This window comes from Bradyrhizobium sp. SZCCHNRI1009, from assembly GCF_032487575.1.
In the GTDB taxonomy this organism is placed as follows: Bacteria; Pseudomonadota; Alphaproteobacteria; order Rhizobiales; family Xanthobacteraceae; genus Bradyrhizobium.
Genome location: NZ_JAUEUL010000023.1, coordinates 56,659 through 104,111 on the forward strand (window position 1 = coordinate 56,659; position 47,453 = coordinate 104,111).

At 66.6% G+C, this 47,453-nt stretch carries 38 protein-coding genes and 1 pseudogene (1 of these 39 running past the window's edge); 28 read left to right on the forward strand and 11 right to left on the reverse strand.

Annotation, left to right across the window (positions count from 1 at the left end):
• The 4 genes from QX010_RS27645 to QX010_RS27660 all read left to right on the forward strand — a co-directional run.
• A protein-coding gene (locus QX010_RS27645) for a tartrate dehydrogenase (RefSeq protein ID WP_316182972.1) crosses the window boundary here: on the forward strand, window positions 1-148 show its final stretch. It extends 926 nt beyond the left edge of the window; the window shows 148 of its 1,074 coding nt (coding positions 927-1,074); the start codon falls outside the window, past its left edge; it ends in the stop codon at window positions 146-148.
• A gap of 171 nt (window positions 149-319) precedes the next feature.
• A complete protein-coding gene (gene pyk, locus QX010_RS27650; RefSeq protein WP_316182973.1) occupies window positions 320-1,738 on the forward strand; it encodes a pyruvate kinase in 1,419 nt (472 codons plus the stop codon).
• 192 nt (window positions 1,739-1,930) lie between these two features.
• On the forward strand, window positions 1,931-2,743 hold the full coding sequence (locus QX010_RS27655) for a UDP-2,3-diacylglucosamine diphosphatase (protein ID WP_315804339.1): 813 nt from the start codon (window positions 1,931-1,933) through the stop codon (window positions 2,741-2,743).
• Window positions 2,744-2,790: 47 nt separating this feature from the next.
• On the forward strand, window positions 2,791-3,780 hold the full coding sequence (locus QX010_RS27660) for a threonine/serine dehydratase (RefSeq protein ID WP_316182974.1): 990 nt from the start codon (window positions 2,791-2,793) through the stop codon (window positions 3,778-3,780).
• Between the two features lie 10 nt (window positions 3,781-3,790).
• Here the strand turns inward: QX010_RS27660 and QX010_RS27665 are convergent, their stop codons facing one another.
• Both QX010_RS27665 and QX010_RS27670 read right to left on the reverse strand, forming a co-directional pair.
• Window positions 3,791-5,458 carry a caspase family protein gene (locus QX010_RS27665; RefSeq protein WP_316182975.1) on the reverse strand — a complete coding sequence of 556 codons (1,668 nt, stop codon included), beginning with the start codon at window positions 5,456-5,458 and terminating at the stop codon, window positions 3,791-3,793.
• Between the two features lie 204 nt (window positions 5,459-5,662).
• Window positions 5,663-7,282: a hypothetical protein gene (locus QX010_RS27670; RefSeq protein ID WP_316182976.1), complete on the reverse strand. Its 1,620-nt coding sequence runs from the start codon at window positions 7,280-7,282 to the stop codon at window positions 5,663-5,665.
• Between the two features lie 75 nt (window positions 7,283-7,357).
• Between QX010_RS27670 and QX010_RS27675 the strand changes: the two genes are divergently transcribed.
• Entirely contained in the window at window positions 7,358-8,545 is a 1,188-nt protein-coding gene (locus tag QX010_RS27675) for an MFS transporter (protein ID WP_315804335.1), read from the forward strand.
• Here QX010_RS27675 and dgcA read toward each other — a convergent pair.
• A complete protein-coding gene (dgcA, locus tag QX010_RS27680) occupies window positions 8,527-9,522 on the reverse strand; it encodes an N-acetyl-D-Glu racemase DgcA (RefSeq protein WP_316182977.1) in 996 nt (331 codons plus the stop codon). The genes QX010_RS27675 and dgcA overlap by 19 nt on opposite strands.
• Window positions 9,523-9,680: 158 nt before the next feature.
• Here dgcA and QX010_RS27685 point away from each other — a divergent pair, with 158 nt between their 5' ends.
• From QX010_RS27685 to QX010_RS27695, 3 genes are all read left to right on the forward strand, one after another.
• Window positions 9,681-10,814, forward strand: coding sequence for an ABC transporter permease (locus QX010_RS27685; RefSeq protein WP_315804354.1), 1,134 nt, complete (start codon window positions 9,681-9,683; stop codon window positions 10,812-10,814).
• 6 nt (window positions 10,815-10,820) lie between these two features.
• The gene (locus tag QX010_RS27690) at window positions 10,821-11,591 is read left to right on the forward strand and encodes an ABC transporter ATP-binding protein (RefSeq protein WP_315804333.1); all 771 of its coding nucleotides are present in this window, start codon (window positions 10,821-10,823) and stop codon (window positions 11,589-11,591) included.
• Window positions 11,592-11,742: 151 nt separating this feature from the next.
• Window positions 11,743-12,615, forward strand: a complete 873-nt coding sequence (locus tag QX010_RS27695; RefSeq protein WP_315804332.1) for an MlaD family protein — start codon at window positions 11,743-11,745, stop codon at window positions 12,613-12,615.
• A 309-nt stretch (window positions 12,616-12,924) separates the two neighbouring features.
• On the opposite strand, the gene QX010_RS27700 is transcribed toward QX010_RS27695, so the two are convergent.
• Window positions 12,925-18,537 (reverse strand): methyl-accepting chemotaxis protein, encoded by a 5,613-nt coding sequence (locus QX010_RS27700; RefSeq protein ID WP_316182978.1) that lies wholly within the window; start codon window positions 18,535-18,537, stop codon window positions 12,925-12,927.
• A 415-nt stretch (window positions 18,538-18,952) separates the two neighbouring features.
• Here QX010_RS27700 and QX010_RS27705 point away from each other — a divergent pair, with 415 nt between their 5' ends.
• Both QX010_RS27705 and QX010_RS27710 read left to right on the forward strand, forming a co-directional pair.
• Window positions 18,953-19,297: an Hpt domain-containing protein gene (locus QX010_RS27705; RefSeq protein WP_315804330.1), complete on the forward strand. Its 345-nt coding sequence runs from the start codon at window positions 18,953-18,955 to the stop codon at window positions 19,295-19,297.
• 83 nt (window positions 19,298-19,380) lie between these two features.
• Window positions 19,381-19,701, forward strand: a complete 321-nt coding sequence (locus tag QX010_RS27710; protein ID WP_315707114.1) for a 2Fe-2S iron-sulfur cluster-binding protein — start codon at window positions 19,381-19,383, stop codon at window positions 19,699-19,701.
• Window positions 19,702-19,751: 50 nt separating this feature from the next.
• On the opposite strand, the gene QX010_RS27715 is transcribed toward QX010_RS27710, so the two are convergent.
• Complete coding sequence (locus QX010_RS27715; protein WP_316182979.1) at window positions 19,752-20,216, reverse strand: thioesterase family protein; 465 nt, start codon at window positions 20,214-20,216, stop codon at window positions 19,752-19,754.
• A gap of 172 nt (window positions 20,217-20,388) precedes the next feature.
• Here QX010_RS27715 and QX010_RS27720 point away from each other — a divergent pair, with 172 nt between their 5' ends.
• The 3 genes from QX010_RS27720 to QX010_RS27730 all read left to right on the forward strand — a co-directional run bounded on the left by QX010_RS27720 (window position 20,389) and on the right by QX010_RS27730 (window position 22,653).
• The gene (locus QX010_RS27720) at window positions 20,389-21,417 is read left to right on the forward strand and encodes an NAD(P)/FAD-dependent oxidoreductase (RefSeq protein WP_315804328.1); all 1,029 of its coding nucleotides are present in this window, start codon (window positions 20,389-20,391) and stop codon (window positions 21,415-21,417) included.
• Between the two features lie 172 nt (window positions 21,418-21,589).
• Window positions 21,590-22,198, forward strand: a complete 609-nt coding sequence (locus tag QX010_RS27725; protein WP_316182980.1) for a DUF2147 domain-containing protein — start codon at window positions 21,590-21,592, stop codon at window positions 22,196-22,198.
• Between the two features lie 74 nt (window positions 22,199-22,272).
• Entirely contained in the window at window positions 22,273-22,653 is a 381-nt protein-coding gene (locus QX010_RS27730) for a DUF3551 domain-containing protein (RefSeq protein WP_316182981.1), read from the forward strand.
• Between the two features lie 186 nt (window positions 22,654-22,839).
• Here QX010_RS27730 and QX010_RS27735 read toward each other — a convergent pair whose 3' ends face one another.
• Window positions 22,840-24,789: a hypothetical protein gene (locus QX010_RS27735; RefSeq protein WP_316182982.1), complete on the reverse strand. Its 1,950-nt coding sequence runs from the start codon at window positions 24,787-24,789 to the stop codon at window positions 22,840-22,842.
• Window positions 24,790-24,892: 103 nt separating this feature from the next.
• Window positions 24,893-25,984 carry a YbhN family protein gene (locus tag QX010_RS27740; protein ID WP_315804325.1) on the reverse strand — a complete coding sequence of 364 codons (1,092 nt, stop codon included), beginning with the start codon at window positions 25,982-25,984 and terminating at the stop codon, window positions 24,893-24,895.
• Window positions 25,985-26,372: 388 nt separating this feature from the next.
• On the opposite strand from QX010_RS27740, the gene QX010_RS27745 reads away from it, so the two are divergent.
• Complete coding sequence (locus QX010_RS27745; protein WP_316182983.1) at window positions 26,373-26,879, forward strand: ferritin-like domain-containing protein; 507 nt, start codon at window positions 26,373-26,375, stop codon at window positions 26,877-26,879.
• Window positions 26,880-26,945: 66 nt separating this feature from the next.
• On the opposite strand, the gene QX010_RS27750 is transcribed toward QX010_RS27745, so the two are convergent.
• Window positions 26,946-27,380: a hypothetical protein gene (locus QX010_RS27750; RefSeq protein WP_315712681.1), complete on the reverse strand. Its 435-nt coding sequence runs from the start codon at window positions 27,378-27,380 to the stop codon at window positions 26,946-26,948.
• A gap of 48 nt (window positions 27,381-27,428) precedes the next feature.
• On the opposite strand from QX010_RS27750, the gene QX010_RS27755 reads away from it, so the two are divergent.
• The 3 genes from QX010_RS27755 (at window position 27,429) to QX010_RS27765 (ending at window position 29,516) form a co-directional block, all read left to right on the forward strand.
• Window positions 27,429-28,019 carry a hypothetical protein gene (locus QX010_RS27755; RefSeq protein ID WP_315804352.1) on the forward strand — a complete coding sequence of 197 codons (591 nt, stop codon included), beginning with the start codon at window positions 27,429-27,431 and terminating at the stop codon, window positions 28,017-28,019.
• Between the two features lie 89 nt (window positions 28,020-28,108).
• Entirely contained in the window at window positions 28,109-28,696 is a 588-nt protein-coding gene (locus QX010_RS27760) for a YdcF family protein (protein ID WP_316182984.1), read from the forward strand.
• A 199-nt stretch (window positions 28,697-28,895) separates the two neighbouring features.
• On the forward strand, window positions 28,896-29,516 hold the full coding sequence (locus QX010_RS27765; RefSeq protein ID WP_316182985.1) for a class I SAM-dependent methyltransferase: 621 nt from the start codon (window positions 28,896-28,898) through the stop codon (window positions 29,514-29,516).
• Window positions 29,517-30,002: 486 nt separating this feature from the next.
• On the opposite strand, the gene QX010_RS27770 is transcribed toward QX010_RS27765, so the two are convergent.
• Entirely contained in the window at window positions 30,003-30,428 is a 426-nt protein-coding gene (locus QX010_RS27770) for a universal stress protein (protein ID WP_284420907.1), read from the reverse strand.
• 51 nt (window positions 30,429-30,479) lie between these two features.
• A complete protein-coding gene (locus QX010_RS27775) occupies window positions 30,480-31,022 on the reverse strand; it encodes a histidine phosphatase family protein (protein ID WP_315804320.1) in 543 nt (180 codons plus the stop codon).
• A 105-nt stretch (window positions 31,023-31,127) separates the two neighbouring features.
• On the opposite strand from QX010_RS27775, the gene QX010_RS27780 reads away from it, so the two are divergent.
• The 10 genes from QX010_RS27780 to QX010_RS27825 all read left to right on the forward strand — a co-directional run bounded on the left by QX010_RS27780 (window position 31,128) and on the right by QX010_RS27825 (window position 46,237).
• Window positions 31,128-32,558 (forward strand): FAD-binding oxidoreductase, encoded by a 1,431-nt coding sequence (locus QX010_RS27780; protein WP_316182986.1) that lies wholly within the window; start codon window positions 31,128-31,130, stop codon window positions 32,556-32,558.
• A gap of 97 nt (window positions 32,559-32,655) precedes the next feature.
• On the forward strand, window positions 32,656-33,159 hold the full coding sequence (msrB, locus tag QX010_RS27785; protein WP_316182987.1) for a peptide-methionine (R)-S-oxide reductase MsrB: 504 nt from the start codon (window positions 32,656-32,658) through the stop codon (window positions 33,157-33,159).
• Window positions 33,160-33,455: 296 nt separating this feature from the next.
• Complete coding sequence (locus QX010_RS27790) at window positions 33,456-35,261, forward strand: flagellar hook-basal body complex protein (RefSeq protein ID WP_316182988.1); 1,806 nt, start codon at window positions 33,456-33,458, stop codon at window positions 35,259-35,261.
• 44 nt (window positions 35,262-35,305) lie between these two features.
• On the forward strand, window positions 35,306-37,168 hold the full coding sequence (gene flgK / locus QX010_RS27795; protein WP_316182989.1) for a flagellar hook-associated protein FlgK: 1,863 nt from the start codon (window positions 35,306-35,308) through the stop codon (window positions 37,166-37,168).
• A gap of 15 nt (window positions 37,169-37,183) precedes the next feature.
• Entirely contained in the window at window positions 37,184-39,055 is a 1,872-nt protein-coding gene (locus tag QX010_RS27800) for a flagellar protein (RefSeq protein ID WP_316182990.1), read from the forward strand.
• Between the two features lie 93 nt (window positions 39,056-39,148).
• Complete coding sequence (locus QX010_RS27805) at window positions 39,149-39,955, forward strand: hypothetical protein (protein ID WP_315804314.1); 807 nt, start codon at window positions 39,149-39,151, stop codon at window positions 39,953-39,955.
• Between the two features lie 11 nt (window positions 39,956-39,966).
• A complete protein-coding gene (locus QX010_RS27810) occupies window positions 39,967-41,595 on the forward strand; it encodes a hypothetical protein (RefSeq protein WP_316182991.1) in 1,629 nt (542 codons plus the stop codon).
• 52 nt (window positions 41,596-41,647) lie between these two features.
• Window positions 41,648-42,838 carry a hypothetical protein gene (locus QX010_RS27815; protein WP_315804351.1) on the forward strand — a complete coding sequence of 397 codons (1,191 nt, stop codon included), beginning with the start codon at window positions 41,648-41,650 and terminating at the stop codon, window positions 42,836-42,838.
• 68 nt (window positions 42,839-42,906) lie between these two features.
• Window positions 42,907-44,343 carry an aspartate aminotransferase family protein gene (locus tag QX010_RS27820; RefSeq protein WP_316182996.1) on the forward strand — a complete coding sequence of 479 codons (1,437 nt, stop codon included), beginning with the start codon at window positions 42,907-42,909 and terminating at the stop codon, window positions 44,341-44,343.
• A 346-nt stretch (window positions 44,344-44,689) separates the two neighbouring features.
• Entirely contained in the window at window positions 44,690-46,237 is a 1,548-nt protein-coding gene (locus QX010_RS27825; RefSeq protein ID WP_316182992.1) for a flagellin, read from the forward strand.
• A gap of 178 nt (window positions 46,238-46,415) precedes the next feature.
• On the opposite strand, the gene flbT is transcribed toward QX010_RS27825, so the two are convergent.
• Window positions 46,416-46,841, reverse strand: coding sequence for a flagellar biosynthesis repressor FlbT (gene flbT / locus QX010_RS27830; RefSeq protein WP_315715996.1), 426 nt, complete (start codon window positions 46,839-46,841; stop codon window positions 46,416-46,418).
• 382 nt (window positions 46,842-47,223) lie between these two features.
• On the opposite strand from flbT, the pseudogene QX010_RS27835 reads away from it, so the two are divergent.
• Window positions 47,224-47,453 (forward strand): annotated as a pseudogene (locus QX010_RS27835) (flagellar protein); the annotation flags it as partial.

Consider the following 47,453-nt stretch of genomic DNA (forward strand, 5'->3'; position numbering starts at 1 on the left):
CGGCGAAAAGGACGCGGCCGTCAGGCTGATGGCTGCGGTCGAGAAGGTCTGCGCAGCCGGCATCCTCACCCCCGATGTGGGTGGCAAGGCGACGACCAGGGAGGTGACCGACGCCGTCATCGACGCGATCCACGGCTCCAACGTCTGAGGCGTGCTACTCGCTTGCACAATCTAGGCGTGTTCCGCGTCGCGCTTGCAATGGACGCTGCGGGGCGTATACCAGCGCTTCCGCCGCGTCCGCGCATGCTAATCACATGCATGTCATAGTGACGCGAGACACGGACTTAAGTGGCCTGGGCTTCAGGAGAAAGGACACATCATGCGTCGTCACCGTCGAGCCAAGATCGTCGCGACTGTCGGTCCCGCGAGCAATTCTCCGGAGGTGCTGAAAGCGCTGTTCCTCGCCGGTGTAGACACATTTCGTCTCAATTTCAGCCACGGCACGCAGGCCGATCACGCCAGGGTCCATGCCGCGATCCGCGCCCTCGAGAAGGAGGTGCAGCGGCCAATCGGCATCTTGATGGATCTGCAGGGTCCGAAGATTCGTGTCGGCACGCTACGCGACAAGAAGATCCAGGTCGAAGCCGGCGAGACGATTCGGTTTGTCCTCAACGGCACCGAGGGCGACAAGACGTCGATTCCGTTGCCGCATCCGGAGATCTTTGCGGCGGTCGCGCCCGGTCACGATCTTCTGATCGATGACGGCCGCGTGCGGGTGCGCGTCATGGGCCTCGGCGACGACTGGATCGAAGCCAAGGTGATCGTCGGCGGCGCGATCTCCAATCACAAGGGCGTCAATCTGCCGGGCACGATTCTGGAGCTGTCGCCGCTGACGGCCAAGGACCGCTCCGATCTTGCCTTTGGGCTCGACCTCGGCGTCGACTGGGTGGCGCTGTCGTTCGTGCAGAAGCCGTCCGACGTGCTGGAGGCGAGGGGCCTGATCAATGGCCGCGCCGGCATCATGTCCAAGATCGAGAAGCCGGCGGCGCTGGAGCGCATCGACGACATCATCCAGCTGTCGGACGCGATCATGGTCGCGCGCGGCGATCTCGGCGTCGAGATTCCCAACGAGGACGTGCCGGGCAAGCAGAAGGAGCTGGTGCGCGCCTGCCGGCTCGCGGTGAAGCCGGTGATCGTCGCGACGCAGATGCTGGATTCGATGGTCGCGACGCCGACGCCGACCCGCGCCGAGGTCTCCGACGTCGCGACCGCGATCTATGACGGCGCCGACGCGGTGATGCTGTCGGCGGAATCGGCCAGCGGGCAATACCCGCGCGAGGCGGTCGCGATGATGGACAGCATCATCAAGGCAACCGAGGGCCACAAGATGTACCGCTCCATCGTCGAGGCGACGCAGCCGGGCGAGGAGCAGACCGCACCGCATGCGGTGGCGACCGCCGCGGCCGACCTGGCGTCGGCGATCCACGCCAGGGCGATCGTGGCCTATACGTCGAGCGGAACTTCGGCCTCCCGCGTTGCGCGCAAGCGGCCGAGCCTGCCGATTCTGGCGATCACGCCGAACGAGGACACCTCGCGGCGCATGTGCCTGTTGTGGGGCGCGCACAGCGTGCTGTCGCAGGACGTGCAGAACTACGAGGAAATGGTCGAGCGCGCGACCTTCTTTGCCGTGCAGGAGGAGTTCGCGGAAGCCGGCGACCTGCTCGTCGTCGTCGCCGGCATCCCGTTCGCGCAGGCCGGCACCACCAACAATCTGCGTGTCGTCACCATGCCGAGATAGGAGGCCGATTTTCCCTGTTCGCGCCGCCCGCCTGTCGCCTGATTGTCGCACCGCGCTGGTATCGCGGGGCAGTGACGAAGGACGTCGCGAGTCGTCGAACGAGCGGTGTCCGGTCGCGGTCCGGCAGGACGGGTTCTGCCAGTGAGGCCGTTCGTCATCGCGGTGTCATCAGGGGCTGTTAGGTGGGCGCGCATGGGACTTGAGACTGCTGGTGAAGAAAGCCCGGCTCGGCGCTTTCGGACGTTGTTCATCTCGGACGTTCATCTCGGAGCCCGCGGCTCGCAGGCCAATCTCCTGGTCGATTTCCTGCGCCACCATGATGCCGATACGATCTATCTGGTCGGCGACATCATCGATGGCTGGGCGCTCAAATCGAGCTGGCATTGGCCGCAGTCGCATAACGACCTGGTGCAGAAGATGCTGCGCAAGGCGCGCAAGGGCGCCAAGGTCGTTTACGTCCCCGGCAATCACGACGAGTTCCTGCGCGGCTACTACGGCACGCATTTCGGCGGCATCGACGTCGTCGAGAACATCGTGCACACCGGCACCGACGGCAAACGCTATCTCGTCATTCACGGCGACATCTTCGATCTGGTCGTGCAGAACGCGCGCTGGCTCGCCCATCTCGGCGACAAGGCCTACGATTTTGCGATCCAGATGAACCGGCTGGTCAACTTCTTCCGCCGCATGTTCGGCGTGCCCTATTGGTCGCTGTCGCAATGGGCCAAGCAGAAGGTCAAGAACGCGGTGAACTATATCGGCGCGTTCGAGACGGCACTGGCCTCCGAGGCGCGCCGGCATGGCGCTGACGGCGTGATCTGCGGCCACATCCATTGCGCCGTCATCCGCGACCAGGACGGCATCCGCTACATGAATTGCGGCGACTGGGTCGAAAGCTGCACGGCGCTGGTCGAGCACGAGGACGGCCGCTTCGAGATCCTCACCTGGACCGATCCGCAGCGGCAGCCGGCGCCGGTTCCGCAGCTGGCCGCCCGCGCCGCCTGACACCGGCTCCCTTGCCTCTCGGCAATCGGGCGCGGTAAAATCGGGGCATGACAGCTCATTCCCCGATCCTGCCCGTGACCGTCGCCGACATCGATGCGGCGGCACGCGTCCTCGCGCCCGTGGCCGTGCGGACCCCGCTGCTGCCGGCTCCCGTGCTCAACGAGCGGTTCAAAGCGAACGTGTTCGTGAAGCCGGAGGTGCTGCAGCGGACCGGCTCGTTCAAGTTCCGCGGCGCCTACAACAAGCTGGCGTCGATCCCGCAAGCAGCGCGCGGCAACGGCGTCGTCGCATTCTCCTCCGGCAATCATGCGCAGGGCGTCGCCCATGCCGCCACATTGCTGGGCATGGACGCCACGATCGTGATGCCCTCGGATGCGCCGGCGGCCAAGCGCGAGCGCACCAAGGCGTTCGGCGCCGACGTCGTGCTCTATGATCGCGACCGCGAGGACCGCGAAGCGATCGCGCGCGACATCGCTGCAAAGCGCGGCTCGACGGTGGTGCCGCCCTATGACGATCCCTTTGTCATCGCAGGGCAGGGCACCGTCGGCCGCGAGATCGCCGCAGATCTCGCGGCGCTGGGCCTGTCGCCGGATCTGGTGATTGTGCCTGCTTCCGGCGGCGGGCTGCTTGCCGGCGTCTCGACCGCGGTGAAGGCGCAGTTTCCGAGCACCCAGATGGTCGTGGCTGAGCCCAAGGGCTTCGACGACCATGCGCGCTCGCTGCGGGCCGGCCACCGCGAGGCCCACGATGCAAAGGGCCGAACCATCTGCGACGCGCTGATGGCGGCGATTCCGGGCGAGATCACCTTCGCGATCAACAGCCAGCTTCTGTCGGCCGCGGTCGAGGCCTCGGATGAGGAGGTGGGGCGCGCGGTCGGCTTTGCCTTCCGGGAGCTGAAGCTCGTGGTCGAGCCCGGCGGGTCGGTCGGGCTCGCGGCACTGCTGGCCGGCCGGCTGGACGTGGCGGGCAAGACGGTGGTGATCGTGCTCTCCGGCGGCAATGTCGACGCTGAGCTCTACGCCCGGCTGATTGCCTGACGATCAAGCCTCAGCGAAAGCCGAGGCCGCCTCTTGCCGATCCTCCACCACCCATCCGCAGTCCGGACTGCGCGACGTGCGGCGCGCCCCGCGTCAGGCCGCCCTGCATCCCGCCTTGACCCCGCGCCATCGACGGATGCGACGCGTTGATGTTCGGCTTGAACGGTCCGGAATTGCCGGGGAAGGGACGCCGGACCTCGCGGGTGTCGAATGGCCGACCAGGACTGCGCTTCAGTGGGTCGCGCTGGATTTTCGTAGTCACGGGCGGATTTGCCGGCGGCATGATCCTGTCGCGCAATTTCGTCTGAGAGATCGGCCCGGGATCGACGACCTTCTTGGGAATCGCGTTGTTGACGGCATCGCCTTTCGTGACGACCGTGGGCGGCAGCGGCCCGCGCGGCGGCATGGTGGTGGTCGGCAGCTTCGGCTGCGGGATCTGGGCGCCCGGATTGAACGGTCGCGCGATCGGCGCCAGTTGCGGCGGCATCATGAGGCGGCTCGGCTGCAGTAAGGGGATGGGCCGAGGCTGTCCCTGCAGCCGCAGCGCGACCGGCGCATATGGACTGTCGGCATAGGATTCACGGAAGCTCCGATAGGCGGCCGGCGAATTCGCCAGTACGGCCTCGTGCCACGCCGCGGCCTGCACGAGGCCGGCGAGCAGGGCGCGGATGCGGTCGGCGAGCGGATCGCGCGGATACATCGCGATGAACTCGCGATAATATTGCGGATGGTTCTCCGACAGCACGTAGTCATAGGCCTGCCGCACGGACCGGCTGGGCAGGTCGGCCGCCATCTGGATCACCGGCGCATTCTCGGCAGGGCGCGCGGCCGCGACCAGCGTATCCCCGAAGAAGGTGAAATCGCCGGTGAGCGAAGAGCTTTCCCACGGCGTCTGCCGGCCGTCGGTGGTCTGGTTGACCTGCAGACGGATGCGCTTGAACAATTGCTCGATCGGCAGGTTCGGCTGTCGCGCGAGGTTGAGGAAGGCCTGCGCATAAGGGCTGTGCTCGCCGCGGCCGTCGAGCGCCTCCGCGCCGGGCGAGGTCGAGTATCCGAGGATGGAGCCGTTCGGCGCGTCGACGATGGCCAATCCGCGCCCGGCATCGTTGATGGCAGGGAATGGATTGTTGCGGCAGGCGTCCAGTACGACGATCCGCATGCGGCTCGGGATGGCGTCGAGCGTCGCCATCAGATCCACCAGCCGGATGGTCCCCGTCGTCAGGTCGGAGGGCGCCGAGATGCGGGCATCGATCGGGATCAGATAGTTCTCGCCCGCGAGCTGAACCCCGTGGCCGGCGTAGTAGACCATTGCCACGGTATTCGGGCCGTGTGCTGCCACCCGGCTCGAAAAATCCTCCACGACCTTGAGCATCTCGTTCTGCGTCAGGTCGGTCGCCGTGATCACCTCGAAGCCGGCCGAGTTCAACAGCTTGGCAACAGCATGGGCGTCGTTGTCCGGGTTCTCCAGCGGCGGCGCGTTCTGATAGCTCGCATTGCCGATCACGAGCGCGACGCGTGGCTCGGCTCCTTGAGGGATCGCGGCGGGCGTGTTGCTCTCCCTTGCCGGTGAGGGAGCTGCCAGCGCGCGCGGTGGCGCGTGAAGGGTGTCGAGCTCACTGCCGGCGGCGAACGCCGAGCCCGGGCCGACCCAGGCCATCAGGCCCAGCAGCGCGGACATGAGCAGGGATTTCCAGGCGGACGTTACAGCGCGAAATTTCGGAACGGACACGGCGTTCTCCTCAAGCATGCGCAAAGCGAATGGCTTGAGGAGCAGGCTACGCAGATCACGCAGTGGCGTACGTGATCCGCGTCACCCATCAACGCGGCACCCTTGGTGCTCAGTGATCGAGGTTCAACAGGAGGTGGCCGAGATGCTCTCGGCCTACGAGAAGAATGCGATCTTCTCAGGCTGGGTCATGCGACGGATCGGCGCCAGCGAGTCATTGGCGGGCGCCTGTGGCCGCTGCAGAAGGCCGTTCGACAGGAGTGTCGATCCCAGCGACGGCTCGTAGGCAGGCTTGGGCATCGCGGATGCGCTGGTGCTGTGAGCCGCGGCGGCGGTCGGGCGGACCTGCTGGCTCGGCGCAACGTCGGCCTGCGGGGCCGCTGCGGGAGATTGAGCTGCGACCGCAGCCGCCACGGCGGCCAGGGTCTCGATGGTGATCGCCTCCGGAAGCGGTGGCGATACGGGCGCGCTGGGGATTGGCGCCGGGACTGGAGGCGATGCCATGCGCGGGGCCGCCGTGGGCGGGGCCGGCATCGGAGGGGCAGACATCGACGGAGCAGACACCGGCGGGGCAGACACCGGCGGGGCAGGCATCGTGGGCGCAGCCGGAGCCGGCGCCGCCGTGGCAACCGGGGCTTCTGCCGTGGTCAGCACGAGATCCGGCTCCGACGGGGCTGTCTCGCTGAAGCTCGCGACGATGTCGTCGTCGACCGAGGTCGGCTCCTCAATGTCGAAGCCGAGCGTCCTGACCCGGCTGAACTCCTCGTCGTCGATCGGGTCGAGGACACCCATCTCCGCCGCGACCAATTCCAGAATAGCTTCGTCTTCGGCTTCTGCGGCGGCGGCGTCATCCAGGGCCGCCGCGGCGTGCTGCTCGATCTCGAGCAGGGCTTCGTCCACCGACGGCTCCGTCGCAGCTTCCGGGGGCTGCACCACTGCCGCAGTTTCGGCGTCAACGATCCTGGCGTCGACTGCTGCGGCCGCCACGATCACAGCGTCATCAGCCGAGGAGGTCTCAACCACTTCCATCGCGGCCACCGCCGCAACGAGCGGAATGGCGATCTCGAGCGCTGCCTGGGACGCCTCGCTCTGTTCCGGTGCAGGCTCCGGCTCCGAGACCACCATCTCGGCGGACGGACTTGATGCGACATCAGGCGCTGGCGAAGCGGCGGCCTCGGCCGCCGGACTGATCTCGTCGGCCGCAGGCGGAACGCTCGCTTTCTCCGCCTCGAGCTCCTTCAGCCGCGTCTTGATGATCTCGAACGCCGCAAGCAGCGCGACCTTGGGGTCGGCGCTCGCAAGCTGATCGCAGGCGGCCTCGATCGATGTCACCTGCGAATCGATCAGGTCACAGATCCGGGAATCGGCGCCGATCTCGCGCCAGCGCCAGGAAATCTCCTTGATGATTCGGATGCCCTTGCGCACCGGCGCCAGGTTCTGCTCGAGGGCCATGCGGTCGACCGCAGAGGCGGCGGCCAACGCGGCGTCTTCGACCGTGGCGCGGATCGCGGCGAGCGCTTCGGGCAGCGCCTTGCTGTCCGCCTGCTCGAATTCCTGCTGCTGCTGACGCTGCGAGGCAAGAGCGTGCTCGATGCGGGCGACGGCGTCGAGCACCATGCTGGTGTCAGCATTGCGGTTGCGCTTGGCATATTCACCGAGGAACCAGCGGCCTCGGGACGTCTCCATGAAGGCGTCGCGGATCGCCTCGTAATCGGCCTCGTTCGGCTGAGCCGCACGGGCGGATATCGGCGAGAGGGCGAAGACTTCATCGACCATGGCAAACCTATCGCGCACATTGCTGCGCGTTGGCATAACGATCACCATGATATTGATCGAATCGCAATTGAATTGATGCCACTGTCCCGACAAATCTCCACCACATCGCCGGTATTGTCGCGCCGATTCGCGGACAGGTTGGGGCTGTTCTATGGCGCGGTGTTCATGCTGTCGGGCACGCATCTGCCGTTCTTTCCCGTATGGCTACGGGCGATCGGGCTGGATGCCGCATGGATTGGCGTCATCATTGCGGTTCCCGCCGTAACCCGCTTCACCGTCCTGCCGCTGATCACTGCGGTCGCCGAGCGCCGGCAGGCCCTGCGCACCGCGATGGGGCTGGCCACCTTCGCAACGGCATCGGGCTTTGTGGTTCTTGCCTTCCAGCGCGAACCCTGGCTGGTATTCCTGGTCTACGTGGCGACCTGCTGCCTATGGACACCCGTTGTCCCGCTGACGGACGCCTATGCGCTTCGTGGCGTGATGAGCTATGGCCTGAACTACGGTCGCCTGCGGCTGTGGGGATCGGCGGCCTTCATCGCTGGAACGCTGCTGTGCGGCGGGCTGGCCGATCTCGCGCCGTCGTCCGAGCTGATCTGGATCATCGTCTCGGTTGCGCTGTGCGGTGCGGCAAGCAGCCTACTGCTGCAGGCGCTGCCGCCCTTGCCGCAAGGCGCCGGCCCGTCCCGGGACGGCCGCAGTCTGCTGGGCAATCCGAGCTTCCTCTGCATCATCGCAGCTTCGGCGCTGATTCAGGCCAGCCATGCGGCCTACTACACGTTCTCCGCCATCGAGTGGAAGGCGCAGGGCTTCAGCGGGCTCACCATCGCTTGGCTCTGGACCATGGGCGTGCTCGCCGAGATCGTCGTGTTTGCCCTGTCGCCACGGTTCACGCTGGCGCCCGCCAGCCTGGTCATGATCGGTGCGATGGCGGCCGTGCTGCGCTGGAGCCTCACGGCGCAGGAGCCGCATGCGGCGGGGCTCGCGGCGGTCCAGATCAGCCATGGCTTCACTTTCGGGCTGACGCTGGTCGGAACCATGGGGCTGCTGGTGCGCCAGGTGCCGGCGCATCTGACCGCGCGCGGGCAGGGCTATTATGCCGCCGCCAGCGGCGTGGTCGGCTCGGCGGCGTCGGCCCTCTCGGGGCCGGTCTATGCGGCCTATGGCCCCGGCGTCTACTACGTGATGGCTGCGATGGCCGGAGCGGGCGGCGCGCTGATGTGGCTCGCGCGCCGCGGCGTCTCGCTTCAGCCCCACAACGCCTGATCGGGCGGATAGACCAGGCTGTCCTCGTAGTGCAGGCCGTGCTCGCAATCCTCGGCGAGCAGCAGCGGTCCGTCCAGATCGACGAAACGGGCGAACGGCGTCAGCAGCATGGCCGGCGCCATCGACAGCGACGTCGCCACCATGCAGCCGACCATGATGTCGAAGCCGAGCGCGCGCGCGGCATCGGCCATGGCAAGCGCCTCGGTGAGTCCTCCGGTCTTATCGAGCTTGATGTTGACGGCGTCGTAGCGCCCACGCAGCGCGTCCAGCGAGCTGCGGTCGTGCACGCTCTCGTCGGCGCAGACGGCGAGCGGGCGCGCGATCCTTCCGAGCGCTTCGTCGTTGCCTGCGGGCAGCGGCTGCTCGACCAGCGTGACGCCGGCGGCGGCGCAGGCTGCGAGATTGGATTCCAGGACGGCCTCGGTCCAGGCCTCGTTGGCGTCGACGATCAGTTGTGACTGCGGCGCCGCGGCTCGCACGGCTGCAATCCGCGCCGGATCGCCGTCGCCGCCGAGCTTGATCTTGAGCAGCGGGCGGTGCGCGGCCTTGGCCGCAGCTTTGGCCATCACATCGGGGGTCCCGAGCGAAATCGTGTAGGCCGTGACGCACGGCGCCGGTGCGCGGCGTCCGAGCAGGTCCCAGATGCGCCGGCCGCTCCGTTTGGCTTCGAGGTCGAGCAGCGCGCAATCGAGCGCATTGCGCGCCGCGCCCGGCGGCATCGCCGTCTGCAGGGCGTTGCGGTCGAGACCAGAGGCGATCGCATCGCGCATCGCGAGCAGGGCGCTCAGCGCCGCATCGGGCGTTTCGCCATAACGCGGATAGGGCACGCATTCGCCGTGGCCAACCATCGTCCCGTGTCGCAGCTCCGCGATCACTGTCACGGCTTCGGTCTTGGCGCCGCGGCTGATCGTGAAGCTGCCGGCGATCGGCCAGTGGCCGATCCGGGCGTCCAGTATTGGAAAACCGTTGGAAGTCATTTGAAAGTCTGGCGCTTTGTGAACCGGAATGAGGCGCTTGGGACTTGCGCGATGTGACCGACTATGGCTGTTGATAGTGGTCTCCGGCAAGGTGGTAGCGACGCGGTGGGATTTTTCTCGTCAAGGAGCGGACGTCCAAGGCTCCGAGGATGGCCGTCGTGAAGGGCGGCCCTGATCTGCAGCGCAGCGGGGATGGCAATGCGCTGTCGCTGCGCGCGACCGGCGCCTGGACTGCGCCCTTTGCGCCGTCGCTCGAACGGCTCGTCGCCGATGCCGAAAAGCTCGCCGGCAAGAAGATCGATGTCTCCATCGACGTCTCCCAGGTGTCCAAGCTCGACACGTTCGGCGCCTGGCTGATCGAGCGGCTGCGCCGCAGCTTCACGACCGGAACCGTCGAGGTCCGGATCGATGGGCTCTCTGCGAACTACGCCAGCCTGGTCGACGAGGTTCGCCGCGTCAGCACCGCGCCCAATGGCGACGCGACGATGGTGACCATCACCGGCATGCTCGGCCAGATCGGCCTCAGTGTCGCCGGCATCTTCGGCACGGTCGCCGCACTCATCGACATGCTCGGCGCCGTGATCGTCGCCAGCGGCCGGGTCCTCATTCATCCCCGCAGCTTCCGACTGACCTCGACCATTCATCATCTCGAGCAGGTGTGCTGGCGCGCGGTGCCGATCATCGTGCTGATCACCTTCCTGATCGGCTGCATCATCGCTCAGCAGGGCATCTTCCATTTCCGAAGGTTCGGCGCCGACATCTTCGTCGTCGACATGCTCGGCGTGCTGGTGCTGCGCGAGATCGGCGTGCTGCTTGTGGCGATCATGATCGCCGGCCGGTCGGGCAGCGCCTACACGGCCGAGCTCGGCTCGATGAAGATGCGCGAGGAGATCGACGCGCTGCGCACCATGGGCTTCGATCCGATCGAGGTCCTGATCCTGCCGCGCATGCTGGCGCTGGTGATCGCGCTGCCGATCCTGGCCTTCCTCGGCGACATCGCCGCGCTCTATGGCGGCGGGCTGGTGGCCTGGTTTTATGGCGGCGTCGATCCCGAGGCCTTCCTGCTGCGCCTGCGCGATGCGATCTCGATCGATCATTTCAAGGTCGGCCTGCTCAAGGCGCCGGTGATGGCTGCCGTGATCGGGATCGTCGCCTGCGTCGAAGGACTGGCCGTGCAGGGCAGCGCCGAGTCGCTGGGGCGCCACACCACTTCGTCGGTGGTGAAGGGCATCTTCTTCGTCATCGTGATGGACGGCGTGTTCGCGATCTTCTTCGCCGCGGTCGGGATGTGAGCTGAGATGGTGCAGCAGGTCTCCGATCCCATCATCCGCGTGCGTGACGTCACCGTGCAGTTCGGCAAGACGCGCGTGCTCGACGGGCTCGACCTCGACGTCAAGCGCGGCGAGATCCTGGGCTTCGTCGGTCCCTCTGGCGCGGGCAAGTCGGTGCTGACGCGCACCATCATCGGCCTGGTGCCGAAGCTGTCGGGCAACATCGAGGTGTTCGGCGTCGATCTCGACGCCGCCGATCGTGCCGGCCGCCGCGCTGTCGAGCGGCGCTGGGGCGTGCTGTTCCAACAGGGCGCGTTGTTCTCCTCGCTCACGGTGCGGCAGAACATCCAGTTCCCGGTCCGGGAGTATCTCAAGGTCTCGCAGCGTCTGCTCGACGAGATCATGATCGCAAAGCTCGTGATGGTCGGATTGCGGCCCGATGTTGCTGATCGTTTCCCGAGCGAGCTGTCGGGGGGCATGATCAAGCGGGTCGCGCTGGCACGCGCGCTCGCGCTCGATCCGGAACTGGTGTTCCTCGATGAGCCGACCTCGGGACTCGACCCGATCGGCGCCGGCGATTTCGACGAGCTCGTCCGGACCCTGCAGCGCACTTTGGGACTGACGGTTTTCATGGTAACCCATGATCTCGACAGCCTGTATACGGCGTGCGACCGCATCGCCGTGCTGGGCGACGGCAAGATTATCGCCGCGGGATCGATGGCCGACATGCAGGCCTCGGAACATCCGTGGCTCCGACAGTATTTCCACGGCAAGCGTGCCCGAGCCGTGATGGGGTAGCGCGACGCGCCCCAGGGACGATTTTTGTGAGCGGGAGTGGGGACTGCCGCGACAAAGTTGATGGGGTGGGTGCCGCTGTCCGGCGCCAACCGACAGTGCGCGGAAGCGGGGGCTGGATGACCGCCGTGACGTGCCGGTACCGGAGTTGGTAATGGAAACGCGGGCGAATTACGTCCTGATCGGGTCGTTCACGCTGGCAGTGATTGCCGCGGCGATCGGGTTTGTCCTCTGGTTTCAGAGCCTGCACACGACCAAGCAGCGCAGCCCGCTGCGGGTCGTGTTCGAGGGGCCGGCCGCGGGTCTGCGCAACGGTGGCAGCGTCAACTTCAATGGTATCCGGGTCGGCGAGGTCATTTCGGTCAAGCTCGACAATCCGCGCCGCGTCGTGGCGCTGGCGATGGTCGAGAACAACGCGCCGATCCGCAAGGACACCCTGGTCGGGCTCGAGTTCCAGGGCCTGACCGGCGTCGCCGCGATCTCGCTGAAGGGCGGCGAGGAGGCTGCGCCGCCGCCGCCGCTCGACGAGGATGGCGTGCCGGTGCTGCGTGCCGATCCGACCCGGCTGCAGGACGTGACCGAAGCGATCCGCGCCACCTTGCAGAACATCAACAAGGTCGTCGCCGACAACCAGGACGCCGTAAAGAACTCGATCAAGAATCTCGAGGTGTTCACCCAGTCGCTGGCCCGCAATTCCGAGCGCATCGATGGCGTCATGAGCCGGGTCGACGGCATCATGGGCAAGGCCGATACCCTGATGCTCGGTCTCAACACGCTGGCCGGCGGCAAGGATGGCGGCGAGCTGTTCCTGACGGTGAAGTCGATCCGCGAGCTCGCCGAGGATCTGGACAAGCGCTCCGGCGCGCTGATGGCCGATGGACGGCGTACGCTGTCCGACATCAGCCGCGCCGTGAACAATTTCGACCGCAATCCGACCCGGGTCCTGTTCGGGGCCAGCAACTCCAGCCCGAGCAACGCCCAGGCCTCGCAGCCGGCGCCCGCGCCCTCCGCCAGCGGACGGCGGTGAGGCCTTGGCGAATAGCGAACGGGGAATAGCGAATAGGGTGCGTGAGCTCTCCTGCCGCGCGCCGCTGGTGGCTCCTTGGTCGGTGCGTCGTCGTCTCGTCTGACGGACCGTGACGTCCGAGTCCTGGGCGACCTCGACTGCAGGATGCGCCACCCTGCGCCAGGCCTTCCTGTCCGGTTGAGCGGAAGCGGGGCGGGAACGAGCGAAGCCGGAAAAAGCGTTGCTGGACCTGCAAAAGCAAAACGGAGGCCTCGCGGCCTCCGTTTGTTTTTCGATCGTTGGTCGGCTACTCGCCATTCGCCCCCTTCGTCACGCCAGCCTTCCGGCGGCGTGGGCGAGCAGGGTGTAGACCAGCCCGGTCTCCGAGGTGAGCTGGGCACGCAGCGCCTGCGGATTGCGGTCGTCGCGGGCGACCTCGTCGAGCAGTCGCTCGAACTCGGTGATGTAGCGGTCCACCGTCTGCTTGAAGGTGCGGTCGGAGCGGTACTTGCGGGCGACCTCGTCGAATGCCTTCTGGCCGGCCGGGGTGTAGAGACGCTTGGAGAACGCCTTGGTCTCGCCGCGCTGGTAGCGGTCCCACATCTCGGCCGCGAGATTGCGGTCCATCAGCCGGGCGATGTCGAGCGACAGCGACTCCAGTGGATTGCCCGACTGCTGCGCCGGACCGCGGCCACGCGGAGGCTGCGGCTGGCCGGCGGTGCTGTTGTCGGCCCGGTTGAGCAGGTCGGACAGCCAGTTGTCGCTGCGCTGATCGGCGACCGGACCCATGGGCGGCGCTTCGACCCGGCGTGGCTGCGGCGGCGCGGCCGGCGGCTGCATGCCGAGATCCGGCGGCGGCAGGTTGGCGACGCTGGTCGCAGCCGGCTCGCGCAGGCGCATGTCGGGCCGGCCGCCGACGGCTGCGGCGACGATCGGCTCTTCCTGACGGATCACGGCGGCGGGCGCGGCGACCGCGGCGGGGCGCGACGCGCTGACCACGTCGAGGCCGCGGCCATGATGGGCGACGATCCGGTTGAGCTCGGCCAGCGCCTCGATCTGGTCGACGATGACCTTGCGCATCTGCGCCGTGCTCTCGGCGGCCTCCTGCGGCATCTCCAGCACGCCGCGGCGCAGCTCGTTGCGGGTCGCTTCGAGCTCGCGATGCATCTCGGCGGTCATCTGCTTCATGCTCGACACCAGCGTGGCGAACTTCTCGGCCGACTGCTTGAACATCGCATCGGCTTCCTGCGTGCTCTGCTGGTAGATCTCCTGCATCTGCGACGTGGTGAGGCGGCGCTCCTCCTCGGCGTTGGTGCGGATGGCTTCGAACTGGCGGCTGAGCGCGGTGGAGCCGGCACCCGCCGTTTCCGCCACGACGCGGGCGATGTCGCGGGCGCGCTCCTCGGCGGCCGCCAAGGACTCGTCGAGCAGGGTGGTGAAGCGGGTCAGACGCTGGTCGAGATCGGCCGTGCGCAGATCGATGGTGGTGACCAGCGATTCCAGCGTCGTCTTGCGATCCGAGATCGAGACGGTCGCATCGCGGTTGCTCTGCTCGACGATCGCCGCCGCCTCGATCAGCGCCTTGCCATGCGCGTCGAACTGGCTGGACAGCGAGTTGAGATCCTCCAGCGCCCGCGACGTCTTGGAGTTGAACACGTTGAGCTGGTCCTCGAGCGTCTGCGTCGCGGTGCCGTTGCGCGCGGTGACGTCGTTCATCGCGGTGACGAAGTCGGCCACCCGGGTGACCAGCGCCCGCTCCAGCGAGTTGAGGTTGTCGTGGGCGCCGGTCAGGACCTCCTGCAGCAGGATGTTGCCCTCGCGCAGACGTTCGAACAGGGCGACCGTGTCGGTGCGCAGGATCTTGCTCGTCTCCTGCATCTCGGTGACCGCGGCCACCGAGACCTGGCGCGACTGCTCGATCGCCGCGCGCGAGGCCTGCTCCAGCTCCTTGAGCGACTTGGTGATCGCGGTGGTCGCAAGCTCGCCCGCCGAGGTGATGGTGCGGGCGACCTCGGAGCCGTTGCCATTGACGCTCTGGGCGAAGTTCTGGCCGCGCACCTCGATCGCCTTCAGCGCGTCGGTGGTGACGCGATCGATCTCGATCGTGAGCTGGTTGGTCTTCGAGTTGAGCGCCTCGACCAGGGTGCCGCGCTTGCCGTCGAGCATCTGCGACAGCCGCTCGCTCTGCTGCTGCACATAGGTGACGATCTCGTCGGTCTTGCCGGTCATGGCCGAGCCGAACGAGTTGCCGGCGGCGAGCACCGAGCGCTCGATCTCGGTCGAGGTCGACTTGACCCGCGTGGAGACCTCGTTGGAGGCGGCGACGAGCGCGCTCTGCGCATTGAGCGCGCTGCTCTGGATCGCGTCGGTGGTGTTCGCCGCGACGGAATTGATGACGCGCTCGATCTCCGACGACATCGCCTTGAGCTGGCCCGCGGTGTCGGTGGAGGTGGCCGTCAGCAGGTTCTGCGCCTCGCGCGCGCCGCCGACGATCACCGCGACCGTCTCGGTCGTGGTCGTCGTCAGCACCGCCTGGGCTTCGCGTGCGCTGCCGACCAGGGTGGCCGCGGTGTCGGCCGACGTGGCGGTCAGCGACATCTGCGCCTGGCGCGCGCTGTTGAGGATCGAGGTCGCGGTATCGGCGCCGACGGACGACAGCGTCCGCTCGACGTCGACGGCCAGCGACTTCACATGCTCGGTTGCTTCCGTCGAGGCGGTGACGAGCTTCGACTGGACGTCGCGGGCGCTGTCGACGATCGCCGCGGCCGTGCTGGTTCCGACCGCGGCGAGCGTGCGCTCGACGTCGGCCGCCAGCGACTTGACGTGATTGGCCGCTTCTGACGAAGCGCTGATCAGCGTGTTCTGCGCTTCCCGGGCACCGCCGGTGATCGTTTCCGCGGTGGTCGTCCCCGCGATCGACAGCGAGCGCTGGACGTCGACGGTCAGCGCCTTGACCTGTTCGGCCGCTTCGCTCGATGCCGCGAGCAGGGCATGCTGGGCATCGCGAGCGCCCGCCGTGATGGCTTCGGCGGTTTCCGTCCCGGCACTGGTCAGCGAGCGCTGCACGTCGGCTGCGAGCGACTTCACGTGGTCGGCTGCGTTGGAGGAGGCGGACACCAGCGTGTTCTGGACCTCGCGCGCACCGGCGAGGATCGAGGCTGCCGTGGCTGAGCCGGCGGCCGTCAGCGCCTGCTCGACGTCGACGGCGAGCGACTTGACGTGGGTGGCGGCGTCGGAGGAGGCGGACACCAGCGTGTTCTGGGCCTCGCGCGCACCGGCGAGGATCGAGGCTGCGGTGGTCGACCCTGCCGCCGTGAGCGTACGCTCGACGTCGGCCGACAGCGACTTGATCTGGTCGGCGGTCTCGCCGGAGGCCGCGACCAGCGCGGCCTGGGCCTCGCGCGCACTGGTCAGGACGGCCTCGGCCGCGCCGCTGCCTGCGTTCGACAGGGCACGCTCGACCTCGGCGGACGTGTTCTTCAGCTGCGAGCCGACGTCAGTCGAGACGTTGAGCAGCGACTGCTGTGCCGAGCGGGCACCGGTCTGGATGGTCTCGCTGGTGTTGACCACGAGGTTTGTGAGCGCCCGCTCCGCATCTTCCACATGCGACTTGATGCTGGCGGACAGCAGCTCGGCGCGGGTCATCAGCTCGTCGCTGGCCTGACGGCCGCTGCTCTCGATGCGACCGGCCACGGCCTCGACGCGCGAGCCCAAGAGGTCCTCGAACTGCGAGACGCGCTGGTCGATGTCCTTGGCGATCGAGCCGACGCGGGTCTCGATGCCCTGATGGATGTCCTGGAAGCGCGCGGTGACGGCTTCGGTCAGCTCGTAGCTGCGGCCGTCGATGATGTTCGACAGGCTGTGGATGCGCTGATCGATGGCTTCGAGCGCCTTGTCGGTGCCGTCGGTCAGCGAGGAGGTCAGAATGTTGAGGCGGGAATCGATCGACTGGATCGCCTGCGCCGAACCGTCGGTCAGCGAGGTCGTCAGAACGGTGAGCCGGGAGTCGATCGCGTGCAGCACCTGCGCCGCGCCGTCGGTCAGCGAGTTGGACAGAGTGCCGAGGCGGCCCTCGATCGTCGAGGTGACCGAGGTCGCGCGGGTGTCGAAGTTCTCCTCGAGCGACTTGAGGCGGCCCTCGACGCTGTCGTCGAAGGTCTTGATCTTCGCATCGAGCGAGGTGTCGAGGGTGGTGATGCGGGCCTGCAGATTGGTCTCGAACTGGTTCAGCCGCTGATCCAGCGTCGCCGTGATCTCACCGCTGTTGGACGACAGCCGCGTATCGAACGTGTCGACATAGGACTTGAGATTGTCGGAGATTTCCTGGGTCCGCTGGCCCATGCGCTCGACGATCTCGCCGCCATAGGTCTTCACCGTGCGGTCGAACTCTGTGATGTGCCGGGTGATCAGCGCGCCCAGGGTCGAGCTGTCGCGTGCGAAGCGCTCGGCGAGCTCGGTGCCCTGGTTCTTCACCAGCTCGTCGAAGGCACTGATCTGGATCGACAGCGTGTCGTGGGTGCTCTCGGTCTGGCTGACGACCTTGGCGACCAGCGAATTGACGGTCGCATCGAGCGACTCGCTCGCCTTCTCGCCTGACGTGACGATGTGGCCGGACATGCGCTGGCTCGCCTCGTCGATCTTGGTGACGAGATCGCCGCTGCGCAGTTCGAGCTCCAGCAGGAGGGACTCGCCGGAGGCCTTGAGCTGGTCGTGGAGCTGCTCGGTGCGCACCGAAATGCCGTCGACGATGGCCGCCGTGCGCTGCTCGAACTCGCCGGTGATGCGGTCGATGCGCTCGTTGAGCATCTCGTGGACTCGGTCCGACAGGTCGGCGAACTCGTCGTGGACGTGGCCGGTCTTGAAATTGAGGCTGGTGGTGAGCCGCTCCGAGGCGTCGAGCACGGCGCGGGTGGTCTCGGCGCTGGCCTCTTCGAGCCGGTCGAGCAGATCGCCACCGCGCTCGCCGAGCGCGAGGATCATGTTGTCGCCGGCGTTGCCGAGCGCGGCCGTGATGTGGGCGCCGCGCTCTTCCAGCGCGCCGGTGATGCTCTTGGCGACCTCGTCGACCCGCGACGCGATGGCGTCCGAGATCAGCGCGATGTCGTGGCGAAGGTCGATCTGGACGCCCGAGATGGCGCTGCGGACCTGCTCGGCCTGGCCGACGAGGTTATCGCGCTGGTGGGCGATGTCCTGCAGCAGGGCGCGGATGCGGACCTCGTTGTCGCTGTAGGCGCGCTCGAGGGCCGCGACCTCGTTGGCGACCAGCATCTCGAGCTCGCCCGCGCGCGCGATCGCGCGCTCGACGCCGTCGCCCATCGCCGCGACCTCGCGGCGGATGGCCTGGCCGACGGTCACGATCGAATCGCTGACGGCGCCCTCCGGCTCTGAGAAGCGGATCGCCACCTGCGCCATCGACTGCGCGATCATGCGCAGCTCCTGGCCGCGCCAGGCGAGGCTCGCGAGGAAATAGAACAGCAGAACGGGTGCGAAGAACACCGCGGCGAGGCCGGCGAGCACCAGCACGCCGCCGCTCTGGCCGATCAAGGCCTGCAAGGCGGGCAGGAAACCGATGGTCAGCAGCACGCAGCCGACGATCCAGATGCCTGCAAAGGCGGTTGCCAGCGTGTAGACGCCGCGCGACGGGCGGCCCTTCTGGATCGCCTGCAGCAACTGGCCGATGGTTTCGCGGTCGTCATTGGCCGGACGGCGCGCGGCGAGCGGCGGCGGCTCAATCTCGTCAAGGCTGCTGCGATCGATGCCCGGACGGGAGTCGAACGAATCCAGGCTCGACACGCCGTTCGGCATGACCGGCGGGGCTCCGTCAGCGTGGACCGAGCTCTGCGAGTCCGTGGGCGCGGACGAATCGCTGATGTTCAAAGCCTCCTGAATGGCGGACAGCGCAACTTCAGTCGGGTCTTTGACCTTTTTCGGAGTGTTCGCCATGTTGAGTCCGAGCCCTCGTCTTAATTTCGATCCGGCGAGCCGCGTACGAGTGCCCTCTCGCAACGCTCGAACCGGACGTCATCCCTCGCAGGCACCAGGGGTGGCAAATTCCGCCAGGTGACCCACTCCATCCGGGCATCATCCTATTGGCTGTGCCTGTTGAAAGAAATGGCCGTGGTTAAGAGATTCTTAATCATCGTTAACAGCAGCCGCCGTTAACACTTTAGAAGTTCTGCGAATTCCCGTTTCTGCCGCGATTGGGGCGGAGCCGGGCCCAAATCGCGGCAAACCCGCGGCAATTGGGCCGGTAACAATGCATTAACCATTGTCGTGCTTGGCTTACCACAGGCGCGCGCGGCGCGCCCGCCGGACCCGGATTGCCGCCATGATTCCCGACCTTTCACGGATCGAATGGATGCCCTCGCCCCCGCTGGTTCCCGACGACGGGCCGATCAGCCTGGACCTGCTGCGCCGGATGACGCTCGGCGACAGCGCGCTCGAGCGCGAGGTGCTCGCCATGTTCTCCAGCCAGGCCGTCCGCCTGCTGGAGCGGTTGCAGGTGATGCCCGAGGATGCCGCCACGGTCGCCCACACGCTGAAGGGCTCGGCCCGCGCCGTCGGCGCGCTCGACGTTGCCGACGCGGCGGAAGGGCTCGAAGCGGCGCTGCGGGCGGGCGATCCCGCCGATGCGCTGGCCTGGCTCGGCACGGCGATCGCGCAGGCCCGCGCGGCGATTTCGGAGATGCTCGGCGCGGCCTGAGCGGCCGGCGGCAGCACTAGCGCGGAGCGGAGCGGTCCGTTATAGGACAGCCCGACCTCATTTCCTGCGCAGCACGAGCACACATGGCCAAGATCACCTTTGTCGACCATACCGGCGAATCCCGAACCGTTGAGATCGAGAACGGCGCGACCGTGATGGAAGCGGCGATCCGCAATGCCATTCCCGGCATCGAGGCTGAATGTGGCGGCGCTTGCGCCTGCGCGACCTGCCATGTCTATGTCGACGAAGCTTGGCGCGAGAAGGTCGGCCCGCCGACCCCGATGGAAGAGGACATGCTCGATTTCGGCTACGATGTCCGGCCGAATTCCCGTCTTTCCTGCCAGATCAAGGTCTCCGACGAGCTCGACGGCCTCGTCGTCTCCACCCCCGAGCGTCAGGCCTGACCGTTCGCGTCGCGCCCTCGTCGCCGCGCCTCCGATGATCGCCGCCAGGCCTATGCCGGCGGCGCGATCGTCACGCCGCGGCGGACCCAGGGCTGTAGCGCAGCAATGAGATTCGGCGTCAGCGGCGCCGGCTTGCGCGTCACTTCGTCGATCAGGACCATGACCGCGGTGGCCGACGCCACGCAGCGCCCGTCCGAGAATACGACCTGCTCGCAGATCACCGACGTGCGCCCCAGCCTCACGACCCCCAGTCCCAGCTCGATTGTGCCCGGCCAGCGCAGCTCGGCCCGGAAATGCATGTCGAGTCGCACCATGATCCAGGCCAGCCCCTCTTGGCCGAGGCCGTGCCGCGGGTCCTTCATCAGGGTCACCCGGCCGGTCTCGAAATAGGTCGCGTAGACTGCGTTATTGACGTGCTGGTTGGGGTCGAGGTCGCCGAAGCGGACATTGTCCGTGAGGCGGTAGGGAAAGTCCTCCAGGCGTGGCGCGTGGTCGCGACGGGCCGTCTCTGTCACCGATTGATCTCCATCATTCATGTCCCCTTCAAACCCGGCTAACCCCGCCGCTGCAAGCCGCGCGAGCGGAGGGCGGCTTTTGTGCCTTCCCTGCGACCAGCCCGTTGGCTACAAATTCGGAACCGCCATCTGCCGCCCTCCGTCGAGCGGCGCCTCCAACGAGAAGAGCGACATGAGCGAAGCGATCAAGACCGATGTGCTGATCATTGGCGCGGGCCCTTGCGGACTGTTTGCCGTTTTTGAACTGGGGCTGCTCGACATCAAGGCGCATCTGATCGACATCCTCGATAAGGTCGGCGGCCAATGCGCCGAGCTGTATCCGGAGAAGCCGATCTACGACATTCCCGGCGTGCCGATGGTGACGGGGCAGGGCCTCACCGATCAATTGATGGAGCAGATCAAGCCGTTCAGTCCGACCTTCCATCTCGGCGAGATGGTCGAGAAGGTCGAGAAGATCGGCGATCCCGGTTTTCGCGTCACCACCGATGCCGGCAAGGTGTTCGAGTGCAAGGTCGTGGTGATCGCCGCCGGCGGCGGCTCGTTCCAGCCCAAGCGTCCGCCGGTGCCGGGCATCGAGGCCTACGAAGGCACCTCGGTATTTTATGCCGTGCGCAAGATGGAGCAGTTCCGCGACAAGCATGTCGTCATCGTCGGCGGCGGCGATTCCGCGCTCGACTGGACGCTCAATCTGCATCCCCTTGCCAAGCGCATCACGCTCGTCCATCGCCGCGACGACTTCCGTGCCGCGCCGCACAGCGTCGAGCAGATGCGCGCGCTGGTCGCGAGCGGCAAGATGGATCTGCGCATCGGTCAGGTGACCGCGCTCGAAGGTGCGAACGGTCAGCTTTCCGCGGCCACCATCAAGGGCAACGACAATGCGGTCGAGACCGTGCCGTGCGAGATGATGCTGCCGTTCTTCGGCCTGACGATGAAGCTCGGCCCGGTCGCCGAGTGGGGCCTCGCGCTCGAGCACAATCTCATTCCGGTCGAGACGTCGGCGTTCGAGACCTCGGTGCCCGGCATCTTCGCGATCGGCGACATCAATACCTATCCCGGCAAGATCAAGCTGATCCTGTGCGGCTTCCACGAGGGCGCGCTGATGGCGCAGAAGGCGCACCGCTACGTGTATCCGGAGAAGCGGCTGGTGTTCCAGTACACGACGTCGTCGTCGAGCCTGCAGAAGAAGCTCGGCGTCAACTAATTCGTTCGCACAGTGGAACCCGGCACCGCCGGGACCAACTCAAATGTGAAGAAATGTTTCCTGCGCGTGCCGGTTTCACCGGCGCGCCAGACCTGTTATGGGCTGGAACGATGCTCGAAACGGCCGTACTGTGCGGCCATTCATTTTGTGACTTGGTCAAGGTGAGATGATGATGCGCAATGCGTTTCCCCGACTTCGGCTGGTGCCTGGTGCGACGAAGCTCGCGATCGGCGCGCTCGTTGTTGCCGGTGCTCTGCTGACGCGGCCTGCGCTCGCGGCTGAGCCGACCGCGGCCGGTCTGTGGCAGAAGGTGGAGGATGGCAGGCCCGTCGGCTGGTTTCTCTTCATCGACCACGACGGCGTGTTCGAGGGCGTGATCGCCAAGACGTTTCCGCGTCCCGGCGACAATCCGAACGAGGTCTGTTCGAAGTGCAGCGATGACCGCAAGAATGCGCCGGTGCTCGGCATCTCCTTCGTGCGTGACATGAAGCGCGAGGGGCTGAAATACGAAGGCGGCAACGTGCTCAATCCGCGCGACGGCAACATCTGGAAGGCCAACATGCGGGTCACTCCGGATGGGCAGTCGCTGATCCTGCACGGCTATCTCGGCATCTCGCTGTTCGGCAAGGACGAGACCTGGACCCGCCTGCCGGACAGCAACATGGCGCAGATCGATCCGGCGATCCTCGCCAAATATCTGCCCTCGCAAGCGACGACGGCAACAGGCCCTGCCACCAAGCAGGCGCCGCCGATGATGAAGAAGCCGGCTGCAATCAAGTAGACGGCTTCCGAACTACGACCGTCGCTCCGGGCTGACAAGGGAGCGCGATCTCGGACACCGCGTCGGCGAAGAGCTTGATCCGGATCAAGCGCGTGGTCGACGACAAGGTCTCCATGATCATCCGAGCGTTGCTTGCCGGTGGTTGTGCGGGCCATTGGCCGCAGCGGTCGGAATTCGACGAGGGAGCGATGCTGATGCTGCGTTGGATAATCGCGGGGAGCGCGGCCATCTCCATGATCCCGATCGCCGCTGCTCAAACCCATGATTCCAATTATCCTGTCTGCCTACAAAAGTGGGAATGGGGTGGTAGCACCTCTTTCGAATGCACCTATACATCCTGGGATCAGTGTCGAAGGGCAGGCTGGGGTCTCGCGGCCATGTGCGTGAACAACCCATATTGGGCACAACGACAATCAGGATCGCTTGGCGGTGGTCGCCGCCGACTTGCGCGCTGAGCGTTGGGACGTCGAGGGGCGGCCCAGCTCTCCGTCCGCTCCCAACTCACCATGAGGCTCAGAGATCTCGCTGCCACACGGCCATTGTCCCTGAGCGCCCGCTCACGGAGGGCCTCCCGAAAGACGCTGTGCGGAGCGGAGCGCTTCAGGCCGTTCTTCCTCTGCGATCTCTGCCCGAATGGCCGACTACTGCCTCACCACGCCCGCGGGCGGCAGCGGCTGGCTGGTGACGTTGGGCTCGGCCGCATCGAGGTTGAGCACTTGCGCCGCAGCCGGAAAGGCGGCGTCGGCCATCGCGGCATGGCCCTCCGCCGTCGGATGCACGGCGCCGCCATAGACCGCGGACAGCACGCCCCAGCTCGCATCGTGGATGTCGGAGGGCTGCATCGCCGCCGGCAGCCCTTGCGGATAGGTCATCGCCGAGAAGTAGCTGTCGTTGGCGTCGCGGATCCAGCGCGCGCGCGGCAGATAGGGGCGATACTCGCTGGCGCCGCGGCCGCACAGCAGCGGCTCGTTGGCGGCGCTGACGATGTTCGGATCGAAGCTGGCGCCGTCGGCCGAAAAGCATTCGCGGTCGAACGGCGGATCCTGCGGCGAGCGGGCGCAGAAGCCGTGATCGGCAAACGCGGCCTGATGCGCATCGACGAAGGTCATGCGGTCGGCCTGCGGGTCGCGGCACAGGACTCCCGCGGTGCATTGCGCCAGCCCGCGCAGTGACGGCAGGAACTCGTTCTCGACGAAGCCCGCGACCTTGGCGAGCCGCTGCGGATTGGCATTGAACGACGGGTGGACCTCGAAGCCGGCCGGACCACCCGGGCAGGGCGTGCCCGGGCCGCTCAGCGCCGGGTTGCCGTAGGATGTGTAGATGACGTGCGAGAGGTCGCCGACCAGCGGCTTCAGCGCCTCGCGCAGCTTGGCAAAACCCTGCGGCAGGTCGCGCGCCAGCTCGCTGCGCGATTCCTCGACCGAGCCGATCACGCCGGAGCGCTTGAACAGCGTGCGCTCGGTGGGCGTATCGACGATGACGTCGGCGACGAGGCCGGAGAAGTTGATGTCGTTGGCGCCGATCGACAGCAGAATCAGATCGAGCTTGCGGTCCGGCTGGCGGCGCTTGGCCGCGGTCAGCGCCTCGCGCAGCTCGCCGAGCTGGCCGTTGACGCCGCCGGCGCAAGTGGCCGCAGAGCGGCCCGGCGTGCATTCGCGCGCGCGCTGACTGCCGAACAGGCCGTCGGCGATGGTAGCGCCGGTGCAGGCAAGCGGCAGGTAGGTGACCGCGACATGCGGATAGCGCACGGCGAGCGCCAGCGCCGTCCGTGTCTGGTAGCTGTAGAGCGAGCGGTGGCAGGCGGCGTTGAGCCAGACCGCGCTGTGCTTCTGCCAGTTCTGCAGCGTGTCCGGCGCCTCGCAGGCGCGGCCGCCTTTGAAGCCGGCGCGGCTCGGCCGATAATATTGCGCGGTCGGACCGCCGAGATAGGAGCGGAAGCAGAAGCCTTCGTCGGCGAGCGCGATCGGGCGGTCCGGATTGCCCTCGCCGGAGGCGATGCTGTCGCCGAGGCCGGCGATCAGGACGTCGCGGACCTGGATTCCGGTCGAGACCTGCAGCGTCCCATCCGGGCTGGCGACATCGACGGATGCCACGGTCTGCCGGCCGTAGCGGACGCGCAGGTTGACCGGCTCGGCGCAGTCGAATGTCGAGGTCTGCGGCCCGTCGCCGTCGTCGAACGACCACGCGCAGGTGGCGCCGACCGGAACCGGGCCGGTCAGGCGCACGGTGACCGGGTGGTCGATCGGCGTGAGATAGCTTTCCTTGACGTTGTCGCGCGTGCATGGCTCGTTGATGCGACCGGCGAGGTCGATGCAGAGCCGGTTGACGACGTTGCGGGCCCAGCCGCGGCCGTCGCTCTGCACCGCCAACGCCTGCTCGGCGGCGAGGATGGAGCGGTCGCGCGTGCTCTCGGTATGCAGCAGGAAGTCGCGCTCCTCCCGGAAGAGACGGAAGCGGTTGCGCACCTCCCAGCTGATCTGCAGCGGCGGCGCCGTGCCGAACTGCGCGGCGGCCTCGGTGGCGGCGAGAGGGGCAAGCAGGCCGGCCAGGACGCAGGCGGCGAGCAACGGACGATGGGGCATTCGGGTCATGCGCAAGGATTCACGTCAGCGATGGGGCGGAAATAAGAGGATCGCACGCGACTTCAACCGGCCGAGGGGCGAGCCGCTGCGTCGTCCGCGAGAGAATTGATGCTCAGCGCTGGGAGTGCCGCTTGATGCGCTGGGGAACCGCAGCGTGCGCCGTGGTCGCGGCGCGCTTGGCGGCGATCTCGTCCGACACCGCGCCCTGCAGCCGGCGCCGCTCCTGCCACGGCTTGACCACATTCAGCCAGAGTTCCCTGATGCCCATGATGGAGATCGCCGTCGCGAACGGGATCACGAAATACAGCACGCGGAAAACGAGCAGGGTGGCCAGCAACTGCTCGCGGCCGAACTGCGGCAGCGCCACCAGCATCGCGGCATCGAACACGCCGATGCTGCCGGGGGCATGGCTGGCAAAGCCGAGCAGGGTAGCGAGGATGAACACCACCGACAGCGACAGGAAATCGATCGGCGGAGCGGCGGGGACGAGGAGGTACATCGCCAGCGCGCAGAAGCCGAGGTCGACCACTCCGATCAGGATCTGCACGAGCGTGAGCTGCGCCGAGGGCAGCACCACCTTCCAACCGTTCTGGCCGAGCTGGCGCCGGTTCTTGCCGGCGGTCAGCCATCCGAGATAGGCGAAGATCGCCCCGAGGATGCCGATCGCGATCAACTGGTTCACCGCCGGGGGCAACTGGTCCATCGCGGTGGCGGCGGCCGGATGCAAGGTCATGCCGATACCGAGCACGAACAGATTGCCGAGCCAGAAGGTCAGGCCCGATAGGAAGCAGATCTTGGCGACGTCGATCGCGGACAGGCCGTAGTCGGAGTAGATCCGGAACCGGATGGCGCCGCCGGTGAACACGGTGGCGCCGATGTTGTGGCCGATCGAATAGCTGGTGAAGGCGCTCATCGCCGCGATGCGATAGGGCACGTGTTTCTTGCCAATCGTTCGCAGCGCAAAATAGTCATAGAAGGTCAGCGTGCAGAACGCGCCGACCACACACAAGGCCGCGAGCGCGATGTGACCGGGCGGGATTTCGGTGAGCGCGGTCAGGATGACGCCGGCGTCGACGCCCTTCAGCGTGCGCACGAGCGTCGTGATCGCGAAGGCGATGATCGCAAGGCTCGCTGCAATCCCCAGCCGCTTCCAGCCGATCCATTTCTTGAAGCCACGCCCAAGCGTGGTCAGCAGGCGCTGCATTCATCCTCCCGGCGGGGCGGTACTAGATCTTGGAAAAGAGGCGAAACCATTGATCGATGGGGCGGGCAATTCGTGACAGCCTGTTTCTTATGCTAAAATGCGCGGCTTGTGCAGTCCTTGACACAGGTCAGCTCCGACCCATGCGGCGCAGGTCTGTCACACTCCGGTCACATGGCTGGCCGCCCATCCGCCTCAGTTCGGTCCAACTGGTTACCCGCGGGGTTCACGGGCAAACTTGGTCCTCCGCGCCCGGTTCCGGACGGCAGGCTCGGTGACACAGGAACGACCGCCGCTGCCGCCGGTTAGCGCCCGCGAGCACAGCGAACATGGCGACCACCGGTCGGGGGCGGGACCTGCCATGTTCCCGAACCAGGAGGACGTGAAGCAAATGGGATTGTTCACAAAGGACATCAAGACGATGAACGATCTGTTCGTTCATCAGCTGCAGGACATCTATTACGCCGAAAACCAGCTCGTCAAAGCGCTGCCCAAGATGGCGGAGAAGGCGAGGGATCAGAAGCTCAAGCAGGGTTTTCTTGCCCATCTCGACGAAACCAGGACGCATGTGAAGCGGCTCGAGCAGGTGTTCGAGATGCATGGCATTGCGCCCAAGGCAGTCGACTGCCCGGCGATCGACGGCATCATCGAAGAGGCGGAGGAGGTCGCCGGCGAGGTCGCGGACAAGACCGTGCTTGACGCCGCCCTGATCAATGCCGGCCAAGCGGCCGAGCACTATGAGATCACCCGCTATGGCAGCCTGATCGCCTGGGCCAAGCAGCTCGGCCGCAGCGACTGCGCCGCCGTGCTGCAGAAGACGCTCGACGAGGAGAAGGCGACCGACATGAAGCTGACCAAGCTCGCCGAGACGAGCGTCAACCTGCGCGCCGCGAGCTGACGCTCGATCGTTGATGAGGCAAAACGCCGCGCGGGTCGCCCGCGCGGCGTCGGCGGATCGCGCCGGTCAGGTCTTGCGCAGCGCGAAGTTGGCGCCGCAGAACGCCATCAGGGCGCCGAGGCAGAGCGCGGCGAGGCCTGCCAGTACGCCCGAGGCCGACGGCACGGGGCTCGGACCGGAGATCGCCTGGCCGATGCCGGCCAGCATCAGGACGCCGACCACGACCAGGAAGTTGCGCATCCGCTGCGGGATCTCGCCCGACACCGCGCTGTGCATGATGTTGGCGATGAAGTAGCCCGAGGAGAACCCGACGGTGGCGATCAGCCACCATGCGATCGCCGATCCCGCCGGCATGAAGGCGCCGCTCTCGGTCTGCCACAGGCCGCCGAGATCGAGCCCGTAGCGGGCGCCGAGCATGTGCACCGCCAGCGCCAGCAGCACGCCGGCGGCCATCGCCCCGGCCAGGATCAAATGGCGCGGAAAATAGATCGTTTCGCTCATGCTCCGCTTGTAGGATAAGGCGCGTGCCACACGCAACAGGACCGATCCATTTCCGAGCGCACCACCACGGCCGGCGATGATACGATCCGCTACGCCTACAAGGCGTCGCTGATCGGGGCCGCGCACCAGTTCGAACTGACGGAGCAGGGCCTGTCGTGGCGGTTCGCCGGCCGTACCGGCCTGTGGCCTTACGCCGAGATCGCCGCGATCCGGCTGTCCTACCGACCGGTGTCGATGCAGGCGAAGCGTTTTCGGGCCGACGTCACCCATCGCGACGGCCGCCGCCTCGGCATCATCTCCGTCTCGTGGCAGACGGCTGCCCTGATGGCGCCGCAGAGCGAGGCCTATCGCGCCTTCATTCTCGGGTTGCATGCGCGGCTCGCCGTCAGCGGCAGCAACGCGCGGCTGACCGCGGGCCTCGGCCGCTTCACCTACGGCGCGGCGCTCGCCGCGATCGCGCTGCTCGCCGTCGCGATGGCCGGGCTTCTGGTGCGTGCGCTCGTCATCGCCGAATGGTCGGGCGCGTTGTTCCTGATCGGCTTCGCCGCGCTGTTCGCCTGGTATGTCGGCGGCTTCATCACCCGCAACAGGCCGCGCAGCTACACGTTCACGGACATTCCGGCCGCGCTGCTGCCGTGATCACGCAATCGCATCGCCGGTCACCGAATGTGATCGTGCAGATTTGGCGCACCATGCCAGACTGAGCGAGTCGCTTTCGGAGTGGGACGATGCAGGATCGCGCGCTGCGCAGGCCGGATGACGCCGAGATCGCCGCGATCAACGCGCGGCATTTCGCCGACACGCCGCTGCGGCCGGCCGATCTGCTGTTCGTGTTCGGCACCCGCGTCGACGAGGAGCTGCGTGCCGAGACGGCGGCGAAGCTATGGCAGCAGGGCTACTTCCGCCACGCCATCGTCAGCGGCGGGATCACGCCGGGCGCGGATGTTTCGGAGTGTACGCTGATCAAGGCTGCCATGGTGAGGCACGGCATTCCGGCCGAGCGCATCCTCGAAGAGCACCACGCCACGAACACCGGCGAGAACGTCGTGCTCGCGCTGCCGGTGATCGACGCCGCGCTCGGCCTCGCCAATGTCGGCAGCGTGATCTGCCTCGGCAACAGCTGGACCGCGCGACGCTACGCGATGACCCTGCAGCGGCACTGGCCCGAGGTGGAGAAGATGCTGCTGACGGTCGACGGCTTCGGCGTGCCGCGCCATCTCTGGCACACACATCCCGAATTCCGCCGCCGCGTGCTCGGCGAATGGGACAAGATCGCGCCGTACAAGGCGAAGGGCTACATTGCGGAGTGGCCGTGAGGCGCAAAGCTCGAGGCAAAGGTGCGAGCCCCGTAGGGTGGGCAAAGTCATCGGGGGGCGCGAGCCGCACGATGATGTGCCCACCGTCTCTCCATCCGCGCGAGACGGTGGGCACGGCGCCCTCAGATGGCACGGACAAGCACGCTGATCGGGCGCGCCTTTGCCGACCCTACGCACTGCCCTCCATGACGGAGCTTCCATGACCAAAGGTGCAAGCCGGATTGTCGCCCATTATGAGCGTCACGCATTGGCGTGGGACGCTGACCGCCGCGCGGCCGCCTGGACTGACAAGCCTCCCATCGAACGCTTCGTTACGCTCCTGCGGCCGGGCGCGAACGTGCTCGATCTTGGCTGCGGGGGTGGTGTGCCGGTCGCAGCGCACATCTCGGCGCAAGGATTTTCCGTCACCGGGGTGGACAGCTCGCCGACGATGATCGCGCTGTGTCGGACGCGAATGCCGGATCAGGAATGGGTCGTTGCCGACATGCGGTCGTGGACCTCAGGGCGGCGATTTGACGGGGTGTTGGCGTGGGACAGCTTCTTCCATCTCGGACATGATGACCAGCGGCGCATGTTTCCGATCTTCGCGGCCTGCGCGGCTTCGGGCGGCGTGCTGCTGTTCAACGCCGGACCCGCACATGGCGAAGCCATCGGGTCCTACCGCGGCGATCCGCTCTATCATGCGTCTCTCGATCCGTCCGAGTACGCTGCGTTGCTGCGCGACAATGGATTCGAACTGATCGCACAGTCAGTCGGCGAGCCGGCCAACGGCGAGCGCAGCTTCTGGCTTGCCCGCGCCGTTCGGGCTCCGCCCGTCTGACCCAACACTTGCTCAGGGTCTTCCAACACGCGCGTGAGATTCGATGGGATCGTTTCACGCTAGCCGGATCCTTATTCACAGCCAACCGAAGCAAGATCTCGATCGAGATCACGCCGACGCATGATCGGGGGCATTCGGACAACCGCGTGGTTCATTCCGTCAGCGGACTGCGTTCACTGACCTATCTTTTTGATGCAGATCGGTTGGCCATTGGGGACAGGAGTGCAATCCCAGTCCGGACCAAATCCGGTATTCGGATTAGGATTGGGAAACCAGTAGAAGCCAGAAACGAGAAGGCAAAGCAGCGCGACGATGAATAGGATACCCAATACGTCACCAGCCCTTGGATAAGGCAGAGGCCATCTCATGACGGTGTCCTCAGTCGGCGCTTCGGTCGGGCAATATGATCGAGAAACGCCAATGCAATGGCAATGACCACGAAGTGGAAATTGGTCCACGCGCAGGATGCGTCGGACGGGCCGCGTCTTACGGCCTCACCACGAGCACCGAGCACTTGGCGTAGCGCACGACGTGGCCGGCGTTGCTGCCGAGGAAGTAGGTCCGCATCGCCGGGCGGTGCGAGGTCATTACGATCAGGTCGGCCTTGACCTTGGCTGCCTCCTCGAGGATCTCGTGATAGATGCCGCCCTGGCGTACCGTATAGCTGATGCGCTCCGCCGGGATGCCGGATTCGCGCGCCACGATCGACAGCGCTTCCTCGGCGGTCTCGCGCTGCTGCGCGTCGAAATCGGCCGGGACGTATTCGGCGAGCATCACCGGCGTCATCGGCATGACGTTGAGCAGATGCACCGTGCCGCTCCAGGTCTGTGCCAACGTGGCCGCGGTGGCGATGGCGGGCTTGGCGAGGTCGGTGTCGGCCAGATCGATCGGCACCAGAATCGAGTTGAACATCGAAGGTCCTCCTCTGTCCGCCGGGATTACGCGCCGGACCGGACCTGCCTGTCAATCGACCGAGCCATGCTTGAGCAGCTTGGGCGTGACGAATCTCAGGAGACGACCGCGGGTGAAGCTGACGTCGCCCCAATCGTCAGTGTCGAAATCGAGCACCGCCAAACCCGCGGTCGGCATGTTGCGCATCAGCTCGTGGCGGGCCTCTGAATCGCCCCCGCCGGTCAGCGCCAGCGCGAGCTCGTGCATTCCGGGATTGTGCCCGACGAGCAGGAGCTGCTTCGGATCGTGCACTGCCGCGAGGCGGATGTGATGCAGCATCTGCATCGGCTCGGCGCCGTAGAGCCCGGGAACGGTCTCGACCTGCGGGGCCGGGACACGGTCCTTCATCGCCGCAAGCGCGAGGTCCCAGGTCTGCTGTGCCCGGACCGCGGTCGAGACCAGCACCAGCTCCGGCACCGGCGGGTGGCTGGCGATGAAATCGCCGATCATGGCGGCATCCTGGTGCCCGCGCTCGTCGAGACGGCGGTCCTGGTCGCGGCCGGTCGGCGCGTCAGTCTCGGTCTTGGCGTGGCGCAGCAGCATCAATCGGCGCATGGAATTCCGTCTCGAATCGTTCAGGCTGGGTCCGGCTGTACCACGTCTCTTTGTCGCCATTAAAAGCGTCATGACGTCCGGCGCAGGGTTCGCTAAGAAAACGCCATGAGCGAGACTTCCACAAGCGTGAACGATGACGCGGATGCCGCAGGTGCACACGGCCGCACCAGGCTGAATTTCGACCTCGACGTCGACGTCTGCGTGGTCGGGGCGGGATTGGCCGGCTTGACGGTGGCATTGTGCGCGGCCCGGCAGGGGGCGAGCGTCGCGGTGCTGGAAGGCCGCCAGGTCGGGTGGAACGCATCCGGCCACATGATCGGCACGGTGATGCCTGGGTTCGACCTGCCGCTGCCGGATCTGATCGAGCGCGTCGGGCTCGCGCATGCCCGGGCGCTATGGGCGTTGTCCTGGTCCGGTGCCGAGTTCATCCGCGCCCAGGCCACCGAGGCAGCGATGCCGGGCATCGGGCTCAGCGAGGGCGCGCTCGAAGTCTCCAATGTCGACGCCGGCGACGCCTTGATCCGCCGCCTGCAGATGCTGCACGAGGATTTCGACACCGAGGTCGAGGGCTGGCAGATCGAGCGCGTCAGGACCGAGCTCAAGACCGACCGCTACTTCCACGGCGTCCATTATCCCAAGGCGTTCCAGCTCGACGGCCGCAGGTACGTTCACGCGCTGGCGCGGCTCGCGCACAAGGCCGGGGCGCGGATCTTCGAGGACACGCCGGTGGTCAGCATCGATGCGTCGGGCGTGCGCAAGCGCATCGTGACGCCGTCGGCGCGGATGCGCGCCTCGCACATCGTGCTGGCCGGCAACATCCATCTCGGCGCGCCGCTGCAGAAGCTGTCCGATACGCTGCTGCCGGTGTGGCGCTATGGCGGCGTCACCGCGCCGCTCGGCGAGCGCCTCGCCGAGGCGATTTCCTTCCAGGGATCGGTCAGCGACACCGACGGCATCGATCATTTCCGAATCGTCGACGGTGACCGGCTGATGTGGGCGAGCCCGGAGACGACCTGGGACGCGCGGCCCAGCGGATTTGCCGCGGCGCTGCAGCGCCGGATCCGGACGGTGTTTCCGCAGCTCGGCCGGGTCGAGATCGCCGACACCTTCGGCGGCGTCACCGGCCAGACCGTGCACGGCATGCCGCAGATCGGCCAGCTCCGCAAAGGCCTGTGGGTCGCGAGCGGCTTCGGCCGGCAGGGGCTCAACACTTCGGCGATGGCCGGACAGCTGATCGCCCAGGCGATCCTCGCCGGCGACGATCGCTGGAAGCTGTTCTCGCCGTTCGAACTGGTCTGGGCCGGCGGCGTCAGCGGCCGGGTTGCCGGGCATGTCGTCAATCTCTGGGTCCGCGGCCGCTCCGCCGCGGCCGGGACGCTGGCGCGACACCGCGAGCGCGTGCGTGCGCAGGAGCGCATGCGCGAGATCCGGGCGGCCGAAGCGCGGCGCCGGGCGGCCGAGCGGCCCGGCTCGCGGCTGCCGCTGCGGCCGCAGCCATCCGATCTGAACCGCCATCCCGACGCCGGGGAGGGCTGACACCTCGCAAGAAAGTGAGCCGCCGCGCCCGCGCCTGACGTAACTTCGCGGGATCCCATCCGTAGATCCGGTAACCCATCGCCGTACGGAGACCGCCATGATCGACCGCCGCCTGATGTTGACCACCGCCGCCGGACTGTTCGGCTTCGCCGCCCTGCGCTGGCTCGGCGGTTCCGCGCCGGCCCGCGCCGCCGAGAAGTTCGAGGTCGAGAAAACCGAGGCCGAATGGCGCGCGCAACTGACGCCGCAGCAATACGAGATCCTACGCGAGGAGGGCACCGAGCGGCCCTGGACCAGCCCGCTGCTGAAGGAGCATCGCAAGGGTACCTTCGCCTGCGCCGGCTGCGACCTGCCGCTGTTCTCCTCCGACACCAAGTTCGACAGCGGCACCGGCTGGCCGAGCTTCTTCAAGCCGCTCGACAATGCCGTGGCGACCCGCCAGGACAAGACCTACGGCATGGTCCGCACCGAGGTGCATTGCCGCCGCTGCGGCGGCCATCTCGGCCACGTGTTCGACGATGGCCCCAAGCCGACCGGCCTGCGCTACTGCATGGACGGGCTGTCGCTCACGTTCCACCCGGCAAATCCGTCGTCGACCTGACGGGAATCTGCGCCCGGATATTCCGGCTCGTCCGTTCAAGGCTCAGATGGGGGTCTTGAGGACGCGCCGGTAGCCGTGACGAGCGGCCGCGCCGGAGCGCGATTTGGCGTGTCCGGCCCGGCAAGAACTGCCGGCTCGGCAATTGTTCACCAGTTTTGACGCTGGTTTTTTGACGTTGTTGTTTTTCAACCCGCTGATTTCACAGTATTTTCGCATCTGGCACAGCGATTGCGACAGCTCTCCACGAAACGCGGTGCGGGCCGACCTGTCACCGGCATCACAGTGGAGAGATTGGTATGGGTATCTTCGACGCGATGAATACTTCGGTGAGCGGTCTGTCCGCTCAATCATTCGCGCTGCAGAACATTTCCGGTAACATCGCGAACGCGTCGACCGTCGGCTACAAGGGCATCGGCACCAGCTTCGAAGACCTCATCCCCAACGCGACCAACCCGACGCGCCAGAATGCCGGCGGCGTCACCGCCTTCGCCAAGGCCACCATCACCACCCAGGGCACCGTCTCGACGTCCTCGGTCGCCACCAACATGGCGATCAACGGCGACGGCTTCTTCAACGTGCAGAAGGCCTCCTCGGTCGTCGACAACGTGCCGGTCTTCACTGGCGTCACCAACTACACCCGGCGCGGCGACTTCCAGCTCAACGCCAACGGCAACCTGATCAACGGCGCCGGCTATTACCTGATGGGCGTCGCGGTCGATCCGAAGACCGGCAACGCCACCGGCAACGTGCCGACCGTGCTGCAATTCGCCAACAATTTCGTGCCGGCGCAGGCGACCACCGCAATCCAGTACGCCGCCAACCTGCCGACGCAGCCGAAGACCGCCGCGAGCGGCAATGCCGCGACCGGCACCCTGGTCGCGGCCGGCGGCCTCAACTCGGCCGACCTCTCCAACGTGCCGCTGCCGGTGGGCACCAACTTCTACGCCGACTCCACCGTCACCGGCGGTACGGCGGTCAACAAGAACGCGGCGAACATCACCACGTCGACGCTGCTGTCGGGTGGTGCGGCCACCGATTCGATCACGAGCAACTTTGCCACCGGCGACACGATCACCATGACCGGCAGCGCGGGCGACGTCATCACCTTCACTTTCGTCGCCTCCGGCGCCTCGGGCACCCAGATCAATGTCGGCGACTCCGTCGGCACGCTGATGGCGAAGATCGCGGCCGTCACCGGCGTGACGCCGACCATCACTGCCGGCAAGATCACGCTGCATTCCGGCAGCGGCGAGGACTGGACCATGAGCAGCGCGTCCCCGGGTTTCACCGCGCTCGGCCTCACGTCACCGGTGGCACTGACGCGCACGGCGAGTCCCGGCACCGGCATCGTGATCGGCAATGATCTCACCAACTTCAACAACGAGACGATCTCTGGCGGCGCGGTCACGGCCTACAACTCGTCGGGCACGCCGGTGAACGTGCAGTTGCGCTGGGGCAAGGTCGACAGCGCGACGCTCGGCACCGGCCACAAGGACACCTGGAACCTGTTCTACCAGACCGACTCGAACGCGACCGGCTCGACCGTGGCGTGGCAGAACGTCGGCACCAACTTCCAGTTCGCCTCCGACGGCTCGCTGGTGTCGCCGACGACCTCCAACATCTCCATCCCCAACGTCGTGGTCGACGGCACCACGCTCGGTACCGTCAGCCTCAACATCTCCTCGGGCGCGCTGACGCAATATGCGAGCACGATCGGCTCGGCGACCATCAACCAGATCAATCAGAACGGCTTCGCCGCCGGTCAGTTGCAGTCGGTCGCCGTCAACAACAGCGGCGTCGTCACCGGCACCTTCTCCAACGGCCAGACCATCAACCTGGCGCAGGTGACGCTGTCGCATTTCAACGGCACCAATTACCTGAAGGCGCTCGACGGCGGCGCCTATGAGGCGACCGATCAGTCCGGCCAGGCCATCATCGGCGCGACCGGCAAGATCTCGGGCGGCTCGCTGGAAGGCTCGAACACCGACATCGCCGACGAGTTCACCAAGCTGATCGTGACCCAGCAGGCCTATTCGGCCAACACCAAGGTGATCACGACGGCCAATTCGATGGTGCAGGATCTTCTGAACGTGCTGCGCTGATCGCGCTGAGACGTGGCAGTTGAATTGACATAAGGCTACCGCACATGGGTTTGAGTTCTGCCCTCGCCACCGCGATGTCCGGCCTGCGTTCGACGCAGGCCGCGCTCTCGATCATCTCGTCGAACGTCGCCAACGCGAACACCCCCGGCTACGTCGCGCAGAACCCGAACCAGATCGAGGTCGCCAGCGGCGGCTTCGGCTCGACGGTGACGACGACCGGCGTCAACCGTCAGCTCGATCTGTTCGTCCAGAACCAGCTCCGCACCGAGACCTCGGGCGGGACCTACGCCAATCAGATGGCCAACATCCTGAGCCAGCTGCAGACCGTGTACGGTACGCCCGGCGGCAGCGGCACGCTCGAGACGGCGCTGAACAATTTCACCACGGCGCTGCAGTCGCTGTCGAACAATCCGAGCAACCAGTCGGCGCAATCGGTGGCGCTGTCGGCGGCGCAGGGCGTGGCGCTGCAGCTCAACGCGACCACCAAGGGCATCCAGACCCTGCGCAGCAATGTCGAGCAGGACATCGGCAATTCGGTCACGCAGGCCAACGCGGCGATCAAGCAGATTGCGACGCTCAACACGCAGCTGCAGGGCCTCGACAGCTCCGACCCGCTGGCGGCGACCCTGCAGGACCAGCGCGACAACGCGATCAACACGCTCGCCAAATATGTCGATATCCGCGTCGTGTCCGACCCGACCAACGGCACGAGCATATTCACCAATTCGGGCATCCAGCTGGTCGGCGCGGGCCTCAGCTCGGAGTTCACCTTCTCCTCGCCGGGGACGCTCGACGCCACCTCGCTCTACAACAGCGATCCGACCAAGACCGGCGTCGGCCAGCTCAACATCAAGCTGTCGAACGGCGTGTCGCTCGACGTCGTGTCGAACAATCTCCTGAACTCGGGCCAGATCGCAGCCGACCTCAAGCTGCGCGACCAGACCCTGGTGCAGGCCCAGACCCAGGTCGACCAGCTCGCGGCGACGATGGCCTCGGCGCTGTCCGACAAGACCACGGCGGGCACCGCGGTGACCGGTCCGCCGGCCGGCTTTGACGTCTCGACATCAGGGCTGCTGGCGGGCAACACCATCAACCTGACCTACACGGACTCGAGCAACGTCCAGCGTCAGATCAAGGTCGTCAACGTCAACGATCCCGCTGCGCTGCCGCTGCAGAATGCCACCGGCGCCAACCCGTCCTATGTCGGCGTCGACTTCTCGCTCGGCATGGCCTCGGTGGTGTCGCAGCTCAACAGCGCGCTCGGGTCGGCGCATCTGCAGTTCTCCAATCCCTCCGGCAGCACGCTGCGGATCACCGACGACGGCACCAGCCAGGCGACCGTCAAGGCGGCCTCGGCCACCACCACGACGCAGACGCTTGCCAGCGGCAATGCGCAGCTCCCGGTGTTCACCGACGGCGGCGCGCTCTACACCGGCGCGATCACCTCGACCGGCTCGCAGATGACGGGGCTCGCCGGGCGGCTCAACGTCAACCCGGCGCTGCTCAACGATCCGACCAAGCTGTCGACCTATTCGACCTCGCCGCAGACGGCGGCCGGCGACTCGACGCGGCCGGACTTCCTGTTCGCGCAGCTCACCTCGGCGACCTTCAGCTACTCGCCGACCACCGGCCTCGGCTCGGCGGCGCAGCCGTTCCAGGGCACGGTGTCCGGCTATCTGCAGCAATTCGTCAGCCAGCAGGGCAGTGCGTCGACGTTGGCGACCCAGCTCAGCCAGGGCCAGGCCGTCGTGGTCAGCACGCTGAAGGAGAAGTTCCAGGGCACGGCGGGGGTCAACATGGACAGCGAGATGTCCAACCTGATCCAGGTCCAGAACACCTATGCGGCAAACGCCCATATCATGTCGGTCGTGCAAAGCATGATGCAGAGCCTGCTCCAGGCGTTTTAGTGAGGCGCGTGTAAGATGACGATCAGCAGTGTCAATTACGGAAGCTCTCTGCTCGGCCTGTCCGTGCGGAACATCACGAGCCAGCTCGCGGACCTTTCCACGCAGCTCTCGAGCGGCGTCAAGGCGAACAACTACGCCGGCATGGGGCCCGACGAGGGGTTCGCGATCGCGGCGCGGGCGCAGCTGTCGAACATCTCGGCGTTCACGCTGACGATGACCCACGTCAATACCGTGATCGGCGCGGTCAATACCTCGCTGCAGTCGCTGTCCAAGATTCATGACCAGGTCCAGAGTGGCGCCTCGGCGACACCGCAGAACCTGACCAGCACTGGCCAGACCACGGGACAGCTGACGGCGCTGTCCAACCTGTCGGCGATCACCGGCATTCTCAACACGCAGGTCGGCGACCGCTACATTTTCTCCGGCAGCGCCACCGACCGGCCGGCGATCGCATCGGCCGACGACATCCTGAACGGCACCACAACGCAGGCCGGGCTCAAGCAGGTCATCGCCGAGCGGCAGCAGGCGGATCTCGGGCTCAACGGTCTCGGGCGTCTCAACCTGTCGGCGTCGGCCACCATGCCGATCACGCTGGCGGAGGACGTCGCCGGCTCGCCGTTCGGCTTCAAGCTGAGCGGGGTGACGTCGTCGCTGACCAACGCCACGGTGACCGGACCGTCCGGCTCGCCCGCGGGCATCTCGGTCGATCTCACCGCCGGCAATCCGAACGCGGGCGACCAGATCAGCTTCACCTTCAAGCTGCCCGACGGCACCTCGGAATCGATCAAGCTGACGGCGTCCACCACGACGCCGGCGCCGACCAATACGTTCGCCATCGGCGCCACGCCCGCGGCCACCTCCGCCAATCTCAACGCGGCGCTCAACACGGCGCTGTCGACGCTGGCCAACACCTCGCTCACCGCCGCCTCGGCGATCGTCGCCGGTGACAACTTCTTCAACACGGCGAGCTCCGTGTCGGGCACCGTGGTCAACAACAAGCTCGCAACGCCGGCGCCGATCACCGGAGCGACGCTGCTGTCGGGCGGTGCGGGCTCCGACTCGATCGCGACCAGCTTTGCGACCGGCGACACCATCACCGTCAACGGGCAGACGCTGACCTTCGTCGCCTCCGGCGCCAACGGCAACAACCAGATCAATATCGGCGACAGCGTGCAGACGCTGCTGTCGAAGATCGATGCGCTCAGCGGCACGTCGACGCCGTCGACGGTCAGCGGCGGCGTGATCACTTTGCGCACCGACGACGCCGCCAGCTTCTCCGTCACAAGCTCGAACGCCGGCGCCTTGACGGCGCTCGGCTTTTCCGGAACCGTCACGGCGCCGACGCCGCCGTTGCGCGTCTCCGGCTCGCCGCTGGGATCGGCGACCAGCCTCGTCAACGGTTCGGCCAACACCGTCGCCTGGTACACCGGCAACAGCGGTCCCGGCTCGGCGCGGTCGAGCGCGACCATCCGGATCGACACGGCGCAGAGCATTCAGTTCGGCGCCCAGGGCAACGAGTTTGCGATCCGCAACCTCGTGCAGCAGACCGCGGTCTATGCCGCCGTCAACACGCCGCCGGCGGGTGCGAATGCCCCGCAGCAGATCGGCGCGCTCAGCCAGCGCATCGCCGCCAACCTGACGCCGCAGCTCGGCCAGCAGGCGATCTCGGACATCCAGACCGAGTTTGCCAACGCCCAGACCACGATGAAGGACGCCACGGCGCGCCAGACCCAGGCCAAGGCGGCAATGCAGGCCATGGTCGACCAGACCGAGGGCATCTCGCAGCAGGAGGTGGCGAGCCAGATCCTGCAGCTCCAGACCAACCTCCAGGCGTCCTACCAGACGACGGCGATGCTCGCCCAGCTGACGCTGGTGAAATATCTGTAGCGCCCCGGGGACGGCGGTTAGGTTTTCGTTAACCACGTCTCTTTAGCTTTTGTTCAGATCTGGGGCGAGAGCCTCTTTGTCTGGAGGCGGAACGTGAGTGACGGAACCGACGAGCGCATTCATCTGGTGGTCGCGACACCATGCTTCGGCGGCCAGGTGTCGAGCATCTATGCGAGCTCGATCTTCGCCCTGCAGCGCGAGTTGCGCGCCACCTCCAACGTCGGCCTCACCGTCCACATGCGCGACGGTGATGCGCTGATCACCCGGGCGAGGGCCAATCTCGTCACCCTGTTCCTCAATGATCCCACAGCAACCCATCTGCTGTTCGTCGATGCCGACATCGGCTTTACGCCCAGGCAGGTCTTCCGGCTGATCGAGTCCGGCGGCGACATGGTCGCCGGTGTCTATCCGGTCAAGAAGGTCAACTGGAGCAAGGCGCGCCGCGCCATCAACGACAACCGGATGGACGTGCCGGCGGCGTCGCTCGACTACGTGCTGGAGATTGACAATCCGGACCACGTCGCGGTGGTCAACGGCTTTACCCGCGTGCGCTATGCCGGCACCGGCTTCCTGATGATCCGCCGCCGCGTCATCGAGGCGATGATCGCGCATCCGGCCTACGCGCCGCTGCAGTTCTTCCGCGAGCATTCGCAGGATGCGCTGGCCGGCAGCCCGAACCGCTTCGCGCTGTTCGAATGCATGATCGATCCGGCGACCGGCACCTATCTCAGCGAGGATTTCGCGTTCTGCAGACGATGGACCGATCTCGGCGGCGAGATCTGGGCCGATCTCGACAGCCGGCTCGATCACGTCGGTCCGTCCGTCTTCCATGGCAATGTCGCCTCGCAATTCGCCTCGGCGGTGGCGGTTCCGACCGCTGCTGCGGCTGACGCAGCCTGACGATCCGTACCATGACCCCGGCGGCAACCCGGTCGCAGATCTCCCAGCCATCCCGCATCGACCGGCGCGAGCAGGGCGTCGCGGCCGGACTGCGTGATCTGTTTGCCCTGCTCGGCGATCTCCTGATCGATGGCGGCGACGCCCGCCTGGCGCTCGATCGCCCCTGGGGCCGCAACGTCTATGGCTGCGGGCCGTCGCCCGAACCCGATGTGCTGTGCTTCGCATCGAGCACGGCGTCGCCGATTTCGGAACGCGCCTATGCGCGCGTCGAGCTGGCGCGCGAGCAACTGATGCATGCGGCGATCTCGCTCGGCCTCGACGCCGCGCTCGACCGGCGCACCGAGGAGATGCGCTGCGAACTGCGCGGACATCTCGGCCTTGCCGACGACATCGACATCGTGTTCTCGCCGTCCGGCACCGACTCGCAACTGCATGCGCTGGCGCTGGTGCGGGCGATGCTCGGCGAGAGCGTCACGAGCATCGTCGTCGGCAGCGACCAGACCGGAAGCGGCACTGCCGCGAGCGCCCGGGGACACCATTTCAGCACGCGGACGGCGAACGGCCTGGCGGTGCGGACGAACACGCCGATCGAGGGGCTCTCGGGCGACGCCGTGTCGCTGCCGCTGCTCGACGGCGCATCGATGCAGCCGCGCGGCGATATCGATGTCGAGGTGCTCGACAGCGTCGAGGCGCTGGCGCGGAAGGGCCGTAGCGTCCTGCTGCAGGTCATGGAGTCCTCCAAGCTCGGCCGGCGCGCGCCGGACATGGCCTGCCTGGATGAGGTGGCGCGGCGCTGGCCGGGGCGCGTGCAGGTCGTCGTCGATGCCTGCCAGATGCGGCTCGGCACGGCGCGGCTGCGCGCCCATCTCGATTGCGGCCATCTGGTGCTCGTCACGGGCGCGAAGTTCTTCGGCGGACCCGCCTTCAGCGGCGCCCTGCTGGTGCCCGCGGCCGCAGCGGCTGCGCTGCGCTGCGGACATCCGATCGCGCCCGGCCTGTTCGACTATGTCAATCGCAGCGATTGGCCGCTCGCCTGGACGGATCTGCGCGCGCGCACGGTGCCGCGCGCCAATATCGGCCAATGGCTGCGCTGGGAAGCCGCGCTGGCGGAGATCGCCGCATATCACGCCGTGCCCGAGCCGTTCCGCCGGATGGCGATCCGGCAGCTCGGCGAGTCCATCGAAAGCCTGCTGATGCTGTCGCCGGCGCTGCGTCCGATCGCCGCCCGCGCGCCTGCGCAGGATGCGAGCGATGGCGAGTTCGGCTTTCCCACCATCTTCCCGTTCGCGCTCCAGCGTGACGGCGGCCCGCTCGGCCTCGGTGAGACGCAGGCGGTATATCGCGCGCTGCAGCGCGATCTCGGCAGCCGCTTCACCGGTCGAGCGGCCGAGGTTGCCGCGCGCCAGTGCCTGATCGGCCAGCCGGTGCGGATCGAACGCGCGGGCGAGGCGCCGACGGCCGCGCTGCGGCTGTGCATCGGGGCGCGCCAGGTGACGGACGCATGGTGTGACGACGTCACCGCCGCCCGGGTCAATCTCGAATCCGACATCGACCGCGTCGCCGACATCGTTGCCAAAACAGAGCTGCTCGTATCGGATCTGAGCAGCCAGGATCTCAGGGACATCTGCAATGCCGACTGATTTGCTCGCGCTGGCCGACGCCACCGGCGCAGGATGTGCCGACCGGGTCGGCATGGCCAAGCTCGCCAAGGCCGCCTTCGACGGCCAGGACCTGAAACCGTTGTGGGCCGCCTTGCTCGCCAAGCTGCTCGACGGCCGCGCGGAGCCGGGCGAGGGGCTCGACCTGGCGCTGATCGCGCAGCTCATCGGCGAGAAATCGTCCGGGCTTGCAATCCAGCACGACGTGCTGCAGTCGCAGCAGCTCTATCGCGTGCGCTGCAAGAGCGAGACGCCGCGCCTGCGCGTGCTCGCGCTCGCTGCCGCCACCGACATGGGCAGCAACACGCCGATCGAGTTTCTGCTCGAGGATACCGACTTCGAGCTGCTGCTGCTCTACGTCGTTCCAGGCGCGAACCTGCTGGCACCGCTGCCGGCCCATGACGTCGCCATCGTCATCGCCTCCGATTCCGAGGATTGCCAGCACGCGCTGCGCGAGATCGATGCTGTCGCGGCGCGCTGGCCGCGTCCGCTGCTCAATCCGCCGGAGCGGATCTGGCATCTCGACCGCGACAAGCTGCATGCGCTGCTGGCCTGCATCGACGGACTCACCATTCCGGCGACCATCCCCGTCGACCGCGAGCGCCTGATCGAGATCGCCGACGAGCGCGAATGGATCACCGACGTCGACCACTCGCTCGCCTTCCCGGTCATCGTGCGGCCGCGCGGCTCGCATGCCGGCGTCGGCCTCGAGAAGATCGACGAGCCGCTCGAGCTGTCGCTCTATCTCGACGAGCGCGACGAGCAGGAGTTCTTCGTCTCGCGCTTCGTCGACTATGCCAGCGAGGACGGCCAGTTCCGCAAGTACCGCATCGTGTTCGTCGACGGCACGGCCTATGCCTGCCACATGGCGATCGCGCGGCGCTGGGACATCTGGTACCTCAACGCCAACATGGCCGGCAGCGAGAGCAAGCGCCTCGAAGAGGCGACCTTCATGCAGACCTTCGACATCGGCTTCGGCCGCCGTCATCGCAGTGTGCTCGATGCGATCGCCGCGCGCGTCGGCCTCGACTATTTCATCATCGATTGCGCCGAGACCAGGGACGGCGCGCTGCTGGTGTTCGAGGCCGACAATACGGCCGTCGTCCACAACATGGATTCGCCGGAGATCTTCCCCTACAAGCCGCCGCAGATGCAGAAGATCTTCGCGGCCTTCGCGGCCATGATCGAGAAGCGCGCCGCGTCGCGGGCGGAGCAGGCGGCGTGACCGCCGGGCTGCGCATCGATCCCGCGTCGCGGACGGCGGAGACGCTCGATCCGCAACATTGGGACCAGATGCGCGCGCTCGGTCATCGCATGCTCGACGACATGATCGACTATGTCGCCGATATCCGCGACCGGCCGGTGTGGCAGCCGATGTCGCCGGCGACACGGCAGAGCTTCCGCAGCGCGCTGCCGCATGCGCCGACCGATCTCGCCGAGGTCTATCGCGATTTCAGCGAGCTCGTCGTTCCCTACGCGACCGGCAACGTGCATCCCGGATTCATGGGCTGGGTGCACGGCGGCGGCACCGTGGTCGGCATGCTTGCCGAGATGCTGGCTGCCGGACTGAACGCCAATCTCGGCGGCCGCGACCATGCGCCGATCGAGATCGAGCGGCAGGTCGTCGACTGGACGCGCCAGTTGTTCGGCTTTCCGGTATGCGCCAGCGGCATCTTCGTCACCGGCACCTCGATGGCGAACCTGATGGCGGTGCTGGTGGCGCGCCGCGCCGCGCTCGGCGCGTCGGTTCGCTCGGCGGGTCTCGGTGAGGAGGGGCGGCGCTTGCGCGCCTACACGTCGAAGGCGGCGCATGGCTGCATCGCCAAGGCGATGGACATCTGCGGACTGGGCAGCGACGCGCTCGGCTGCATCGCGGTGGATGCCGCACATCGCGTCGACGTCGGCGAGCTGCGGACCGCGATCGCGCGCGATCGCGCCGCGGGCCTGCATCCGTTTCTCGTCGTCGCCTCCGCTGGCACCGTCGATATCGGCGCCATCGACGACCTCGCGGCTGTTGCCGAACTCTGCCGTGCCGAGGGGCTCTGGTTTCACGTCGACGGCGCCTTCGGTGCGCTCGCGATGCTGTCAGCGGAGCTCGCACCGAAGCTCGCCGGCATCGAGCTGGCGGATTCGATTGCGCTGGATTTTCACAAATGGGGGCAGGTGCCCTACGATGCGGGCTTCCTGCTGGTGCGCGATGGCACCAAGCATCGTGACGCCTTCGCCTCGCCGGCCGCCTATCTGCGCCGGGAAACCCGCGGTCTCGCGGCGGGCGCCGAATGGCCCTGCGATCTCGGTCCTGATCTGTCGCGCGGCTTCCGGGCGCTGAAGACCTGGTTCACGCTGAGAACGTTCGGCACGGACGCGCTCGGTGCCGTGATCGCGCGAAGCTGCGAGCTCGCGCGCCATCTGGAGTCGCGGGTGCGCGCCGAGCCCGAGCTCGAGCTGCTGGCGCCGGTCAATCTCAACATCGTCTGCTTCCGCTATCGCGCAGACGATGCCGATGCGCTCAACGGCGAGATCGTCGCCGACATCCACGAATCCGGCCTCGCCGCACCGTCGACCACGATGCTCGACGGACGGCTGGCGATCCGTGCCGCGATCGTCAATCATCGCACCGGGACGAGCGACATCGACCGGCTGATTGCGGCGGTCCTCATGTTCGGCCGCCGGCGCGCGGCCGGTCTCACGCCGTTGATCGAGATCGAAGCTCCGCCGCTGGCGCTCTGATCGCAAACCGCATCTAGGCGTCGTCCGCTGGTCGATGACGACCGCCGACGGAATGTAGCCGCGCGTGTCGAAACCTTTCCAAAGGTGGTTGACGCGTTGTGAATGACGGGTGCGGTTGTTGAATCAATGAGCCTTTTCAAGGGGCGTTCCTGCGTGATGACGCGGCAATGAGCCGCGCCGATGCGCCTGTTCTGCTGATTGAGGCGGCTGCGCCCCACAACTCTTCAGCGTTTGTTAGCCACTGCCGTTCACCGTGACGCCCGTCGTCCGGGTCGCTCAAGTCGACCTGGGCTTCACCCTGATCTCGAAGGGATCGGGGCTTATTTCACACCAGAAGGGTATGAAAATGTCAGGTATCGTCCTCTCGGCGTCGGTACGCCAGAATCTGCTATCGCTCCAGTCGACAGCTCAGCTCCTCGCCACCACCCAGAACAATCTCTCCACGGGCAAGAAGGTCAACTCGGCGCTCGACAATCCGACCAACTTCTTCACCGCCCAGGGTCTCGACAACCGCGCTTCCGACATCTCCAATCTGCTCGACGGCATCGGCAACGGCGTGCAGGTGCTGCAGGCCGCCAACACCGGCATCACCTCGCTGCAGAAGCTCGTCGACAGTGCCAAGTCGATCGCTAACCAGGTGCTGCAGAGCGCGGTGGGCTATTCCACCAAGTCGAACGTGACCTCGACGGCCCTGACCGGTGCGACCGCCACCGACCTGCTCGGCTCCAGCTCGACCGCTGTGACCGGTTCGGTCGTCCAGAACGACAATACGACTCCGGCGGCGATCACCGGCTCGACCAAGCTGTCGGGTACGTCGGGCACCTCGTCGAACGACCTCGCCACCGGCATCACGTCGGGTGAGACGCTGGTCGTCAACGGCACCACCTTCACCTTCATCACCGGCACGTCCTCGACCGGCACCAACATCGGCATCGGCGACAGCGTCAGCAACCTGCTGTCGGCGATCCAGACCCAGACCGGCGTGACGGCGTCGATCACCGCGGGTGCGATCACCCTGACGCCGCCGGCGGCGGGATTGACGCTCTCGGGCAGCAGCGGCACCTTGGCCAAGCTCGGGCTGACTGCCGTCGGCGACGGCTTGTCGGGTCAGACCTTGACGGTCGGCGCCACAGGAGGTGGCACGGCGACCAGCATCACGTTCGGCCTGGGGACAGGGCAGGTCAAGTCGCTGAACGATCTCAACGCCAAGCTCGCAGCCAACAACCTGCAGGCCTCGATCGATTCGTCGACCGGCAAGATCACCCTCACCACGACCAACGACGCGGCGTCGGCGACGATCGGCGCGATCGGTGGCACGTCGGCTGCTTCCAGCCAGGCCTTCAACGGTCTGACGGCGGCGGCTCCGGTGGCGGATGTGACCGCGCAGACGCAGCGCGCGAGCCTGGTCTCGCAGTACAACAACGTGCTGGCGCAGATCAACACCACCGCGAGCGATGCTTCGTTCAACGGTGTCAACCTGCTCAACGGCGACACGCTGAAGCTGACCTTCAACGAGAACGGCAAGTCGACGCTGTCGATCACCGGCGTGACCTTCAACTCCGCGGGCCTCGGCCTCTCGACGTTGACCTCGGGCACCGACTTCCTCGACAACAACTCGGCGAACAAGGTGATCGGCGTGCTCACCACGGCGAGCTCCACGCTGCGCAACGAGGCCTCGACGCTGGGTTCGAACCTGTCGGTCGTGCAGGTTCGTCAGGACTTCAACAAGAACCTGATCAACGTGCTGCAGACCGGCTCGTCGAACCTGACCTTGGCCGACACCAACGAGGAAGCGGCCAACAGCCAGGCGCTGTCGACCCGCCAGTCGATCGCGGTGTCCGCGCTGTCGCTCGCCAACCAGTCGCAGGCGAGCGTGCTGCAGCTGCTGCGCTGATCCGAAAGGCATCGCATCTCGACGACCAGGGCGGCGGGGGAAACCCCGCCGCTTTTTTATCGGACGACATGGAGAGGTCCGACGTTGCTGGCGGCGGAGCCTGGCGACCGCGCAAAAATTCGGAAGGCCCGGCCTCGCGACTGGCGAGCCGGGCCTTCCGATGGGAGGAGGCGAAAGCTCAGGCCGCCGAGCTCACCGGCTTGTCCTGCTGTTCGGCTTCAGCCTGCTCGATCAGCTTCTTCTCGTAAGCGACGAGCTTCTTGGCTTCCTTCAGGGCCTGATAGAGATCGCCGTTCAGGATATGGCCGTTGATCGCCTCGATGATCGGCCAGGCGCTCGGCACCGTCGTGATGATGTCGCGCAGCAGGTTGAAATAGGTGCCGTGATCCGCATCTGCCCCCGGCGAGATGTACATCAGCTGGACCGCAAGATAGACGAGCTTGGCCGGCGTGTCGGCCGTCTCCGGCGTCAGGATGTCCTTCTCGCGCAGGATCGGAATGTTCTCGCCATCGATCAGGAGGCGCGCGCGCTGGTCGGTATTGGTGATCACGCAGGAGCCGATGATGATGCGCTCATGCGGCTTCAGTTCGACTTTCAGGGCCATTCTCATTCTCCGTTGCCGCAATCGGCGTGGCGCCGAACCTGCTGCGTCGAGGCCGATGACCGGTCCAGCTGCCAGTCTCAATCGCGCGGGGAGTCTGCGCGCTCGATCGGTCGGCGCGCAGCAATCCTTTCCGATCATGGTTAACGGACGGTAAACGGCCGCCCGCGCCCGGCGAATATGCGGTGTTTTCAAGGTGATCCGCGGCGAATCACCTCCGCATCTCCGCGCCGATGCCGCGCATCTGCAAGCACGAGCGGCGGAGGCTTCACTGTTTGTTAGCCGCTCCCATTTACCTTAACGCACGTCGCCCGGTGGTGCAGTCACCGACGGGCTTCGCCTTGATCCTGAATGGATCGGGCAGTTTGTTTCACACCAGAAGGGTATGAAAATGTCAGGTATTGTTCTCTCGGCGTCGGTGCGTCAGAATCTGCTCTCGCTGCAGTCGACGGCTCAGCTCCTCGCCACCACCCAGAACAACCTCTCCACGGGCAAGAAGGTCAACTCGGCCCTCGACAATCCGACCAACTTCTTCACCGCCCAGGGTCTCGACAACCGCGCTTCCGACATCTCCAATCTGCTCGACGGCATCGGCAACGGCGTGCAGGTGCTGCA

What these genes read in the sequence shown, in the direction of transcription:
- pyk (WP_316182973.1), top strand. Translation starts at nt 320, where the DNA reads ATGCGTCGTCACCGTCGAGCCAAGATCGTCGCGACTGTCGGTCCCGCG.
- QX010_RS27655 (WP_315804339.1), top strand. Translation starts at nt 1,931, where the DNA reads ATGGGACTTGAGACTGCTGGTGAAGAAAGCCCGGCTCGGCGCTTTCGG.
- QX010_RS27660 (WP_316182974.1), top strand. Translation starts at nt 2,791, where the DNA reads ATGACAGCTCATTCCCCGATCCTGCCCGTGACCGTCGCCGACATCGAT.
- QX010_RS27665 (WP_316182975.1), bottom strand. Translation starts at nt 5,458, where the DNA reads ATGTCCGCGCTGCTGGGCCTGATGGCCTGGGTCGGCCCGGGCTCGGCG.
- QX010_RS27670 (WP_316182976.1), bottom strand. Translation starts at nt 7,282, where the DNA reads ATGGTCGATGAAGTCTTCGCCCTCTCGCCGATATCCGCCCGTGCGGCT.
- QX010_RS27675 (WP_315804335.1), top strand. Translation starts at nt 7,358, where the DNA reads ATGCCACTGTCCCGACAAATCTCCACCACATCGCCGGTATTGTCGCGC.
- dgcA (WP_316182977.1), bottom strand. Translation starts at nt 9,522, where the DNA reads ATGACTTCCAACGGTTTTCCAATACTGGACGCCCGGATCGGCCACTGG.
- QX010_RS27690 (WP_315804333.1), top strand. Translation starts at nt 10,821, where the DNA reads ATGGTGCAGCAGGTCTCCGATCCCATCATCCGCGTGCGTGACGTCACC.
- QX010_RS27695 (WP_315804332.1), top strand. Translation starts at nt 11,743, where the DNA reads ATGGAAACGCGGGCGAATTACGTCCTGATCGGGTCGTTCACGCTGGCA.
- QX010_RS27700 (WP_316182978.1), bottom strand. Translation starts at nt 18,537, where the DNA reads ATGGCGAACACTCCGAAAAAGGTCAAAGACCCGACTGAAGTTGCGCTG.
- QX010_RS27705 (WP_315804330.1), top strand. Translation starts at nt 18,953, where the DNA reads ATGCCCTCGCCCCCGCTGGTTCCCGACGACGGGCCGATCAGCCTGGAC.
- QX010_RS27710 (WP_315707114.1), top strand. Translation starts at nt 19,381, where the DNA reads ATGGCCAAGATCACCTTTGTCGACCATACCGGCGAATCCCGAACCGTT.
- QX010_RS27720 (WP_315804328.1), top strand. Translation starts at nt 20,389, where the DNA reads ATGAGCGAAGCGATCAAGACCGATGTGCTGATCATTGGCGCGGGCCCT.
- QX010_RS27725 (WP_316182980.1), top strand. Translation starts at nt 21,590, where the DNA reads ATGCGCAATGCGTTTCCCCGACTTCGGCTGGTGCCTGGTGCGACGAAG.
- QX010_RS27735 (WP_316182982.1), bottom strand. Translation starts at nt 24,789, where the DNA reads ATGACCCGAATGCCCCATCGTCCGTTGCTCGCCGCCTGCGTCCTGGCC.
- QX010_RS27740 (WP_315804325.1), bottom strand. Translation starts at nt 25,984, where the DNA reads ATGCAGCGCCTGCTGACCACGCTTGGGCGTGGCTTCAAGAAATGGATC.
- QX010_RS27745 (WP_316182983.1), top strand. Translation starts at nt 26,373, where the DNA reads ATGGGATTGTTCACAAAGGACATCAAGACGATGAACGATCTGTTCGTT.
- QX010_RS27750 (WP_315712681.1), bottom strand. Translation starts at nt 27,380, where the DNA reads ATGAGCGAAACGATCTATTTTCCGCGCCATTTGATCCTGGCCGGGGCG.
- QX010_RS27760 (WP_316182984.1), top strand. Translation starts at nt 28,109, where the DNA reads ATGCAGGATCGCGCGCTGCGCAGGCCGGATGACGCCGAGATCGCCGCG.
- QX010_RS27765 (WP_316182985.1), top strand. Translation starts at nt 28,896, where the DNA reads ATGACCAAAGGTGCAAGCCGGATTGTCGCCCATTATGAGCGTCACGCA.
- QX010_RS27770 (WP_284420907.1), bottom strand. Translation starts at nt 30,428, where the DNA reads ATGTTCAACTCGATTCTGGTGCCGATCGATCTGGCCGACACCGACCTC.
- QX010_RS27775 (WP_315804320.1), bottom strand. Translation starts at nt 31,022, where the DNA reads ATGCGCCGATTGATGCTGCTGCGCCACGCCAAGACCGAGACTGACGCG.
- QX010_RS27780 (WP_316182986.1), top strand. Translation starts at nt 31,128, where the DNA reads ATGAGCGAGACTTCCACAAGCGTGAACGATGACGCGGATGCCGCAGGT.
- msrB (WP_316182987.1), top strand. Translation starts at nt 32,656, where the DNA reads ATGATCGACCGCCGCCTGATGTTGACCACCGCCGCCGGACTGTTCGGC.
- QX010_RS27790 (WP_316182988.1), top strand. Translation starts at nt 33,456, where the DNA reads ATGGGTATCTTCGACGCGATGAATACTTCGGTGAGCGGTCTGTCCGCT.
- flgK (WP_316182989.1), top strand. Translation starts at nt 35,306, where the DNA reads ATGGGTTTGAGTTCTGCCCTCGCCACCGCGATGTCCGGCCTGCGTTCG.
- QX010_RS27800 (WP_316182990.1), top strand. Translation starts at nt 37,184, where the DNA reads ATGACGATCAGCAGTGTCAATTACGGAAGCTCTCTGCTCGGCCTGTCC.
- QX010_RS27810 (WP_316182991.1), top strand. Translation starts at nt 39,967, where the DNA reads ATGACCCCGGCGGCAACCCGGTCGCAGATCTCCCAGCCATCCCGCATC.
- QX010_RS27815 (WP_315804351.1), top strand. Translation starts at nt 41,648, where the DNA reads ATGGCCAAGCTCGCCAAGGCCGCCTTCGACGGCCAGGACCTGAAACCG.
- QX010_RS27820 (WP_316182996.1), top strand. Translation starts at nt 42,907, where the DNA reads ATGCGCGCGCTCGGTCATCGCATGCTCGACGACATGATCGACTATGTC.
- QX010_RS27825 (WP_316182992.1), top strand. Translation starts at nt 44,690, where the DNA reads ATGTCAGGTATCGTCCTCTCGGCGTCGGTACGCCAGAATCTGCTATCG.
- flbT (WP_315715996.1), bottom strand. Translation starts at nt 46,841, where the DNA reads ATGGCCCTGAAAGTCGAACTGAAGCCGCATGAGCGCATCATCATCGGC.